The 44667-nt window shown below is 62.8% G+C and carries 34 protein-coding genes and 2 pseudogenes; 10 read left to right on the top strand and 26 right to left on the bottom strand.

All coding sequences use genetic code 11. The annotated features are described in order from the left end of the window. Positions 1–22 precede the first annotated feature (22 nt). The 6 genes and pseudogenes from DBR00_RS20995 to DBR00_RS09485 form a co-directional block, all read right to left on the bottom strand. Positions 23–1501 (bottom strand): annotated as a pseudogene (locus DBR00_RS20995) (acetyl/propionyl/methylcrotonyl-CoA carboxylase subunit alpha); the annotation flags it as partial. Between the two features lie 113 nt (positions 1502–1614). After that, positions 1615–2502 (bottom strand): (2E,6E)-farnesyl diphosphate synthase, encoded by an 888-nt coding sequence (ispA, locus tag DBR00_RS09505; protein ID WP_108489657.1) that lies wholly within the window; start codon positions 2500–2502, stop codon positions 1615–1617. Then, complete coding sequence (locus DBR00_RS09500) at positions 2499–2744, bottom strand: exodeoxyribonuclease VII small subunit (RefSeq protein WP_090255704.1); 246 nt, start codon at positions 2742–2744, stop codon at positions 2499–2501. Before DBR00_RS09500 ends, ispA begins: the two co-directional genes overlap by 4 nt. Before the next feature lie 169 nt (positions 2745–2913). After that, on the bottom strand, positions 2914–3369 hold the full coding sequence (locus DBR00_RS09495; RefSeq protein ID WP_108489656.1) for a DUF2214 family protein: 456 nt from the start codon (positions 3367–3369) through the stop codon (positions 2914–2916). A gap of 19 nt (positions 3370–3388) precedes the next feature. Beyond that, entirely contained in the window at positions 3389–4417 is a 1029-nt protein-coding gene (locus DBR00_RS09490) for a sensor domain-containing diguanylate cyclase (protein WP_108489655.1), read from the bottom strand. Then, complete coding sequence (locus tag DBR00_RS09485; protein ID WP_108538045.1) at positions 4404–5816, bottom strand: MATE family efflux transporter; 1413 nt, start codon at positions 5814–5816, stop codon at positions 4404–4406. The genes DBR00_RS09490 and DBR00_RS09485 overlap by 14 nt, the downstream gene beginning before the upstream one ends. Before the next feature lie 144 nt (positions 5817–5960). Between DBR00_RS09485 and DBR00_RS09480 the strand changes: the two genes are divergently transcribed. Next, entirely contained in the window at positions 5961–10883 is a 4923-nt protein-coding gene (locus tag DBR00_RS09480; RefSeq protein WP_108488245.1) for an alpha-2-macroglobulin, read from the top strand. A 51-nt stretch (positions 10884–10934) separates the two neighbouring features. On the opposite strand, the gene DBR00_RS09475 is transcribed toward DBR00_RS09480, so the two are convergent. Both DBR00_RS09475 and DBR00_RS09470 read right to left on the bottom strand, forming a co-directional pair. Then, the gene (locus DBR00_RS09475; RefSeq protein WP_108488246.1) at positions 10935–11228 is read right to left on the bottom strand and encodes a hypothetical protein; all 294 of its coding nucleotides are present in this window, start codon (positions 11226–11228) and stop codon (positions 10935–10937) included. Between the two features lie 154 nt (positions 11229–11382). After that, complete coding sequence (locus DBR00_RS09470) at positions 11383–12870, bottom strand: M4 family metallopeptidase (protein ID WP_108488247.1); 1488 nt, start codon at positions 12868–12870, stop codon at positions 11383–11385. A gap of 350 nt (positions 12871–13220) precedes the next feature. Here DBR00_RS09470 and pbpC point away from each other — a divergent pair, with 350 nt between their 5' ends. The 3 genes and pseudogenes from pbpC to DBR00_RS21445 all read left to right on the top strand — a co-directional run bounded on the left by pbpC (position 13221) and on the right by DBR00_RS21445 (position 17686). Beyond that, entirely contained in the window at positions 13221–15590 is a 2370-nt protein-coding gene (gene pbpC, locus DBR00_RS09465; protein ID WP_177479941.1) for a peptidoglycan glycosyltransferase PbpC, read from the top strand. 164 nt (positions 15591–15754) lie between these two features. Then, positions 15755–16816 (top strand): annotated as a pseudogene (locus DBR00_RS21450) (cache domain-containing protein); the annotation flags it as partial. Between the two features lie 132 nt (positions 16817–16948). Beyond that, the gene (locus DBR00_RS21445; protein WP_371920641.1) at positions 16949–17686 is read left to right on the top strand and encodes a methyl-accepting chemotaxis protein; all 738 of its coding nucleotides are present in this window, start codon (positions 16949–16951) and stop codon (positions 17684–17686) included. Positions 17687–17721: 35 nt separating this feature from the next. Here DBR00_RS21445 and DBR00_RS09455 read toward each other — a convergent pair whose 3' ends face one another. Then, positions 17722–18843 carry a GGDEF domain-containing protein gene (locus tag DBR00_RS09455; RefSeq protein WP_108488249.1) on the bottom strand — a complete coding sequence of 374 codons (1122 nt, stop codon included), beginning with the start codon at positions 18841–18843 and terminating at the stop codon, positions 17722–17724. Between the two features lie 276 nt (positions 18844–19119). Between DBR00_RS09455 and DBR00_RS09450 the strand changes: the two genes are divergently transcribed. Continuing rightward, positions 19120–20058: a tripartite tricarboxylate transporter substrate binding protein gene (locus DBR00_RS09450; RefSeq protein WP_108488250.1), complete on the top strand. Its 939-nt coding sequence runs from the start codon at positions 19120–19122 to the stop codon at positions 20056–20058. Positions 20059–20134: 76 nt separating this feature from the next. Then, positions 20135–22846, top strand: coding sequence for an EAL domain-containing protein (locus DBR00_RS21270; protein WP_158271562.1), 2712 nt, complete (start codon positions 20135–20137; stop codon positions 22844–22846). A gap of 351 nt (positions 22847–23197) precedes the next feature. On the opposite strand, the gene DBR00_RS09440 is transcribed toward DBR00_RS21270, so the two are convergent. Continuing rightward, positions 23198–24070 (bottom strand): MBL fold metallo-hydrolase, encoded by an 873-nt coding sequence (locus tag DBR00_RS09440; protein WP_108488252.1) that lies wholly within the window; start codon positions 24068–24070, stop codon positions 23198–23200. Between the two features lie 99 nt (positions 24071–24169). On the opposite strand from DBR00_RS09440, the gene DBR00_RS09435 reads away from it, so the two are divergent. After that, the gene (locus DBR00_RS09435; protein ID WP_108488253.1) at positions 24170–25069 is read left to right on the top strand and encodes a LysR family transcriptional regulator; all 900 of its coding nucleotides are present in this window, start codon (positions 24170–24172) and stop codon (positions 25067–25069) included. A 6-nt stretch (positions 25070–25075) separates the two neighbouring features. On the opposite strand, the gene DBR00_RS09430 is transcribed toward DBR00_RS09435, so the two are convergent. The 6 genes from DBR00_RS09430 to DBR00_RS09405 all read right to left on the bottom strand — a co-directional run bounded on the left by DBR00_RS09430 (position 25076) and on the right by DBR00_RS09405 (position 28813). Next, entirely contained in the window at positions 25076–25564 is a 489-nt protein-coding gene (locus DBR00_RS09430; protein WP_108488254.1) for a GNAT family N-acetyltransferase, read from the bottom strand. A gap of 31 nt (positions 25565–25595) precedes the next feature. Then, complete coding sequence (locus DBR00_RS09425) at positions 25596–26159, bottom strand: DUF4136 domain-containing protein (protein ID WP_108488255.1); 564 nt, start codon at positions 26157–26159, stop codon at positions 25596–25598. 24 nt (positions 26160–26183) lie between these two features. Further along, positions 26184–26777 carry a DUF4136 domain-containing protein gene (locus tag DBR00_RS09420; protein WP_108488256.1) on the bottom strand — a complete coding sequence of 198 codons (594 nt, stop codon included), beginning with the start codon at positions 26775–26777 and terminating at the stop codon, positions 26184–26186. A 29-nt stretch (positions 26778–26806) separates the two neighbouring features. Continuing rightward, positions 26807–27556 carry a methyltransferase gene (locus DBR00_RS09415; RefSeq protein WP_108488257.1) on the bottom strand — a complete coding sequence of 250 codons (750 nt, stop codon included), beginning with the start codon at positions 27554–27556 and terminating at the stop codon, positions 26807–26809. Further along, the gene (locus DBR00_RS09410) at positions 27553–27867 is read right to left on the bottom strand and encodes a nucleotide pyrophosphohydrolase (protein WP_108488258.1); all 315 of its coding nucleotides are present in this window, start codon (positions 27865–27867) and stop codon (positions 27553–27555) included. Before DBR00_RS09410 ends, DBR00_RS09415 begins: the two co-directional genes overlap by 4 nt. Before the next feature lie 91 nt (positions 27868–27958). Then, positions 27959–28813 (bottom strand): MaoC/PaaZ C-terminal domain-containing protein, encoded by an 855-nt coding sequence (locus DBR00_RS09405; RefSeq protein WP_108488259.1) that lies wholly within the window; start codon positions 28811–28813, stop codon positions 27959–27961. Between the two features lie 173 nt (positions 28814–28986). Here DBR00_RS09405 and DBR00_RS09400 point away from each other — a divergent pair, with 173 nt between their 5' ends. Beyond that, complete coding sequence (locus DBR00_RS09400; protein WP_108490016.1) at positions 28987–29979, top strand: AraC family transcriptional regulator; 993 nt, start codon at positions 28987–28989, stop codon at positions 29977–29979. Between the two features lie 3 nt (positions 29980–29982). Here the strand turns inward: DBR00_RS09400 and DBR00_RS09395 are convergent, their stop codons facing one another. The 10 genes from DBR00_RS09395 to DBR00_RS09350 all read right to left on the bottom strand — a co-directional run bounded on the left by DBR00_RS09395 (position 29983) and on the right by DBR00_RS09350 (position 41990). After that, complete coding sequence (locus DBR00_RS09395) at positions 29983–30753, bottom strand: sulfite exporter TauE/SafE family protein (protein ID WP_108490017.1); 771 nt, start codon at positions 30751–30753, stop codon at positions 29983–29985. Between the two features lie 107 nt (positions 30754–30860). Next, on the bottom strand, positions 30861–31883 hold the full coding sequence (locus DBR00_RS09390) for a PleD family two-component system response regulator (RefSeq protein WP_108490018.1): 1023 nt from the start codon (positions 31881–31883) through the stop codon (positions 30861–30863). A gap of 57 nt (positions 31884–31940) precedes the next feature. After that, complete coding sequence (locus DBR00_RS09385) at positions 31941–32945, bottom strand: chemotaxis response regulator protein-glutamate methylesterase (RefSeq protein WP_108538044.1); 1005 nt, start codon at positions 32943–32945, stop codon at positions 31941–31943. Then, positions 32942–35188 (bottom strand): hybrid sensor histidine kinase/response regulator, encoded by a 2247-nt coding sequence (locus DBR00_RS09380; protein WP_108487570.1) that lies wholly within the window; start codon positions 35186–35188, stop codon positions 32942–32944. The genes DBR00_RS09385 and DBR00_RS09380 overlap by 4 nt, the downstream gene beginning before the upstream one ends. Next, a complete protein-coding gene (locus DBR00_RS09375; protein WP_108487568.1) occupies positions 35185–35853 on the bottom strand; it encodes a chemotaxis protein CheW in 669 nt (222 codons plus the stop codon). The genes DBR00_RS09380 and DBR00_RS09375 overlap by 4 nt, the downstream gene beginning before the upstream one ends. Continuing rightward, entirely contained in the window at positions 35853–37097 is a 1245-nt protein-coding gene (locus DBR00_RS09370; protein ID WP_108487566.1) for a protein-glutamate O-methyltransferase CheR, read from the bottom strand. Before DBR00_RS09370 ends, DBR00_RS09375 begins: the two co-directional genes overlap by 1 nt. Beyond that, complete coding sequence (locus DBR00_RS09365) at positions 37094–37609, bottom strand: chemotaxis protein CheW (RefSeq protein WP_108487564.1); 516 nt, start codon at positions 37607–37609, stop codon at positions 37094–37096. Before DBR00_RS09365 ends, DBR00_RS09370 begins: the two co-directional genes overlap by 4 nt. Positions 37610–37612: 3 nt before the next feature. After that, complete coding sequence (locus DBR00_RS09360) at positions 37613–39241, bottom strand: methyl-accepting chemotaxis protein (RefSeq protein WP_108487562.1); 1629 nt, start codon at positions 39239–39241, stop codon at positions 37613–37615. Positions 39242–39437: 196 nt separating this feature from the next. Then, on the bottom strand, positions 39438–39800 hold the full coding sequence (locus tag DBR00_RS09355) for a DUF3703 domain-containing protein (protein WP_108487560.1): 363 nt from the start codon (positions 39798–39800) through the stop codon (positions 39438–39440). 12 nt (positions 39801–39812) lie between these two features. Further along, complete coding sequence (locus tag DBR00_RS09350) at positions 39813–41990, bottom strand: heavy metal translocating P-type ATPase (RefSeq protein ID WP_177479939.1); 2178 nt, start codon at positions 41988–41990, stop codon at positions 39813–39815. An 81-nt stretch (positions 41991–42071) separates the two neighbouring features. Here DBR00_RS09350 and cadR point away from each other — a divergent pair, with 81 nt between their 5' ends. Next, the gene (cadR, locus tag DBR00_RS09345; RefSeq protein WP_108487572.1) at positions 42072–42524 is read left to right on the top strand and encodes a Cd(II)/Pb(II)-responsive transcriptional regulator; all 453 of its coding nucleotides are present in this window, start codon (positions 42072–42074) and stop codon (positions 42522–42524) included. Positions 42525–42643: 119 nt separating this feature from the next. After that, on the top strand, positions 42644–44667 hold a 2024-nt coding region (locus DBR00_RS09340), incomplete at its 3' end, for a HAMP domain-containing sensor histidine kinase (RefSeq protein ID WP_256582957.1).

Here is a 44667-nt window from a genome sequence, read left to right as displayed (position 1 = left end):
ACCACACCCGTGCTGTGGGTCAGCAGGGGCAGGCAGCCTGACGGTGCGTCCGCGACTGTTTCAGCGGCTGGGCCGGCGCTCTGCGTAGCGGCAAAAAACGGTGCGGATGAGCCTGGTCTTGCACGGCCAGCAGCTCGTTCAGATGGCTTTCGACAAAGCGCGTGGTCAGCTGATAGCTCGCCACCTGCGGTAGGCGCAGCAGGTTCTGCAGCAGGTGTAGGTTGCTCGCCACGCCTTCCAGGCGAAATTCGCACAGTGCACGGTAGGCGCGGCGCAGCGCGCTGGGGTAGTCCGGTGCATGGGCGATCAGCTTGGCCAGCAGTGAGTCGTAACTGGGGCTGACCGGGTAGCCGGCGTAACCATAGCCATCCACACGCAGACCGGGACCGCTGGGCGGCTGGTAGGCCGTCAGGGTGCCAGCGGCCGGGCGGGTGCTGCCATCGGCACTCATGCTTTCCAGGTTGATCCGCAGCTGCACGGCGCAGCCATTAAGCGGCGGTGGTTGCAGCAGGCCGAGCTCGGCCAAGGTGTGGCCGGCGGCCAGTTTGAGCTGGGTGTGCAGCAGATCGACGCCGGTGACCTGCTCGGTGACGGTGTGCTCGACCTGAATGCGCGGGTTGGCTTCCATAAAGTAAAAGCGTTCTGGCTGCTCGGCATCCAGCAGAAATTCGAAGGTGCCCAGGCCCTGGTACTTCGCTGCACCGGCTAGTTTCAGCGCGGCCGCGATCATCCCTTCGCGGGTGGCCGCGGGCAGGTCCGGGCTGGGGGCGATTTCCACCAGCTTCTGCTGGCGACGTTGCAGGCTGCAGTCGCGCTCCCACAGATGGCTCACCGCGCCCGTGCTGTCGCCCAGTACCTGAATTTCGATATGCCGGGCCTGGTTGACCAGCTGTTCGATATACAGCGCATCGTTGCCAAAGGCGGCGCGGGCTTCGGATTGGCAGCGGGCAAAGGCCTCGTCCAGCTCGTCAGCACTGAACACCGGGCGCATGCCACGGCCGCCGCCACCCGCCAGGGCCTTGAGCATGACGGCGTCATGTTCAACGAGAAAGCCACGGGCTTCCTCCAGGCTGATCGGCCGATTGATCCCCGCCACCAGCGGCACGGCGCAGCGTTCGGCTAACGCCCGCGCCGCGGCCTTATCGCCAAACAGTTGCAGCACCTCGCTGCTGGGGCCGACAAAACACAGCCCAGCGGTCTGGCAGCGGCGGGCGAATTCGGCGTTCTCCGCGAGAAAGCCATAGCCGGGGTGTACGGCATCGCAGCCCTGCGCCAGGGCAATCTCGATCAGCTGGTCCATATCCAGGTAAGCCGGTACGCCACGGCCCTTGAGCGCCACAGCGCTATCGGCCTGGCGCACATGCAGAGAGGTGGCATCGTCTTCGGCGTAGAGGGCGACCGAGCGGATGCCCAGCTCACTGGCGGCGCGGGCGATGCGGATGGCGATTTCGCCTCGGTTGGCGATCAGCAGGGCGGCGAAGGGCGCAGTCGTAACGGGCATGATGGCTCCAGATTTTTATTCTGCAGCCATCTTAGGCGCTCTGTGGGCGAGGTAAACCAAGCCTTAGCGGGTGAGGGTTGGGCTATTGATACGGGTGATAAAGCGCTGATGGGCTAGCTGCGTCGTTCGACGATATAGCGCGCCAGATCGCGCAGCGGCTCTGCAGCCTGATCGAATCGGCGCAGGGCGTGCAGTGCCTGGTCGCGCAGTTCCAGGGCGTAGGCCTTGGCCGCGTCGAGGCCGAGCAGGGCCGGGTAGGTCGGCTTGTCGTGGGCCTGGTCCTTGCCCTGGGTTTTGCCCAGGGTGGCGGTGTCGCTTTCCACGTCGAGGATATCGTCCTGCACCTGGAAGGCCAGGCCGATGGCGCGGGCGTAGGTGTGCAGGGCTTTTAGTGCGTGCTCATCAGCCCGGCCACTGGCCAATGCGCCGAGCTGTACGCTGGCTTCGATCAGCGCGCCGGTTTTGTGCCGGTGCATGATTTCCAGTGCGTTCTGGTCGAGGGTCTGGCCCACTGAGCCGAGGTCGATGGCTTGCCCGCCTACCATGCCGGCCGGGCCAGCGGCGCGCGCCAGGGCGCTGAGCATGGCCAGACGCAGGTCGGCGTCATGCGGGTTGTGTGTGGCGTCAGCGAGCACTTCAAAGGCCAGGCTCTGCAGGCCGTCGCCAGCAAGAATCGCGCAGGCTTCATCGAAGGCGATATGCGTGGTCGGCTGGCCGCGGCGCAGGTCATCATCGTCCATGGCCGGCAGGTCGTCATGCACCAGCGAGTAGGCGTGAATCAACTCGACTGCACAGGCCGCCGTGTTGGCCCGTTCAGGAGTGCCGCCGAGGGCTTCGCAAGCGGCGTACACCAGCAGGGGGCGCACGCGCTTGCCGCCATTAAACAGGCTGTAGCGCATGGCGGCGTAGAGACGTTCCAGCTCGGGGCGTGGGCTGCTCAGGAGATTTTCCAGGGCGGCATCGACGCGGCGTTGGCAGCTGCTCTGGTAGGCCGCAATCATGCCTGTTGGTCCGCGTCGAAGGGGGCTTCCTCCAGCTCGCCGTCGCGTTCCATGAGGATCTGCACTTTCTGTTCGGCCTGAGCCAGGGCCGCCTGGCAATCACGGGTCAGGCGCACGCCTTGCTCGAAGGCCGTCAACGAGTCTTCCAGCGACAGCTCGCCGTTTTCCAGACGCTCGACCAGGTTCTGCAGATCGGTCAGGGATTGCTCGAAGTCGAGCGCGGCTTTTTTGCGGGCGGCCATGGCGGATATCTCGGGGTAGATCGGGGAATTGGAACCGGCGCGACACTAGCAGAGCCATGGCGCGCGGGCAAATCAGTGGGCGTGATCGGGGTCTTTGGGGCGCTTTAGCGGCGAGGGGTTATCGCGGCTAAAGCCCTTCCCACAAGACGGTTGCTTATTCAGCCGGCGGTCAGCCGATGACGCCGTGACCGCGTGCCATCATGACTGCCAGTAATGGGATGGTCAGCAGCAGCAACAGCTCCAGGCGAATCACCAGGATCACCAGGCGCGCCTTGGCGGGGCTGACCTGCGGCACTTCGCCGGCCTTGAGGCTGTTGCGCCAGTTGAGGAAGACAAAAGTCGGCACCACGGAAATCAGCCCGACCAGGATAAACAGGCCGACTTTGGCGTGAAACAGGCTGTTGCTCAGGTAGTAGCCCAGGCCCTTGCCGTACCAGAGCACCCGCGCCAGGCCAGTAAACAGCACCACCCCGGCACTGATGCCGTAAGCGATATCGGTGATGATCAGGCTGCGTGCGCGGCGCACGTCCAGCGGCAGTTTGAATTGCACATGCTCGACGCTGAGCAGGGCGAACAGCACGAAAATCGACAGGTAATGCAGGTAGGCAGCCAGTGCTTGGGCCATGTGGGCATCCTTTCTAGGGTCAGTGGGCGAATTCAACCCGGTTACGGCCATTGCCCTTGGCCTGATAGAGAGCCTGGTCGGCGCGTTTCATGGTGCTGCTGGGTGGTTCCCCGGCGCTGCGCAGGGCCGCGCCGATGCTGATGGTCAGGTGCAGTGGCTGGTTGTCGGTTTCCACTGGCTCCTTGCTCAGGGTGTTGCGAATCCGCTCGGCAATCTGCAGCAGCTCGTGTGTGTCATGCACCAGCAGCAGCACCACGAACTCCTCGCCGCCACTGCGGGTGACTACATCCTGCGGGCGTACGGCAGCGCTGATGCGTCGCGCAGTTTCCCACAGCACCTGATCGCCGGCGGCGTGGCCGTGGTTGTCGTTAACCTTCTTGAAGTAATCGAGGTCGCAGAACAGCACGCCGAGGCTCAAACCCAGTTCGTCGGCCTGCTGCTGGTGCCTGGGCAGGAAGTGATCAAGGCCGGCGCGGTTCCACAGCTGGGTCAGCGGGTCGAGCATGGTCTTGCGCTGTTCGCGGCTCAGGGCCGCGCGCAGCTGTTCAGTCTGAGCGCTGACATGGCGCAGTTTCAGGTAGCCCTCCACCAGCACGGCCATGTCGATAAACAGGCGCAGCTGTTTGTCGCTCAGTTGCCGGGGGGCCGGGTCGATCAGGCACAGGGTGCCGAGCGGCTGACCCTCTTCGGAGAACAGCGGTTGGCCGGCATAGAAACGGATCTGCGGGTTGTTGATCACCACCGGATTGTCGTGAAAACGCAGGTCGTTGTAGGTGTCTTCGACAATCAGCGGCTGGGTGTCGAGAATCGCGTGGGCGCAGAAGGAGATGGTTCGCGGGGTTTCGGTGATGTCCAGACCGATGCGTGACTTGAACCACTGGCGGTCATGGTCGATCAGGCTGATCAGTACGGTCTTGACCGCGAAGACCTCGCGTACCACCCGCACCAAGGTGTCGAGGTAAGGGTCGGCGGGTGTGTCGAGCAATTCGTTGTCATCGAGAATCTGCTGGCGCAGGACTTCATCGCAGGGCATTTCAGGGCTGAGCATGGGGTGCTCCTGATGGGCTGGGGGCGAACCATTGGTCGGCACGGCTCAGGTGATAAGCATAGCCACCCAGGCACAGGCTGCGCAGCCCCATAAAAATCAGGAAGGCCAGCCACAAGCCCTGGTTACCCAGCGGTTGCAGGGCCCAGGCCAGCGGCAGGCTGAGCAGCAGCGCAAGGAGCATGGCGTTGCGCATCTCGCGGGCGCGGGTGGCACCGATAAACAGGCCGTCGAGCAGGTAGCTCCAGACCGCAATCAGCGGCAGCAGGGCGAGGTACGGCAGGTAGGCGAATGCGGTTTCGCGCACTGCCGCGATATCGGTCTGCAGGCTGATAAACCAGTGCCCGCCGAGCAGGAATAACAGCGCAAACCCCAGGCTCGCAAGCAATGACCAACCACCCGTGACGATGAGCGTGCGCCGCAGCACCTGTCGGTCCCGCGCGCCCAGTGCGTGTCCGCACAGGGCTTCCAGCGCATGGGCCAGGCCATCCAGGGCATGGGCCGTCAACAGCAGGCCGTTGAGCAGCAGGGCATTGGCCGCCACCGTCGCATCGCCCAGGCGTGTGCCCTGAACGGTGATCAGAAAGAACACCGCCTGCAGGGCCAGGGTGCGGATAAAGATGTCGCGGTTGACCGCCAGCAGCGGGCGCCAGTTCAGCCAGCGGCGCAGTGCGGCCCAGTCCAGCCTACCGCTGTAGGCACGCAAGGCGCGGCGTGCCAGGTACAGGCCGAGCAGGGCACCGCTCCACTCGGCAATCACCGACGCCCAGGCGGCACCGGCCACGCCCCAGTGCAGGCCGAGGACAAACAGCAGATCGAGGGCGACATTCAACAGGTTGGTGGTCAGCAGAATGGCCAGCGGTCCGCGCGCGTTCTGCGTCCCCAGCAGCCAGCCAACCAGGGCATAGGTGGTCAGCGCTGCGGGAAGGCCAAATAGGCGGATATACAGGTAGCTACGCGCCAGTTCATCAAGTTGCGCTGAAGGCTGCATCAGCGCCAGGGCGGCGCTGCTCAACGGAATGGCCAGGCCGATCAGCACCACCGCCAGCAGCACGCCGAGCAGCAGACCCTGCAGCAACACCTGACGCAGCGCACCCCCGTCGTTGCGTCCGGCGGCTTGAGCGCTGAACCCGGTGGTGCCCATGCGCAGGAAACCTACCGCCCAGGTCAGCAGGGTATACAGGCTGCCGCCCACGGCTACCGCAGCCAATTGGTGGGCGTGCGGCAGATGGCCGATCACCGCACTGTCGACCAGCGCCACCAGCGGCACCGAGAGGTTGCAGAGGATCATCGGTGCCGCCAGGGCCCACACCCGGTTGTGGGTGGGCGTGTGCTGCCAGGCATCGCGTACGGCGTTTAGCAAAGGCGCTCTCAAACAGGGTTGGCAGAACTGCAACGACATGCACAGCTGTGTCACAGACGGGTTATTAAACACGGAACGACCGGCCTGTGCTGGCGCGAAATTTTGCGTACATGCGCTTAGTTCTGCACAAGCGTCTCGACTATAGTGTCAGGCCTCTGCATCTACCCTTGTTGGAGCCCCGCAATGCCGAAGAATGGACTGCTTCTGGCACTTGTCCTGAGTCTGCTCAGCGCCTGTGATTCATCCACCCCTGGGCCTGCCGAAGTGACGGCGACCCACGCGCCCTCCGCGAGCAGCGAGGCCGCCAAACCGGCGGTCGACCGCCAAGCACTGGCCGAACGCTACGCCGGCCGTGAACTGACCGTGGTGGATGTCTCGGAAGTGCAACTTGAGGGCGCCAGCACCCTGTCGATCAGCTTCTCGGTGCCGCTCGATCCCGAGCAAAAGCTCGCCGAGCGCCTGCATCTGGTGGATAGCAAAGACGGCAAGGTCGACGGTGCCTGGGAATTGAGCGACAACCTGATGGAGGTGCGCCTGCGCCACCTGGAGCCGCAGCGCAAGCTGGTGCTGACGGTGGATGCCGGGCTGCTCGGGCTGAATGGCAAAAGCCTCGCCGCCGAGCAGGTCACTCGCCTGGAAACCCACGACCTGCAAGCCAGCGTCGGCTTCGCCAGTCGGGGTTCCCTGCTGCCGACGCGCCTTGCCGAAGGCCTGCCGGTGATTGCGCTGAACGTTGATAAGGTGAATGTCGAGTTCTTCCGCATCAAACCCGAATCGCTGCCGGCCTTCCTCAACCGCTGGGGCCGCGCGAGCAATCTGGATAACTGGGAAGCCCGCAGCCTGCTGCCGATGGCCGAGCTGGTCTACGGTGGCCGCTTTGACCTGAACCCGGCGCGCAACACCCGCGAAACCCTGTTGCTGCCAATTGCCGGCCTGGAACCCTTCAAGCAGCCCGGCGTGTACCTGGCGGTGATGCGTGAAGCGGGCAGCTACAACTACTCGCAACCGGCCACGCTGTTCACCCTGAGTGATATCGGCCTGTCCGCACGGCGCTATCAGAATCGTATTGATGTCTTCACCCAGGCCCTGGCCGGCGGTGATGCCCTCGGCGATGTGCGCCTGGAAATCCTTGATGCCGAAGGCCAGGTGCTGGCCGAAGGCAAGACCGATGGCGCTGGCCATGGCGAACTGCCGTTGCCGCCCAAGGCCGAAGTGCTGCTGGCTCATCAGGGTGAACAGACCAGCCTGCTACGCCTGAACACCGCCGCGCTGGATCTGGCCGAGTTCGATATCGCCGGCCCTGTCGCCCACCCGTTACAGTTCTTCGTGTTCGGCCCACGTGACCTTTATCGCCCTGGCGAGACCGTGCTGCTCAACGGCCTGCTGCGTGACGCCGATGGCCGCGCGGTAAAAGCCCAGCCGGTAAATGTGGAAGTGCGCCGGCCGGATGAGCAGGTCAGCCGCAAGTTCGTCTGGCAGGCCGATGACAGCGGTCTGTACCAATACCAGCTGCAACTGGCCGACGAAGCGCCGACCGGACGCTGGCAGTTGCTGTTCGACCTCGGCGATGGTCGTCAGCAGCTCTACGAGTTCTCCGTGGAAGACTTCCTGCCCGAGCGCATGGCCCTGGAGCTCAAGGGCAGCGACGTGCCTTACAGCCCGGCAGAAAATGCCCAGTTCGACGTGACGGGACGCTACCTGTATGGCGCACCGGCCGCTGGCAATCGCCTCAGCGGCCAGCTCTATGTGCGCCCGCTGCGTGAGGCGGTGGCGAGTTTGCCGGGCTATCAGTTCGGTTCGGTTACCGAAGAAGAGTTGAGCGAGGACATCGAGCTGGATGAAACCAGCCTCGACGAGCAGGGCAAGGCCAGTCTGGATATCGAAAGCCGTTGGAGCGATGCCAAATCGCCGCTGCGTTTGATTCTGCAAGCCAGCCTGCAGGAGTCTGGTGGTCGGGCGATTACCCGGCGGATTGTCCAGCCGGTCTGGCCGGCCGAGCGCCTGCCGGGGGTGCGCGGGCTGTTTGACGGCGAAGAAGTGGACGCCGACAGCCTGGCCGAGTTCGAAGTGCTGGTGGCCGATGCCGAGGGCAACAAGCTGGCGGCTGATCAGCTCAGCGTGCGCCTGATTCGCGAGCGCCGTGACTACTTCTGGAACTTCTCCGAGAGCGATGGCTGGAGCCACAACTACACCGAGAAATTCCTCACCCTTAACGAAGAAACCCTCAAGGTCGCTGCCGGTGGCACCGCCAAGATCAGCTTCCCGGTGGAGTGGGGCCCGTACCGCGTCGAAGTGATTGATGCGCAGACTGGCCTGCTCAGCAGCCTGCGTTTCTGGGCCGGCTACCGCTGGCAGGACAACGCCGACGGCGGCGCCGTGCGCCCGGATCAGGTCAAGCTGGCGCTGGATAAACCGGCGTACGTCGATGGCGACACCGCCCAGGTCACCGTTACCCCACCTTCTGCGGGCAAGGGCTACCTGATGGTGGAGTCCAGCGAAGGGCCGCTGTGGTGGGAAGAGATCGAGGTGCCGGCCGAGGGCAAGACCTTCGACATTCCGATTGCCAAGGACTGGGCACGGCATGACCTGTATGTCAGCGCCCTGGTGATCCGTCCCGGCGAGCGCAAGAGCAATGCCACCCCTAAACGTGCGGTCGGCCTGCTGCATCTGCCGCTGGAACGTGCGCCGCGCAAACTGGCGCTGAGCCTCACCGCGGCGGAGAAGATGCGCCCCAATCAGCCGCTCAAGGTCAAGGTGCAGGCGCGCAACGCCGACGGCAGTATCCCGAAACAGGCGCAGGTGCTGGTGGCCGCGGTGGATGTCGGCATCCTCAATATCACCGACTACGCGACGCCCGATCCGTTCGCCAACTTCTTCGGGCGCAAGGCCTATGGCGCGGATCAGTTGGACATCTATGGGCAGTTGATCGAAGCCGGCCAAGGCCGGGTGGCCAAGCTGGCCTTCGGCGGTGACGCGGCGCTGGCCGGTGGCGGCAAGCGCCCGGATACCAGCGTGCTGATCGTCGCGCTGCAGAGCCAACCGTTGAAACTGAACGAACAGGGTGAAGGCGAAGTCAGCCTGAATATCCCCGACTTCAACGGCGAACTGCGTCTGATGGCACAAGCCTGGACCGATGAGCACTACGGCATGGGCGAAGGCAAGACAGTGGTTGCTGCGCCGCTGATCGCCGAGCTGTCCGCGCCGCGCTTCCTCGCTGGCGGCGATGAAACCACCCTGGCCCTGGACCTGAGCAACCTGTCCGGGCGCGAGCAGAAACTCGATGTGCAACTGAGTGCCGAAGGTCAGCTGCGTCTGGCGCAGAACCCCGGTGCGGCGGTGGCACCGATCACCCTGGCCGATGGCCAACGCACCATTTTGCGCATTCCGGTGACTGCATTGGGCGGTTATGGCCAAGGGCGCTTCAAAGTCAGCATCAACGGCCTGGCTCTGCCGGGTGAAGAGCTGCCGCCGTTCAGCCGCGAGTGGACGCTGGGCATTCGTCCGGCCTACCCGGCGCAGTTGCAGCATTTCCGTGCGGTGCTCAAAGATGAGCCCTGGCTGCTGCCGGCCAATGCGCTGAGTGCCTTCGAGGCGGCAGGGCTGGAAGCGCGGCTGGCGATTTCCAGCCGGCCGCCACTCAACCTGGGCGAGCAGATTCGAGCACTGAAAGCCTATCCATACGGTTGCCTGGAGCAGACCACCAGTGGTTTGTACCCGTCGCTGTATGCCGATGCGGCCACGCTGAAGCGCCTAGGCGTAGAAGCCGAGCCGGATGAGCAGCGCAAGCGCTCCATCGAGTTGGGCATCGAGCGTCTGCTGAGCATGCAGCGCTACAACGGCAGCTTCGGTCTGTGGGGCGCGGACAGCGAAGAGGAATACTGGCTGACCGCCTACGTCAGCGACTTCCTCCTGCGCGCCCGTGAACAGGGTTTCGGCGTACCGGAAGAGGCGCTGAAAAAGGCCAACGAACGCCTGCTGCGCTACCTGCAGGAACGTCACCTGATCGAGGTCAACTACAGCGACAACGCCGAGCACAGCCGCTTTGCCGTGCAGGCCTACGCCGGTTACGTGCTGGCGCGCAGCCAGCAGGCGCCGCTGGGAGCCTTGCGCAGCCTGTATGAGCGGCGCAGCGATGCACTGTCCGGTTTGCCGCTGGTGCACCTGGCCGTGGCCCTGCAAAAAATGGGTGATCAGCCGCGCGCTGATGAGCTGCTGGCTGCAGGCCTGGCCCGTGGTCGCGAGAGCAATAACTGGCTGGCCGACTATGGCAGCCCGCTGCGCGACCAGGCGCTGATTCTGGCCCTGTTGGAGGAACACGATCTGGCCGGCAATCGCCGTGAAGAGCGGCTGTTCAACCTGGCCGATGAAGTGGCCGGACAACAGTGGCTGTCGACCCAGGAGCGCAACGCGCTGTACCTAGCCGGGCGCAACCTGCTGAGTAAACCAGAGCCGAGCTGGAGCGCCGCGTTGCAAAGCGGCAGCTTGGCCTTCGAGCTGAGCAATGCCCAGCCGGGGCTCAAGCTTGATGGCAGTGATCTGGCTGCGCCGCTGACTATTCGCAACTCAGTGAGCAAACCGGGTGATACCCCGCTGTATCAGCAGCTGACCCTGTCCGGTTACCCCAGTCAGGCCCCAGCTGCCGGTGGTGAAAACCTCAGCATTTACCGCGAGTACTTAGGCATGGACGGTGAAGCGCTGGACCTGAGCAACCTGCAAAGCGGCGAGCTGGTGCTGGTGCACCTGGCCGTATCCGCCCAGCAGCGCGTACCGGATGCCTTGGTGGTTGACCTGCTGCCGGCAGGCCTGGAGTTGGAAAACCAGAACCTGGCGCAAAGCTCGGCCAGCCTGGATGACGCCAGCAGTGCAGTGAAAGAGTGGCGTGAGTCGATGCAGAACGCAGCGATCAAGCACCAGGAGTTCCGTGGTGATCGCTACGTCGCGGCGCTGGATGTCAACGGCTACGACACCACCCACCTGCTGTACCTGGCCCGCGCTGTTACCCCGGGAAGCTACCGCGTGCCGCCACCGCAAGTGGAGTCGATGTACCGGCCGAACTGGCAGGCCTTGGGCACCACGCCGGGGCGTCTGGTGGTCAAGGAGCGCTAGAACGCACAAGGCCCGCCAAGTTGGCGGGCCTTGTTGTTTAGCCGGTGTGATTTAGCTGATCAGACCGCTCAGCAACCACAACCCCAGCACCAGCCAGATCATCCCAGCAATGATCGAGCGGCGGATAAAGGCGCGTACCGCCAGGTACAGCAACCAGAGACCGGCCAGCAGCACCACGATGCTGAGCAATGATGGCGTTACCCCCAAGGCCTTGGACATGCCCGTGATAAAGCTGCTGACCGCGCCGCCGAGCATGCCGAAAAAGCCGCTCAAGCCTTCGACGATAAAGCGGATCACCGAGCCGACTGCCTCGCCAAGGGATTCAAAAAAACCGTCTACACCCATAGTTCTCGTTCCACTCGACCCTGCGTTGATTGCTACTGCGCGCCAGTGTGCCAGTCATTGGGCAGAAGGGCCGCGTTACAGAACATGACCCGCCTGCGCTGGACATAGAAAAGCCCCTGCCTCAGCGAGACAGGGGCTTGTGGCGTAGTCCGTTTTAGTTAAGCAGGGTTGGACAGCTGACACCCACTGCGGCAAAGGCCGCAATGGCGTCGGCAGAGCCATAACTGCGGTTCTGCGCCGACTGGATCACGCCGCAGGCGCCGCGGTTGAAGTCGCTGGTTTCTGTCCAATAAAAACGGTTGGCGTCGACAAACACTTCAAATGCTTTGCGGGTATTCCAACCGACTTTCTGGCTGAGCAGGTAGAACGCGCGGTTATACACCCCGCTTGAGTGGTGAACATCCATTCCCGCGCGGTACTTGTCGGCATGGTCAATGGAGCGGCCGTCACGGCTGGGTTGGTCCATATAGCGCAAAGCGCCGTCACCTTTGAAGATGTCGTAGCCGACCTTCCAGTCATTCTTGCCTTTCATAAAGTATTCGGCCGCTTCGCCAGCCATATCGGAGAACGCTTCATTGATGCCGCCGGACTGGTTGCTGTAGACCAATCCCGAATGCAGCTCGGTAAAGCCATGGCTGACTTCGTGGGCGGAGACGTCCAGCGATACCAGTGGGTAGAAGCGATTACGACCATCGCCGAAGGTCATTGCCTGACCGTCCCAGAAGGCATTTTCATAGCCGTTGCCGTAATGCACCTTCATATACAGCTTGCGGTTGAGCAGCGGGCGCAGGCCACCAAACCAGTTGCCATACATTTGGAACACCACGTTACCGAAGTAGTGCGCGTCGTTCAGCGGCGAGAAAGCGCCGTTGATGCTCTTGAAATCGTTGAACGAACAGGCGAACTGAAAGGGTGTGGTGCTGCTGTTATTCAGGCTGTGGTTGAGGTTGACGGTGATGACATTGCCGCTGTCCATCTGGCACTTGTTGTTGACCAACAGATGCCCGTAGTCCGTTCCATACAGGTAACGGCCACTTTTCAGGTTGCCACCCGGGCCGGTTGCCTGGGCGTGGTTGAGGCCTTCCCATTGATCGAGCAGCTCGCCGCTGTTGGCTTCGATCATAAAGAACGGGCGTGAAGGTTTGGCCCCAGGGACAAAAAACGACACCACGTACGCCAGCTGTGCGCGTTGCTGCGCATCGAGCCGCACAACCAGTTCGCTCTGTTCGTTCTCGCTCGGCAGGCCGCTGGCTTTCAGGCTTTTGGCCATTTCCAGGGCTTGTTTGGCGCTGAGCGTTGGCGTTGCATCGCGTACCAGGTCGCTGCTGATGTCACTTACCAGACGGCCGCTGCGCAGGGGCTGGCTACCGTCGGTAAACTCGGTGATGGCTTCGCCCCACACCCGGATGCCCTTATAGAACTGTTGATAGCGCACGACCTGGGCGCCACCAGGCAGTTGCGCGCTCAGGGTGGCGTTCAGCTCGTCCGGCTGCAGCCCAAGGTCATCATGGATGTCGCTGGTACCGGCTATACCGGGGCGGGTTGGCAGGGTTGAGAGATCAATCAGTTCTGCGGCGAAGGTGCCGGCGGGGGAAACAAGTGCGGCGAGTAGCAAAGTTTTCGGGAAGATCTTCCTGTGCATTGATGTAGCTCCATTGGGTAAGCGGAGGATGGCTCCGTGAGTAGACCGTTGCCTTATGGCGATAACGGTTTTTCACTGGTGTTGGCGCGGCGGGTAGCCAGGCGTTAACAGCGAACCCAAGGTATAGGCGTCAAAAATATGAATATCAAAAAAATGACGCAAAAAGATAACAATGGGCGCAAACAGCTCTAGCGCGGTGCTTTTCCTCGTGTGTTCTGGCGGATATGGCATGTTCTGCCATGGCGTAGCGCTTTTGCACGTCAGGTTTCGAGTTGCCAGCAGATGCCAGAATTATTGAGCAGCGCCGCGTATAGTGCGGCGCTTCAGGGATGTGTGTTGAGAGAGGCGCTATGCGTTCTGGGACGGGTCGGTTGGTGGCAGCTCGCGCTGTTCTGGTGAGGTATTTGCGTCGTCCCTGGCTGGCTATTCCATTGTGCCTGCTGCTGGTTCTTGCAGCCGCTGACCGGTTATTTCCGCTGCCTGTGCCGGGTGATGACCTGGCCCGCGTGGTGTTGGCCGAGGACGGCGCGCCGCTGTGGCGCTTTGCCGACCATGACGGCGTCTGGCGTTATCCGGTCAGCGCCAGTGAGGTATCGCCCTATTACCTGGAGGCGCTGCTGACCTATGAGGATCGCTGGTTCTATCAGCACCCCGGGGTTAACCCGCTGGCGCTGGGCCGCGCGGCCTGGCAGAACCTCAGTGGCGGGCGCGTACTGTCCGGTGGCAGTACATTGTCCATGCAGGTGGCGCGCCTGCTCGATCCGCATGCGCGCAGCTACAGCGGCAAACTCAAGCAGCTGTGGCGCACGCTGCAGCTGGAGTGGCACCTGTCCAAGGATGAGATTCTGACTCTCTACCTTAATCGCGCGCCCTTTGGTGGCACCTTGCAGGGCGTGGCGGCCGCCAGTTGGGCTTATCTGGGTAAGTCGCCGAGCCAGCTGACCCGCGCCGAAGCCGCGCTGCTCGCTGTGCTGCCGCAAGCGCCCAGTCGTTTGCGCCCCGATCGCCACCCCGAGCGAGCGCAGGCGGCGCGCGACAAAGTGCTCAAGCGCCTGGCCAGTTTTCAGATTTGGCCGCAGTCGGCAATCAACGATGCGCTGGAAGAGCCGGTACTGCTGGCTCCGCGTCAGGACCCGCGCCTGGCCCCGCTGCTGGCGCGGCGGCTGAATACGGCGGGCAGCCCACCGCTGATTCGCACGACGATTGATGCCGCCTTGCAGCGCCGTCTGGAAGACCTCTTGCTCGGTTGGCGGGCGCGGTTGCCGGAGCGTACCTCGGCGGCGATTCTGGTGGTGGAGCAGTCGAGCATGGCGGTACGCGCTTACGTGGGTTCGATTGATATCGGCGACACCAAACGCTTTGGTCATGTCGACATGATCAACGCGGTGCGTTCGCCCGGCTCGACGTTGAAACCCTTTCTCTACGGCATGGCCCTGGATGAAGGGCTGATCCATTCCGAATCGCTGCTGCAGGATGTGCCACGGCGCTATGGCGATTACCGCCCAGGCAATTTTGCCGCCGGTTTCAGCGGCGCGGTGTCCGCCAGTGAGGCGCTGGCGACCTCTCTGAATCTGCCCGCTGTACAGCTGCTGGAGGCCTACGGGCCGAAGCGTTTTGCCGGTGAACTGCGCAGTGCCGGGGTACCCTTGCTGCTGCCGCTGTTGGCTGAACCCAACCTGGCGCTGATTCTCGGCGGGGCGGGCAGTCGCCTGGAGGAACTGGTCAGCGGTTACAGCGCCTTTGCCCGCGGCGGCATGGCCGCGCGCCTGCGGTTTCAGCCGCAGGATGGCCTGCATGAGCGGCGGTTGTTGTCGCCCGGTTCGGCCTGGATTGTGCGACGCATTCTCAGCGGTCAGGCGCGCCCGGACCGTGATCCGCGCGCGCACCTGGTGCAGCGCCCGAGCCTGGCCTGGAAGACCGGCACCAGCTATGGCTTTCGTGATGCCTGGGCGATTGGCGTGGCGCCGCGCTACCTGATCGGCATCTGGATCGGCCGGCCTGATGGCACCCCGGTGTCCGGCCAGTTCGGCTTGGCGTCGGCGGCGCCGCTGCTGCTGCAGGTGCATGATCTGCTGGTCAACCGCGACAGCCAGCGCGGCATTGCCTTGCCGGGTGATCCACAGCCGGCCTCGGTCGGCGTGGCCGCCATCTGTTGGCCGCTGGGCCAGCCGCTTGACAGTCGCGATCCCAATTGCCGGCGCCAGCGCTTTGCCTGGACCCTGGATGGCACCACGCCGCCGACCTTGCCGGCGCAGGATCAGCCGCTGGGTTTGGGCCTGCAGGAAATTCTCTGGGTGAATGCCGCCGGGCTGCGTGTGGATGCCAGTTGCCTGGGGGCTACTGTACAGCGCCTGGCGTTGTGGCCGGCGCCGCTGGAGCCCTGGCTGCCGCGCCGTGAGCGCCGCAGTGCGCGCCTGCCGGCGGTTGATCCGCAGTGTCCGCCACGGCATGTGCCCGTCGCTGCGCCGCTGTCGATAGTCGGCGTACGCGAAGGCGACCGTTTACGCCGTCCGGCGGGCAGCGCCGAACCCCTGCGCTTGCGCCTGTCTGCGTTGGGTGGCAGTGGCCGGCGCTGGTGGTTTGTCGACGGCCAACCGGTGGCGGAAACCACGGCCGAAAGCGCGCTTAGCCAGAGTTTCGCGCGGGCCGGCCGCTATCAGCTCAGTGTGCTCGACGAGAGTGGCCAAACCGCCAAACTGAGTTTCAGTGTGTTGCCGTGATCACAGTTCGGAGGGGCCGCGCTGAAAATAGCTAAGGCCAGGTGCCAGGGCGTTAAAGACGCCGGTTGGCTGGTCGATAGGTTATACATCGGTGGGTGATTGAGTTTGTATACATATTTGTATTCAATCAATCTTTTCCAATAATAATCAAAAGGTAAAGTTTCATGAGCGTGTGGAAGCGCAGCATTCAGTGGCAGCTGAGTCTCAGTATGGGCGCAGCCCTGCTTGCCAGTATTCTGATTGTGGTTGGCATTTATTCGGCGGTGGTCAACCGCTTGAGCGAACGCTTCCTGGTTGAGGAAGCATTGCCGGCTCGGGTGTTGGCAATTCGTAATGACTTGGAAAGGGTGCTCACCGCGCCGATTACAGCCAACGCAGGAATTGCCGGCAATAGCTTTATTCAGGATTGGCTGGCAGCAGGCGAAGATCAGGGGCAGCGGGATGCCGTGGCGCGTTACCTGGATGGTGTGCGTCAACAGCAGAACGCCCTGACCACCTCGATTGCCGTGCTGGAAAGCGGCAACTACTTCACCGGCGCAGGCCTGGCTCGGGTCATTAGCCGTGACCAGGCGGAGAACCAGTGGTTCTACAAGCTGGTCGACAGCAGCCGCGACCAGGTGCTGGAAATCGACATTGATAAAGGCACGCGGCTGCCCACCCTGTTTATCAATCAGCGCATCAAGCAGGGCAATAAGACCCTAGGCGTTTCCGGTCTGGGCTTCAGTCTCAAGGCCATGTCGGAAATGATTCGTGACTTTCGTTTTGGTGAGCGTGGCCAGGTCTTCCTGATTGATGCTCAGGGCGAGATCAAAGTGCACCCACAAGCCGAGTTGAGCGGCAGTGGGCGCCTTGCGGAGCTGTTTGGTACAGGCCCCGCTGATCAGCTGCTGAACAGTGGCGGCAAAACCGTGCGTTTCGAGCGCAAAGGCGAAGCCTATCTGGCTGTGGCACAGAAACTTGGCAGCCTAGACTGGTTGCTGGTCAGTGAAGTACCTGAGGCGGAAATCTATGCCGAGGCGCGACAGGCGCTGTTCATGACCAGCGCCATCGGCATTGGTGTGGCGCTGTTGTTCTTAGGGCTGGTGGTACTGCTGGCGGGTGGTCTGGTGCGGCCGATCCGTCAGGTGACTGCTGCGTTGGTGGAAATCGGTGGTGGTGGCGGTGACCTGACCCGTCGCCTGGATGAGTCTCGCGAGGACGAGCTGGGTGATCTGGCTCGTGGATTCAATCGGTTTATTGGCGGTCAGCGTAGTCTGATCAGCGATGTACTGGCGACCAGTGAACGTTTACGCGCCTCGGTCAGTCAGGTGGCACAGGTGGTCGATAACACTGCTGGACGCTCCAGCCAGCAGCAGGAAATGACCGATATGGTTGCCACTGCTGTGCATGAGATGGGGCTGACTGTGCAGGAAATCGCGCGCAACGCCAGCAGTGCCGCCCACGCTTCTCAGGCGGCACGCGAGGAAGCGCAGCAGGCCCGCAAGGTGGTGGGGGAGTCGATCAACCATATCGAGAGCATGTCGGCTGACATCGGGGGGGCCGCAGCCGCAGTGGGTGAATTGGCCGAGCAGGTTGCCTCGATTGATCAGGTGCTGGCTGTCATTCGCGGTATCTCCGAACAGACCAACCTGCTGGCGCTCAACGCTGCCATCGAGGCGGCGCGTGCCGGTGAGATGGGGCGTGGCTTTGCCGTGGTGGCCGATGAAGTGCGCACCCTGGCCAGTCGTACGCAAAGCTCGACTGACGAGATCCAGCAGATGATTCAGCGCCTTAAGCAGGGGGCAGAAACCGCCGTCAGTTCCATGCATGCCGGACAGAGCGCCACGGGCACCGGGGTTGAAGCCAGCCAGCGCACGGGGCAATCGCTCAGTGCGATCACCGATCAGGTTGAGCGCATCAGCGATATGAATACTCAGGTTGCGGCAGCCACCGAAGAGCAGTCGTCGGTCACCGAAGAGATCAATCGAAATGTGCAGGGGATTGCGGATCTGGCGCACGCCACCGCCGGCGAGGTGCAAGTCTGTAAGGAAGACTGCCGGACCCTGCGTGGTTTGGCCGATGATTTGGCCAAGCAGATGAGCAGCTTCCGCCTCTAAATTCTGAAACAGGCGGCACTGCTTTGCCGCCTGTTTCAGGCCAGCTCGATGCGGTTGCGGCCGGCGTTCTTGGCTTGGTACAAGGCGTCATCAACCCGTTTGAAGAATGCCTCGGCAGTGCCATCGAGTTGTGTATCAAAGCAGCCCACGCCCAGGCTGGCTGTTAGCGGTAGGGATGTTCCCGGTACGCTGAAGCCTTCGCGCTCAAGTTCCTGACGGAATCGTTCGGCCATCTGGCGTGCTTCTTCCAGGCGGGTATTGGGCATGAGAATGCCGAACTCTTCTCCGCCCAGCCGTAGCAGTGCATCACTGTCACGCCGGAAGTTCTGGCGCATGCGCTCAGCGAAGGCGCTTAGGCAGTGGTCACCGCAAATGTGGCCATATTGATCGTTGATTCGTTTGAAATAATCAATGTCCAACAGCACCAGGGACAACGGCTGGTGCTGCCGCTGGGCGTTGGCCACCATTGCCGGGAACAGGTTGTTGAACTGGTAGCGGTTGCCCAGTTGGGTCAGGCTGTCAGTGCGGCTGAGCTGTTCCAGTTTTTTCTGTTGTTCGAGCAGTTGCCGTTCCAGGGCCAGGGTATTGTGGTATTCACGGTGACTGCGACTGAGGGCCAGCAGCAGGTAGCTCAGATAGAAACTGAGCGTGATCAGGATGGCATGTTGTTCTTGCCAGTCCATGGCCAGGCTGAGTAATCCGGGCAAGTAGAGCAGCAGCAGGGCCAGGATGGCCGGTCGCTTGCGCATGGCAAAGTTGAATGCCAGCGCCGTGCTGAAGGCGATGGTGCTGAGGGTGGCAATGATGGCCGAGTCGCTGAACAGGGGCTGTTTGTGTACGAACGCATGGGCCAGTCCCCAGCTGAGCGCCGTCAACAGGATCAATCCCCAGTGAAAATTGAGCCAGCGCCTGAGCGTGGCATCGTTCTGCTGTGCGGGGAGGCGATGCAGCACGCGCAGCGCCAAAAGCAGGGCGAAGGTAACCAGACCGATCAGACCGGAGACGATCAGCGCATCGGGTTCATTGCTGAAGACCCAGGTCAGAAACCAGGCCAGCAGGTAATAGGCACCACCCAGCGGTGAGCGGTTGCGCGTGTCTTGCGCTTCGCGCCAAAGGGCGAATGCTGCTGACTCACGGGGAACGTGGGCTTCAGTCATGCTCTGTGATCACAAATTCGACGTGCTGGCAGCATAACCCGTCCGCACGGAAAAAGCTGTCATATCGCCATCTATGCTGATCGGCGCCCTGTTTGCTTGAAAATGAGGTAAATGCGCAGTGTTCTCCAGTATTTCGCGGTCATTTACAGCTTTCTGGTGTGATTGACCGAGGTGAGCTAAAACCAAAGGATGGGTGCATCCGTCGCTTGGTTGTTTCCTAAAACGTATCGGGTTCACGCCAGTGGCGTGCATACGGCATGACAAAGTGAGGTGAGCATGTTGATCGGGCGTGCAGGCTGGCTGTTGCTGCTGAGCGTTTGGGGGCATATCGCGACGGCGGCCGTATTCCCTGAGCGCCCGCTGACCATGATCATCGGCTATGCCACAGGCGGCAGCACGGATCAGCAGGGGCGAGTGCTGGCGCAGGTGTTGCAAGAACAGCTGGGGCAACCCGTTGAAGTCAGCAACCTGCCTGGTGCCGGTGGTGCTGCTGCCACTGCGATGTTGGCCAGCAGTCTTGAGCAAGGCTATGTGTTCCAGTTTGGTGGTTCATCCGTGGTGAGCATTGCCCCACTGCTTTCGCCGGCTTCATATGATATTGACAGTTTTACCTATGTTGCCGGCTTGTCTCTGGAGCAGCCCGCGTTCGTTACTGGAGCCAAGCACGGTATTCGCGATTGGTCTGGGTTACTGGCCTATCTGCGTGCCAATCCGGGGCAGGTCTATGTCAGTCAGGCGGCTGAAGATCGCCTGATTATCAAGGCAATCGCCCGGCGCGAAGGGCTGCAACTGCGTACGATGCCAACCTCTGGTGGTGCCGCTATGGCGCCGCTGGTGATTTCTGGCGAGGCGGTTTTTGCTTACAGCGGCGGCACCCATACCGGCTATACCGATTCTGGTGAGATGCAGGTGCTGGCCAGTCTGGCTGATGAGCGGCTACGCGGTTATCCCGAGGCGCCGACTTTGCGCGAGCTGGGTTACGGACTCGGTTTGCAAACCACGCGTATCGTCATGGTGCCAGCCAATACGCCAGCTGATCAGGTTGAGGTGCTGGCGTCGGCGTTGGCGCAAGCGAGCAAGGATCCGCGCTTCATCGAGGTGACGGAGCGACGTATTCGTCAGCCGGTCATGTTCATGCGCGGTGCAGAGGTCAAGCCGCTGCTGCTGCAACAGATGCAAGAATATCGGGCGCTGATTGATGAAATCGGTCTGTAACCGTGAACCGAACATTCACGGATACGTGATTGCCCCTTCGTTACCCTGAGGCACGATGGTGATGAGCAGTAGATCGATGCCCAAGATGGCCCGCTGGGAGTTGAAGTTCTCCACCCGGATTGCACTGTTGTTCGGCATGCTCGGCATGGTCGCAATCAGTGTGGTGATGGTTTATTCGCTGCGCACCGCCGAGGATAATCTGCAAAGCGAGATCAAGAACCGCCTGCAGCAGTATCAACGGACCATCATCAGTCTTATCGAAAGCCGCCTGCAGTTGCTCGATGTCTATCTGCACAGTGCATCCGCAAGGCGCTCGATAAGTGCCTTATCGGAGACGGCAGTGGCGGTGGAGGACATTGCTGCGGATGTGGCGTTTATGTTCCAGGACGCCAATACCGATGCTCGTCTGGACGTCTTCTTCGTGCTTGATCCGGCCGGCAAGTTGGTGATGGATGCCGGTCTGCCGTTGTATGACATACAGCCCCTGGTGGCAGCACTCCGTTCCCCCATTCATTACGTAGCGAGTTGGTCTGTGGCTCAGGCAGGGGCGCAGAGTGTCTTGCTCAAGGCCAAACCAATCTTTGACCCTGCGAGCCTGCAATTGCGGGGCTATCTGTTTGTCGGGCTGGTGCTGGCGGATAACCGCTCCTTGCTCGCTGAGTTGAGCGCCAGCAGCCGCCTCGACCTGCTGGTACTGGGGTATGCACAGCAGCCACTGCTGTGGCAGGGCGATCGGGCGCTGTGGCGCGACAGTGCGGCCAGCCTGACACGCCTGGAGCGCGATGGCAGTGAGTTGTATGTGCAGCGCTTGCCGATCACCCTAAAAGGCGTCAAGGAGCCATTCTGGCTGACCCTTGGCGTATCGGATAACCGTTTTGCCTCAATTTATGAGAGCTACCTGCACTCGTTTCTGCTGATCAGCAGCGGCTTTCTGCTGTTGTTACTGGTGGCGGCCTGGTTGCTGCGTATCAGTCATGACCGGGCTATCAATCAGTTGCTTGGATTTATTGAGGCGACTCAGGCAGGGGCCCGTGATCGCGGTTTTCAACCCACCGGCATCTATGAATACAACCGCGTCGGCGTGGCAATGCAGCGCATGGTGGAGGACCTGCAGATTGCGGCCACGGTGTTTGAGGCTGCTGAAGGCATGTTGGTAACCGATGCGCAGTTTGTGGTGTTACGCGCCAACCCGGCATTCAGCCGCATGAGTGGCTACAGCGAAAGCGAAGTGGTGGGCAGCCTTTTCGACTTCACGCTGGTACCGGATAGCCTCGCCAGCAACCGTGCGGCCATGGAGGCGGCGTTGGCCGGGCAGGGCGCTTGGCAGGGCGAAATATTTGGTCGGCGCAAGCATGGTCAGGACTACCCGCAGTGGCTGAGCATTGCTGCCGTGCGCAGCGGCGCGGCTGAACCACACTTCAATTATGTGATCACCCTGGCGGATACCACCCAGCGCAAGGCGGCTGAACAGCGTATCGAGCAACTGGCCTACTACGACCCATTGACCAGCCTGCCCAACCGCCGCTTGCAACGCGAGCGCCTGGAGCATGCCGTGCTCGCCAGCGAAAGCACACGCCAGCGTGGTGCGGTAATGTTTATCGACCTGGATGATTTCAAAACGCTCAATGATGCTCGCGGCCATGACATTGGCGATCAGTTTTTGCAGCAGGTGGCCGAGCGACTGGTGGGCTGCGTGCGGCAGGCTGACAGTGTGGCGCGTATCGGTGGCGACGAATTTGTCATCCTTCTGGAAAACCTGGGCGTCGAGCCGTTGGCGGCTGCGCAGCAAGCCGGCGCCATTGCCGACAAGGTGCTGGTCGCTTTGCGTCAGCCGTTCAGGGTCGGTGGCGTGGAGCACTTCAGCACCTTGAGTATTGGCATTGCCATGTTCAATGGCACCGGTGAGCCGCTGGATGACCTGCTCAAACAGGCCGACCTGGCCATGTACCAGGCCAAGGCGCTGGGGCGCAATACCTGCTGTTTCTTCGAACCCCAGATGCAGCAACGGGTGATGCAGCGCGCCAGCCTGGAAAGCGAATTGCGTCAAGGGCTGCTGAAAAGCGAGTTCATCCTCTACTACCAGGCGCAGATTGATCAGCGTGAAGGGTTGCAGGGCGCGGAAGTGCTGCTGCGTTGGCAGCATCCGCAGCGCGGCCTGCTCACGCCGGGTGAGATCATCCCGATAGCCGAAGGTAGCGGGCTGATTCTGCCGTTGGGCGAGTGGGTGTTGCAGACGGCCTGCGCGACCCTGGCGCAGTGGGGGCGGTCGGCCGAGTTGCGTCATCTGAGCCTGTCGGTCAACGTCAGTGCCAAGCAGTTGCAGCAGCCCGATTTTGTCGAGCAGGTGCTGCATATCGTGCAGCGCAGCGGCTGCAACCCCAGCAGCCTGAAGCTGGAAATCACTGAGAGCATGCTGCTCGATGGCCGTGAAGCGGTGATTGCCAAAATGGCTCGGCTCAAGGCGCATGGCCTGCGCTTTGCCTTGGATGACTTCGGCACCGGCTATTCTTCGCTGTCCTACCTCAAGACCCTGCCATTGGATCAGCTGAAGATCGACCGCTCCTTTGTCTGCGACCTGCTCAGCGATAATCAGGATGCCGATATTGCCTGCACCATCGTGTCACTGGCGCATGCCCTGAAGCTGGACGTGATCGCCGAAGGAGTGGAGACCCAGGCCCAGTGCGACCGTCTGAGCAGCTTTGGCTGCACTTGCTTCCAGGGGTATTACTTCGGCCGGCCGGTGCCGCTGGAGCAGTTGTTTGCCGCAGCGGCGACCGAGCCGGGTTGAGGCCCTCGCAGTGCTCCAGCACGTGATCGATGGCGTCTGGCTGTTCATGTCCGCCCAACGCCATCAATGCTGGTCGCACTGGCTTCGTTAAGGCCTAGCCCCTCGCCCTTGCGGCCATTGCGACGCTGTTTCAGCGCTATCAACAGCAGCATGCTGCCGGCCACCAGGCACGACAACGGGCTTCGGCCACCGGATTTTAGGTTGGTCAGCCCGGGCAGTTGCGCCCTGAAAATCAGGATGGCCAGGGCGTCGTCAGCGTTGGCGCGTTAGATCGCTGCCGGGTGCATGCAGAAAGGCCTGGCGTTGAGCCAGGCCTTTTGGGCTGCTGCGAGGTCCTTCAGGTGCGGCGAGTTATGGCCACTGCATTTCACCCTTGAGCACCTTGGCGCTCAGTTCCAGGCTGCTGGCGTCGAGCAGCTGTGGGTACTTGGCTTTCATGGTTTCGATCAGCGCTTGGCTGTTCTTGGCGTTGGGCAGTGCCGCTTCCAAGTCATTGAGGTAGTTGCGAGTAAAGCGCAGGTCATCCAGGTTTAACGTTGGTTGGCCCATGTAGTGCCCCGGCACCAGGGTTTTCGGTTGCAGTGCTTGCAACTCATCCAGCGATTTCAGCCAGGATTTACGGGCCTCTACTGTTTGTGCATCGGCAATCCAGGGGTGGATGTTGGCGTAGGTCAGCACGCCGCCCACCACGGCCTTGATGCTCGGAATCCACAGGCTGGTGTGCTTGGGGTCATGGCCGATCAGCTCGATGCGCTGGCCTTCCAGGCTCAGGTGATCGCCTTGCAGGGCGTGCGGCACCACTGTACGGGCCGGTGCGGTGTCCTTGAGGATCGGGCCCCAGTAGGCCAGTTTGGGTGCGCGGCTTTTTTCGATATAAGCGATGGTTTCGGCGGTGGCCAGCACCTTGGCCTTGGGGAAGGCGCGGGTCAGGGTGTCCAGGCCGAAGTAGAAGTCCGGGTCGCCGTGGCTGATAAAGATGGTGGTGAGGTTTTTGCCGCTGGCTCGAATGCGCTCAACCAGTTCCTGGGCTTCACGGTTGGAGAACTGCGCATCGACCAGCATGACATCGCGCTCGCCGCTGATCAGCGTTGAGGTGACGGGGAACACGGCTTTGTCGCCCGGGTTGTAAACATCCAGGGTCAGTGGTTGGGCCATGGCGGTGGTCGCCAGGGTCAGCAGGCTGGCGCTGGCCAGCAGGCCGCGCAGGTGAGTGATGATCGACATGGTGAACTCCTGTTGAGTGAATGAGCGTATGTTAGTTGCTTTAAAGCGATCAAAAAGCCCCGTAATCTGCGCATATTTGTTGCGCTATTTGAGCTAATCATGGATCGCCTGACAGCTACGCGGGTCTTTGTCGAAGTGGTGGAGCGCGGTAGCCAGACCGCCGCCGCCGATGCACTGGAGATGTCACGGGCGATGGTTTCGCGCTACCTCGGTGAGCTGGAAACCTGGGTGGGCGCGCGCTTGCTGCACCGCACCACGCGCAAGCTGAGCCTGACCGGTGCCGGTGAGCAGTTGCTCGGCCAGTGCCGCGAGATGCTGGCCATGGCAGACGCCATGCAGAGCGTCAGCCGTACGGATGAGGCAGCCCCGCGTGGCACTTTGCGCATTGCCTGCAGCCAGTCGCTGGCCCAAGCCTGGCTGGTGCATGCGCTGGATGAGTTTATTCGCCTGTATCCGCAGGTCAGCGTCGATCTGCTGGTGGGCAGCCAGGCGGTCAATCTGGTGGAGGCGCGTATCGACCTGGCCCTGCGCATCACCAATCAGCTCGACCCTAACCTGATCGCCCGCCAGTTGGCGGTGTGCCGCTCGGTGGTGTGCGCCACTCCCGCCTACCTGGCCAGGCACGGCACACCGCAGCGGCCCGAGGAGCTGACCCAACACAACTGCCTGAGTTATGCCTATTTTGGTCGCAGCATCTGGGAGTTCAGCCGCGCCGGTGAGCCGCATGCCGTGGCGGTGAGCGGCAACCTCAGCGCCAATGAATCCATGGTGCTGCTGGAAGCCGCGCTGGCCGATATCGGCATCAGTTTGCAGCCGCGTTATTCGGTCGGTGCGCATCTGCGTTCCGGAGCGCTGGTGCGGTTACTGCCTGACTACGAGCCGCAGCAGCTGGGCATCCACGCCCTGTACGGCACGCGCCGGCAAATGCCGCCGGCGCTGCGCGCGCTGCTGGATTTTCTGATTCAGCGGTTGGCGGATCGGCCGGACTGGGACCTGTAAGCCGGTCTATAGCGGTTTATTGAACTGGATCAGCGCGACGCGCTGGCCCTTGGGGTCGCGGCGTTCGACCACGCCGCTGAGGGCATAACCGAGCTTGGGGTAGAGCAGCAGGCCGGCGCTGTTGGCGTTGAAGCACGACACCTGCATGCGCTTGGCGTGGTAATGCTCACGCGCCAGCTGCTCCATCACCGCCACCAGATAATGCGCCACGCCATGGCCGCGGGCCCAGGGCGCCACCATCAGGTTGCCGAGGGCGCAGTGGTCGTTGTAGTGCCACTGGTAGAAGTTGGCAAAGCCGGCCACCCGGCCATCGAACAGGACCACCGTGCTGTCGCGGCGTTCGGCCATGGCGGCGGCCAACTGGCCGATGCTCAGTGGCCAGTCTGCCTTGGGAAAACAGAAGAACAGCTCATCGGCGTTCTGTGGAAAGCCGACAATCTGGGCCAGATCAGCCGCCGCAGCAGGGCGATGGCTGAGGTGTGGGGTGGTGCTCATGCAACATCCTTGTTGAGTGAGGAGTGCGCGCTCAGCGCGGTGGGTATTGGCTTAGCACTTCTGCAACCGTACTGCGAATCGCTGCCGCGCGCTCGTTGGGGCTGGGTTGGCGGCTGCGCAGCACCTGTTCGGCACTACCGCGCCAGACCAACTTGCCGTCCTTGCCGTCGAGCAGGTCGATCTGCAGGATGCCGACCTGATAGTCCAACGTGCGGGTTTCCACATAACTCGGGCCGCCCCAGAACCCCCCGGACCATGGCTCGCCCCAGCCTCCGCCAAAGTGGGTGCTGACCTGCTGCTGGCGGTTGTCGACGATCATCCACACTTGCACCTTGAGATCGCCCGGCGTATTTGCCGCTGTTGCGCGCAGGCCACGTTGGTCGAGCTGTTCGCGGACCGCGCTGCGAATACGTTGGCCGGTGAGGTCGCTGTTGATGCGCGGGTCATCGGGTTTGAACTGTACGGCAGGTTCCTGCCAGCTCCAGCTGCGGTAAGCGGTAAAGTCCCGCTCGGGGTCGAAGTCGCGTTCCAGCTGCGGTGTCTGGCAGGCGCTAAGGATCAGCAGCAGGGGCAGTAACAGCAGTGATGCACGCATGGGGGCTCTCCTCGGGTTCAGCAATCAGTGTGGTGGGTACGCCGCCAGAGCCTGTTGTACCGCATTGCGCAATGCCGCGGCGCGTTCACTCTGGCTGCCGCTGTTAAGGGTTTCGGCGCTGGCGCTCCAGATCGGCTGACCATCCTGGCCATCGAACAACTCGATGCGCACCACCATGACCTCTTCGGTATAGCTGCGCACCAGCGGCGCACTGCCCCACATGCCGTAGTCGTTGCCATACCGACTATGACCGTACTGGCTGCCGTAGTGTTCGGTGACCTGGCGCAGGCGTTGCTCCAAACGCAGCTCGGCGCTGACCTTGAGGTCGCTGGTGTTGCCAGCGCGATGTGGGCGCAGGCCGCGTTGGTCGAGGGCATTGCTGAGTGCTTCCTGCACCTGCTCGGAGCTGGCCCAGGCCGTGCCGGCAGGCAGGCGTTGCCAGCTCCAGGTGCGGTAGCGGCCGAAGTCGCGTGGTTTTGCCGGATAGGCGCTGAGATCCAGTTGCTGGGCCGCCTGTGCGGGTGCAGGCGGCAGGGGCTTACTTTCGGCGGTATATGGGTTGTCGCTCTGGCAGGCTGCGAGACTCGTCAGTAGCAGTAATGCGCCCAGTCTTTTCATTGAGTGTTCAGCCTCCAGTGAGAGGGCAATCAGCGTGGCCGGCAGATCCAGTGCAGGTAGCGCCCCAGCCCGGCAAAGCTGGGGTGGCGGCGGTAGGCCAGTTCCATTTCCAGCAGGTCGATCAACTCAGCCTTGGCCTGAAAGGGTGGCGGCATGTAGTCGTGAAACACCCGCACGCCACTCTGGCTTTCGACTTGCCAATTCGCCTCAAGTTGCGCCGCCAGCTCGCGCGGATCAAGCGGCATCTGCGGGGTCAGACTTTGCTTCTCGCCAGCAAACTCGGCCTTGCGCAGCTTGCGGAAGTGGCCTTTAAGCAGGTTGCGGTAGATCAGCGCATCCTTGTTGTAGAACGCCAGCGACAGCCAGCCACCGGGCGCGCACAGCTGGTGCAGCACCGGCAGAATGCTGTGCGGTTCGGCCAGCCACTCCAGCACCGCATGGCAGATCACCAGGTCGTAAGGTTGCTCTCGCTGGCCGAGCAAGTCCTGCCAGGGCGCTTGAATAAAGGTGGCATGTTGTCCTGCTGCGGCAAAGCGCTCGCGTGCACCATTGAGCATCGGTTCGGCAGGTTCCGTCAGCGTCACCTGATGGCCGCGCTCGGTCAGCCACAGCGACATATGGCCAAGCCCCGCGCCAATATCCAGCACCCGCAGCGGCCTGTCGGGCAGGGCTTCGGCGAGATCGGCCTGGAGTACGGCCAGGCGAATCGCACCCTTGGCGCCGCCGTAGATCTTCTCGGCAAAACGCGTGGCCAGCTCGTCGAAGTGCCGATCAGTCATGGCGTGTCTCCGAGGAAACGCCGTTCGTTGTCGGCCAGTTTGGCGCGCACCACCTGTTCCATGTCCAGACCCAGTTCGCCACACAGCAGCACCAGATAGAGGATGACGTCGCCGATTTCTTGCCCGGCATGGGTGAGTTGCTCAGCGCTGAGTTGCCGCGATTGCGCTTCGTTCAGCCACTGGAAAATTTCCACCAGCTCGGCCATTTCCACGCTGGCGGCCATGCTCAGGTTCTTCGGGCTGTGAAAGGGACGCCAGTCATTGTGATCACGAATGGCGTGCATACGGGTGGTGATTTCAGCGAGGTTCATCAGGCGCTCCAGCAAACAGACGCCTAGCTTCGGGGGTTCGGCCGTGCGGTGCAAGCGGCTGCCGTACTGGAAACGGCAGACTCCGGAGGATTCAGCCCAGTGTTCGCCAGTGGCCGGTCATGTGCACGCGCTCATCATCACCGAGCAGGCTGAACTGGCCATTGGCCGCAGGCTCGCTGCTCAGTAGGCGTACGTCGGCGGGCAGCAGCACCGGTTTTTGGAAACGCACGCTCACTTCATAGCCGGCGGCAGGCAGGCGCGTGCCCAGCTCGGCCAGGGCGCGGCCTTTGTTCCACAGCCCGTGGGCAATGGCGCGGGGGAAGCCGAACAGCTTGGCGGTGGCGGCAAACAGATGGATCGGGTTGTAGTCGCCAGCAACGCGCGCGTAGCGCCGGCCGATATCGGCTGGCACACGCCAATGCGCCAGGGTGGTCTGCTCAAGCGCTGTTTCGCCGTCTCGCTCGAGTGGCTTGCCGTCCAGACGCAGGGCGCGGCATAGGATGCGGCTATCACCTTCCCAGAGCAGGCCGAGCTGGTCGTGCAGTTGGGTGATCAGGCTGAAGGTCACGCCCTTGTCATGCGGCTGTAGGTTTTGCACCTGCACGCTGACCGTGAACGGCCCGAGGCCTCCAAGCGGGCGTAGCACGCGGATATGGTTTTCCAGATGCACCAGCCCCAGCAGCGGGAACGGAAAGCGCCAGTCTGTGAGCAGCTGCATTTGCAGGGCGAAGGCCAGGATATGCGGATAGGGGGCGGGGAGCAGGTGGTCGTCAGCAAACCCACAGATCTGCCGATAGCGAGCCAGGTGTTGGATATTCACGGTTACCTGACAGCGCACGCCCAACTCAGGCAAGCGGCGCCCGGTGACGCGGCGACGCAGAGCCGCGCGTAGAAAAAGGCCGGGTAATGCGGGTGGGGTGGGCAGATCGAGCCAGTCGATGGCCATGGGGGCACTCCTCAGAACGGTGGCAGCAGCTTAGTCGGCGCGTCTGTATCTGCATTGGCCGCCCTGCCTGGTTGTGCGGCGGGGCAGTCAATTGCACGTATTCACGCCTTGAGCGCAGGACCTAAAGCTGCCTAAGATGGCCGCGCCTCGCGAACAATAAGAATTTCTGAAAAATGCGTGACCTGACTGACGACGTGGCGCTGATGCGGCCCGTATTAGATGCCTTGCGTGCCAGTGGTACCGATCCTGATCGCGTGCTGGCGCGTGTCGGCCTGCCGCCTGGTGGTTTGCCCGCCGGCCGGTTTCCGCATGCCGCCCAGACGCTGTTCTGGAAGGCGGCGATCGACGAATGCGGTGAAGAGCATGTCGGCCTTTACCTGGCCCAGCACCTTCCAGCCTTTCATGGCCTGCTGCTGGAATACCTGTTCCTTTCCAGTGAGACCTTCGGCGAAGGCCTGCGCCATGCCCTGCGCTATGTACGCCTGCTCTCCGACACCCTGAACGCCAAGCTGGACGTCCAGGGCGAGCGCGCGGTGCTGGTGCTCGGGCTGGTTCCCGGCACCCCACGCCATTTCCCGGAAATGCTCGCCGGCGCGGTGATCCGCTTGTTCGATGCGCTGACAGAAGGTGACTTTACCCCCTATGAAGTGCAGTTCATGCATGCCGAGGGTGCCCCGGCTGAGCGTTATCAGCAGGTGTATGGCTGTCCGGCACAACTGGGTGGTGAGCGTTACGCGCTGGTGTTCAATGCCGCTGTGCTGGACAAAACCTCACGGCATGCCGCCCCGGAACTGCTGCGCATGCACGAGTCGTTGGCGCGGCGGCAGCTGGCCGAAGTCGAGCGACTGGACCTGGTGCGCAAGGTGCGTGAGCTGATTGGCGAGTTGCTGGTCGACAGCGGCGCGACCCTGGAACAGGTCGCCGCGCGGCTGAACATGCCGGCGCGGCGGCTGCGCGAGCGACTGGCCATGGCCGGGGTGCGCTTCAATGACCTGGTGACTGACTACCGCTGCCGTTTGGCCAAGGACCTGCTACTCAATACGGATGAGCGCATCGAGGTGATTGTCGAGCGCACTGGCTTCTCCGAGCCGAGCACCTTCTATCGCGCGTTCAAGCGCTGGGTCGGCGAAACCCCGGTGGAGTTTCGCAAACGCGGCAAAAATTGAGTGCTACTGGGCGAAATAGGTCGCCCAGAAGTAATACAGCGTCATCCCGCTGCCCACGCTGATCACCAGCAGGCGCAGGAACTTGGTCGGCAAACGCTGGCCCAGCGTACCGCCGGCATAGCCGCCTACGGTGGCACCCACCAGCAGAATCCCCAACTCATACCCGCTGACCCGCCCGGCGATGATAAAGGTTGCCGTGGCGACGCTGTAGATCACCGCCGAAATCAGGTTTTTCAGGGCATTGGCGCGGGCCAGTGGGTGGCCTTCGATGGAGAATGTCGCCAGTTGCAGGATGCCCATGCCGGCACCGAAGTAGCCACCATAGATCGACACGCCAATATGCGCGCTCAGTGACAGCGGGCTGTGCGGCGGTTGGGCGGCGTCGGCGCGACGTGCAGCCAGCCAGCGACTGAGCCTGGGGCTGGCGGCAAACAGCGCGGTGGCGGCCAGCAGCAGCCAGGGAATCAGTGTGGCAAAGAGCGCATCGCCGCCAAGCAGCAGCAACAGCCCGCCGGCTAAACCGCCAGCCAGTCCGGCCAGTAGCAACGGCAGCAGATAACGGCCAAGCGGGCGCAGTGTGTCGCGTGCCGCCCAGGCACCAGCCAGGCTGGCCGGCCATAGCGCCACGGCATTGGTGGCATTGGCCGTCACTGGCGGCAGGCCCGCCGCGAGCAGGGCCGGGAAGGAGAAAAAGGTCCCGCCACCGGCGAGGGCATTGATCCCGCCGGCAGCAAAACCGGCGGCAAGCAGAAGCAGAATATCTGGCACTGACATGAGGCTTCGTTCGTTTGGCTGACGAGGCAAGGTAAGGCCGCGCGTACGGCCCGGCCAAGTACACCAAGGTCCCGTTTCGCGACAGTGCGCTTATCTGTCGTAGGCGCTCAGCTGTTATCCGGGGCCATCGCCACCTGATTGCGGCCACTGTGCTTGGCCAGGTAGAGGCCCTCGTCGGCCTTAATGATCAGGCCCATGGGGTCGTTCCCCTCACTCGGCCTGAGGGTGGCGATACCAATGCTTACGCTGATGCATGAGCCCGCTTTCGGCCGCTCGTGGGGGATGCCGAGCGCCTCGATGGCGCGCCGGACCTTCTCGGCCTGCAGGCGTGCGCCACCGGAGGCGGTGCCTGGCATGATCACGGCGAACTCTTCGCCGCCATAGCGGGCCGCGAGGTCAGCGGCACGGGTGCAGCTGGTGCGTAAGGCCTCGCCCACCTGGCGCAGCACATCGTCGCCGGCCACATGCCCATACTGATCGTTGTAGGCCTTGAAGTAGTCGACGTCGATCATCAACAGAGACAGTTCGCTGTTGTCACGCTGGGCCCGGTGCCACTCGACTTCGATGTATTCATCCAGATAGCGGCGGTTGGCCAGGCCGGTGAGACCGTCGGATTTGATCAGCCGTTGCAGCACCAGGTTGGTGTCGAGCAATTGCTGCTGGCTTTCGCGCAAGGCACGGTAGGCCTCATCCCGCTGTTGCAGGGTAAGGTAGGAGCGCGAGTGGTAGCGGATACGCGCCAGCAGTTCAATCACATCCGGCAACTTCACCAGGTAGTCGTTGGCGCCAGCGGCGAACGCTGCGCTCTTGACCTTGGGGTCTTCCTTGGTCGACAGCACGATGATAGGTACATCACGCAGCCCCGGTGTGCTGCGGTACTGGCTGAGCAGGTCGAGGCCGTCGATGCCGGGCATGATCAGATCCTGCAGGATCACCGTGGGCTTGATCTGTTGGGCCACATGCAGGGCCTGGTGCGGGTCTGAGCAGAAGTGGAAGTCGATGTCGCTCTCTTCGCCCAGCGCTCGCCTTACGGCCTCGCCGATCATGGCTTGGTCATCGACCAGCAGCACCATCATCGAATAGTCGGGTATCCCTTGAGGAAACGGGGGATGCTCATGAGGCCGTTGCATGGCAGTACTCCATCATTTACTTCATCTGGTGCCGGCAAAGTGCTAGCGGTGGGTGCATCAACTCAAACGCTTGACTAGGCAAGGGGCAATCTTGTCCAGCGGCAGAATCTCCACGGCAGCTTCCAGGGCCGCCGCCGCCTTAGGCATACCATAGACCGCACAGCTGGCTTGGTCCTGGGCGATGGTGTGAAAACCGCGCTCACGCATCTGCTTGAGCCCGCATGCGCCGTCGCGGCCCATGCCGGTCAGCAGCACGCCGATGGCATCGCCGCACCAGTGGGTGGCCACGCTGTTGAAGAATACATCGATAGACGGACGGTAGACCTGATCGGCCGGTTCGCGGCGGTAGACCAGCCGCCCTTCGGGGGTCAAGTACAGGTGGTTGTTGGCGCCGGCCAGCAGCACTTCACCCGGTTGCAGCAGCTCGCCGTCCTGGGCCAGGCGCACAGGCAGGTGTGATTCGCTGGCCAGCCACTGCGCCATGCCTGCGGCAAACACCTCGTCGACGTGTTGCACCAGGACGATGCTGGCGGGAAACTTCGCCGGGATCTGCTGCAGCAATTCAACCAGCGAGGCCGGGCCGCCGGCCGAGGCACCGATGGCCACCAGGCGTTTGTCGCGCAGATCACTGGTCTTGGCTGGGGCCGAGGTGACGCTGCCTGAGGCCTTGTGCCCGATCATCCAGGCGATGTTGTGGATCTTGCGGCGGATCGCCGCGCCATCGAGCAGCTGCTGCGGCCCGAGTGATGGCACGGCTACTACGTCCAGTGCGCCGGCGCCCATGGCATCGAACACCTGGGTCAGGTTGCGCTCGACATCGGCGGTGACGATCAGGATCGCGCAGGGGGTGTCGTGCATGATCCGTCGGGTGGCTTCGACACCGTTCATGCCGGGCATCAGCATGTCCATCAGCAGCAGGTCGGGGTGATCCTCGCGGCAGCGGCGCACGGCATCTTCGCCATTCTCGGCGACCCAGATCAACTCGTACTGCGGCTCGGCAGCCAGCGCCCGGCGCAGGCTTTCGACGGCCAGCGGCATGTCGTTGGCGATTGCAATCCTCATTCGCGTGCCTCTCCAATCAGGGTCTGTACGGCATCCAGCAGTGCTTCGTCATGGAAGCTGGCTTTGGCCAGGTAATAGTCCGCCCCGGCTTCCAGGCCTTTGCGGCGGTCTTCTTCGCGGTCCTTGTAGGACACCACCATCACCGGTAGCGAGCGCAGGCGTGGGTCCTGGCGCAGCAGGTTGACCAGTTCGATGCCGTCCATGCGCGGCATGTCGATATCGGTGATCAGCAGGTCGAAGCTGCCTGCGCGCAGGGCGTTCCAACCGTCCATGCCATCGACGGCCACCTCGACCTGATAGCCGCGACTGAGTAGCAGTTTGCGTTCCAGCTCGCGCACGGTGAGCGAGTCATCCACCACCAGCACACGTTTGCTGCTGGCCTGGCGGGTGCTGCCGCTGTGGTCGACACGCTCCAGATGGCCGCCGCCAAGCAGCTTGGCAACCGAGTTGAGCAGGTCATCGACATCCAGAATCAGCACTGGCGTACCGTCGTGCAGCAAGGCCCCGGCCGCCACGTCGCGGATCTTGCCCAGGCGTGGGTCCAGCGGCATCAGCACCAGGGTGTACTCACCAATAAAACGTTCGACCGCCAGGCCGTGGCAGCGCTCGCGGTCACGGATCATCACAATCGGGATGTCCGCCTCTTCGCTTTTTTGCTCGGCGCATTGCAGCAGCTGGGCGGCGGACAGCAGGCCGATGTGTTCGTTTTCGAGCCAGAAGTGCTGGCGCCCTTCGAGGTGAACAATCGCCTCACGCTGCAGGCGCAGCATGCGTTCAATCTGTGCCAGGGGAAAGGCATACGCCTCGCCGCCGATGCTCACCACCAACGCGCGGACCACTGACAGGGTCAGTGGCAGTTCGATATGGAACAGGCTGCCTTCGCCCTGGCGCTGTTGTAGGCGCACGTTGCCACGCATACGGCGGATTTCGTGCTGCACCACGTCCAGGCCGACACCCCGCCCGGAGATTTCAGTGACCTGCTGGCTCATGCTGAAACCGGGCAGGAAGAGGAAGGTCAGCAGCTCTTCCTCGCTCATCTGCGCCACCTGTTCGGCGGAGGTGAAGCGCCGCTCGATGATGGCCTGGCGGACCCGCTCCAGGTCAACCCCGCCGCCGTCATCGCTGACTTCCAGAATCAGCATGTTGGCGTGATGGCGCGCTTTGAGCAGCACCGTGCCTTCTTCGGGCTTGCCCTTGCGCACCCGCAGCGCCGGCGGTTCGATGCCGTGATCAACCGCGTTGCGCAGCAGATGGGTCAGTGGGGCCTCCAATCGTTCAAGAATGTCGCGATCGACCTGGGTGTGTTCGCCTTCAACCTCCAGGTGCACCTGCTTGCCCAGTGAACGTCCCAGGTCACGCAGCATGCGCGCCTGGCCGGTCAGCACGTCGGCAAACGGCCGCATGCGCGAGGCCAGGGCCAGGTCATACAGTTGCTGGGTGCGCTGGCCGCCATGCCAGGCGAAGTCATCGAACAGTTCCTGATGGCTCTGCAGTTGCTGCTGGCACTCCATCAGCAGGTGGCGGCCATCGTTGAGCAGGGTTTCTATGGTGGGGCTGATTGGCAGGCCGAGCAGCTGTTCGCGTAGGCTTTCGTAGGTACGCCTTGCGGCAGCCTGCTGGCGCTTGAGGCGGTGCAGGGAGTCGCTCAGTGGTTTCATGCGCTGGAACTCCACCAGCGATTTGCCCGACAGGTCGATCAGGTGGTCGAAGCGTTCGGCGGAAACGCGCAGCACCCGGCTGTACTCTTCGCTTGTCGGTTCAGTGGGCGGCTGCGTGGGCGCGGGTTGGGCGCTGGACGTCGGCTCGGTTGTCGGGGGCGCGGCAGTGGGCGGCTCACGCAGGGCCGGTACGGCTGCCCCGAGCAGTGCCTGCAGGCGTGAAGTGACGTGGTGGATCTGCGATTCAAGCTCGGTGTCGGGCAGTGCCTGGCCGATGCGCAACAGCAGGTCGGAGCCTTGCAGCAGGGCATCGATATGGTCTGGCAGCAGGCGCAGCAGACCTTCCTGGGCGGCCACCAGCAGGTCCTCCATGGCATGGGCCACTTTTACGCCACTGTCCAGGCCGACAATCCGTGAAGCCCCCTTGAGCGAGTGGGCGGCGCGCATGCAGGCTTCCAACTGCCCGGCATTCACCGGGTCACGCTCAAGAATCAGCAGGCCGGTATCCAGCACCTGTTTCTGCGCCTCCGCCTCCATGCGGAACAGCTCAAGCAGCGAGGCATCACGCATCTGATCCGGGGTCATGTCAGGCTCCTGATCATGGCGGCGAGCAGTTGTTCATCGTCGAGCAGGGTGATGCTCCTGCCGTCCCATTGCAGTACGCCAGCGCTGAAGCGGCTGATGGTGCGCTTGTCTTCCTGCACCGAGGCGCCGATCAATGCCAAGGGAATGCGCTGAATGCCGTTGACTTCATCAACCGGGCTGACCAGTGGTCCGGCGTTGGTTTCAAGGATCAGCATGCGCGGTGTGGCGCGTTTTTCCTGCGTACTTTCGCTGCGCTCCAGGCCCAGCACCTCACCCAGATTGAGGCATGCGACCAGCGTGCCGCGTACGTTGGTGACGCCCAGCAGGCTGCCGCTCTTTTGGTGCGGCAGAGTGTGAATGGGGGAGAGGGGCATCACTTCGGCCATGCGCCGGGTGGCAAGTGCCAGCCACTCTTCACCCAGGCGAAAGATCAACAGAGAACGCTGCTCACCCTGGTTTTCGCTGGCTTCAGCCTGGCCGTAGCCGCTGGCGTCCTGTTCCAGCACAGTGCCATAGCGGTCCAGCAGGGTGATCGCCGCAGCACTGTAGATCTCGCAGTTGCGGCAGTGGATGTGAGCGTCCAGGCGCGCGCAGCTCTTGTCACCGAATACGCCGATACGGTTCCAGCAGTCGTCAATTGGTGCCTGGTTCAGATCAGCATCCATCACGATGATTTACCTCCCTCCTGCGCACGCCGATACAGGCGCTGGGCCCCGCTCTGGTCGCCCTGGGTTTCCAGGTGGGCGGCCAGGTGGGTCAGTGCTTCGCGGTGCTGCGGGTCAAGATAGATGGCCTTGCGGTAATAACCACAGGCCTGTTCGCTGCGCTGCTCGACATCGCTGAGCAGGCCCAGCCAATAGAAGGCTTGGGCGCTCGGACCCGCTGTCTGCAGATGGCGTTCGCAGAGGCTGCGCGCTTGCTCGCAGTGGCCGGCGTTGGCCAGCTCGGCGACTTTATCCCAGGGTGTGCTGATGGGCGCTGGGGCTGGCATTGCAGGTGTTGGGGGGCGCGCTGGCACGCTGCTGCGCGGCGCTGTTGGCGGCCGTGGCGCAGGCTGGCGTGGCAGAACAGGCTGTGCCCGGCTGGGTGGCTTCAGGCTGATCGGTTTAGCGGTTTCGGCGGGCGCCAGGCGAAACGCAAAAGTTTGTTGCCGACCCAGGGCCTGCATTCCATTTTGTGTGGCCAGGCTGGCCTCGGCCGGGCCGATAAACATCACGCCTTGTGGTTGCAGCTGGCGCTTGAGCAGTTCCAGTACGCGCACCTGAGTGGCACGGTCGAAGTAGATCAGCAGGTTGCGGCAGAAGATGAAATCGTAGGCCGGTGTAGTGCTGAACAGGGCGCTGTCGAGCAGGTTGCCGCAGCGCAGTTGCACACGGCTTTTGACCCGCTCATCGAGTACAAAACTGTCGTTCTGGACGCGAAAGAAGCGCTCACGGAATGCCAGTGCGTCGCCGCGAAACGAATTGCGTCCGTAGATACCGCGGTTGGCCAGGGCCAGCACTTTGTCACTGACATCCAGGGCTTCAATCTGAAACTGCTCGGGCGCGAAGCCAGCATCGAGCAGGGTCATGGCGATCGAGTAGGGTTCTTCGCCGCTGGAGCAGGGCACGCTGATGATACGCAGCGGGCGCGCGGCGTTTAGCCGGGTGTGGCTCTCAACCGCCAGGGTGGCAAGGGCCTTGAATGACTCGGGGTAGCGGAAGAACCAGGTTTCCGGTACCACCACAGCCTCAACCAGCGCCTGCTGTTCTTTGGACGAACCGTTGAGGGTAATCCAGTAGTCTTCCAGGGCGCTCTTGTGTTGAGCATTCATGCGCTGGCGCACGGCGCGCTCGATCATGCTGCGGCCAACCGACTCGGCGTCAAGGCCGATGCGTGATTTCAGCAGGCGTTCGATTTGCGCAATCATGCTGGCGCATCCCCAGCCTGTTGCGCTGCCTTGAACAGCACGGCGCGCAGGGCGTCATCCAGCAGGCCCTGAACGTCGATGCGCTGGATCAGTCCGCGCTCATCCGCCTGCGTTGGCCCGAGGTAATCCGGCTGTGCGGCCTCCAGACCGCTGCTGGTAAAGGCATCGGCAGGCAGGCGCAGGGTGTTGGTGGCTTGTTCGAGAATCAGCCCGAGTACGCAGGCGTGCGCCCCGCGTTGTGCATCGAAGTACACCAGCACCAGGCGGGTGCTATTGCGTTCCAGTGCTGGCCGTTTGAGCACGCGCTGGTTGAGATCCAGCACGGGAATCATCCGTCCGCGGTGCTGGAAAACCCCAGCCACCCACTCCGGGGTTTCCGGCACCTGCTTGAGCTGGCGCAGTGGCAACACCTCGGCAACCTCGCGGGCGCTGATGGCATAGCGATCTTCGCCCAGCTGGAATAGCAGGTGCAGCTCCCCCTTGGCTGATCCAGCAGTGGCGGCTTTGTGCATGGCTCAGACCTTGAAGCTGCTGACGCCAACCCGCAGGTTGCTGGCCACCTGATTCAGCTCGTCGATTGCCACGCCGGCCTGGCGCAGGCTGTCTACGGTCTGACTGCTGGCTTCGCTCAACTGCACCAGGGCCTGGTTGATCTGCTCGGCACCGGTTGACTGCGCCTGCATGCCCTCGTTGACCATCTGAATACGCGGTGCGAGGGCCTGCACTTGCTGAATGATCTGTGCCAGCTGGTCACCCATCTGCGCCATTTCGCCGATGCCGCGGCGAACTTCTTCGGAGAACTTGTCCATGCCCATCACCCCGGCCGATACCGCGGACTGGATCTCGCGCACCATTTGCTCGATATCGTAGGTGGCCACTGCGGTCTGATCGGCCAGGCGTCGCACTTCGACCGCTACCACGGCAAAGCCTTTGCCGTATTCGCCGGCCTTTTCCGCTTCGATGGCGGCGTTGAGGGAGAGCAGATTGGTCTGGTCCGCCACTTTGACGATGGTGGTGACCACGTGATTGATGTTGCCGGCCTTCTCGTTGAGGATCGACAGTTTGCCGTTGACCACATCGGCGGCCCCCATGACCTGGCGCATGATTTCTTCCATGCGGCTCAGCCCCAGCTGGCCGGTGCCAGCGAGCATCGAAGTCTGTTCGGCGTTGTCGGACACCTCACCCATGGTGCGCACCAGGTCGCGTGAGGTGGCGGTGATCTCGCGTGAAGTGGCACCGATTTCCGTCGTGGTGGCAGCCGTTTCGGTGGCCGTGGCCTGCTGCCGGCGCGAGGTGGCGGCGATTTCGGTGACTGCGGTGGTCATCTGCACGGCCGAGCGCTGGGCGTGGCCGACCAGGGTCTTGAGTTCACCGACCATACTGTTGAAGCCAATTTCGATGGCGTTGAATTCATCATTGCGCTGCATATTCAGGCGCACGGACAGGTCGCCGCTTTCGAGGGTCTTGAGGGTGCTGACAATGTGGTCGATCGGACGGGTGATGGCTTGCAGCAGCAGCCAGCCACAGACCCCGGCTGCCGCAATGGTCAGCACAATGGCCAGCAGGATCTCGAACTCCAGCGAGCGTACGGCGTCGCGGATAGCACTCGCGCTATGGTCGGCGAGGGTTCTGTTCAACTCGACCAGCTCGTTCAGGGTCTGCAGGCCCTGATCCCATTTCGGTAGCAGCTGTTCGGTGCTGAAACTATGGCCTTGGGGCTGTGGGCCGTCACGCAGAATGCCGATTAACTGGCTGTGCAGTAGCAGGTACTGGCGATGCTGTTGTTCGAACTGATCAGCCAGTTGCGCTTCGTTCTTATTGATATTGGTCTGCCGGTAGCGGTTTAACAGGTCATCAAGCGCGGCCTCAATGGCGGCGAACCGGGCCTGGGTGCTGGCGAGTGCAGCCGCATTGGTGCCATCGTCAAGGCCCAGCATCAGGTGATGGGTCTCCAGCACATGGTCGGCCCAGGCACTCTGGATCTTGCTGACGTAATAGACCCCGGGTAGGGCGTTGTCTTGCATCTGTGCGGTTTCGCCCTTGATCGACACCATGCGCACATAGGCTGTTGTGGCGAATAGCAGCAAGATGGTGATGAGGGCGGTGAAACTGGCGATGATGCGGGTGCGTACGGTTAACTTCATCCCTCTATCCTTCAGCTGCTGATGGAGCCGATAGTCGTGCGTGGTGATGGGTGAGCGGCCGCTCGCAATGGAGTGGCTGCGGTGATCGCGCTATTGGGGCCATGCTACTGGTCAGCCAGCGGCCAGCCAACCAGTTATAGCGCGTAACTCGCCGAGGCTCCGCCGCGCAGGCGTTGACGGCCCACGGTGTTGCCCGTCAGGGGCGTGGAGGGGCGTGCTTTGCGTGGTGCAGCAGCCTGTGCAATTCCTCTGGCACGGGCATCGGCCGGAAGGCGCTGACCCGTGCCCGTCCGGTGTTGCCAACGGGCACCCAGATGCGCGAGGCCAGCAAGGCCGCGATAATCCGCGGCAGCTGGCCGGCCACTTCGCGGTAATCGCGTTGTTGCCAGCCGAGCGTGAGCATCAGCCAATGGCTTTTGGCATGCAACAGGGGGCGGCGCTGGGTGAGGATGTGCGCGCGTTCCAACCAGGCAAAAGCGGCAGCGCTGTTGTGCGCGCGCCTGGCCTGCTCGGCGTGCAGAAAGGCCTCGGTAATCGCCTGTTGCAGGGGAGCGTGCATGTGCGTGTGTACCTATTTTTTCAGCAGGCGCAGGCCGTTGAACACCACCAGCAGGCTGACGCCCATGTCGGCGAATACGGCCATCCACAGGGTGGCATGGCCGCTCAGGGTGACGGCGAGAAACAGCGCCTTGACCCCCAAGGCCAGGATGATGTTCTGCTTGAGAATGGCAGCGGTCTGCTGCGACAGGCGGATAAAGGCCGGAATCTTGCGCAGGTCGTCATCCATTAGCGCTACATCGGCGGTTTCGATGGCCGTGTCGGTACCGGCCGCCGCCATGGCAAAACCGATCTGCGCCTTGGCCAGCGCCGGGGCATCGTTGATCCCGTCACCCACCATGCCGACCACGCCGCCGTGTGCCTGCAGGGCTTCGATGGCCTGCAGTTTGTCCTCCGGCAGCAGGTTGCCGCGGGCTTCGTCGATGCCTACCTGTGCGGCGATGGCGGTTGCCGTGTGTGGGTTGTCGCCAGTCAACATGCTGGTTTTCACGCCGAGGGCATGCAGCTGGGCGATGGCCTCGCGGCTGGATGCCTTGACGGTGTCGGCCACGGCAAACAGCGCCAGTGCGCGGCTGCTGTCGCACAGCACGACCACGCTCTTACCTTGCCGTTCGAGGTGTTCGAGGGTGGCTTCCAGCTCGGCTGAGCACAGGCCCCGTTCTTCCACCAGGCGGTGATTGCCCAGGTAAAGCGCGGTGCCGTCGATGCTGCCGTGAACACCACGGCCGGGCAGGGCGGCAAAACCTTCCACGGCCTGAGTGGGCAGGCCCTCGGCGAGAGCCTGTTGGGCGATGGCCTGGGACACCGGGTGATCCGAGCGGCTGGCCAGGCTCGCGGCGTGGCGGCGGTAGCGATCACTGTCCAGCGTGTGCAGCGCCAGGTAGTCGGTTTGCACCGGCTTGCCGTGGGTGAGGGTGCCGGTTTTGTCGAGGGCCAGGTAGTCCAGCTTGGCTGCGCTCTCCAAATAGACCCCACCCTTGACCAGGATACCTTTGCGCGCGGCGGCGGCCAGGCCACTGACGATGGTCACTGGGGTCGAGATCACCAGCGCGCAGGGACAGGCCACCACCAGCAGCACCAGGGCGCGGTAGATCCAGTCATACCAGGGCGCTGCCAGCAGCAGCGGCGGTAACAGCGCAACCACCAGGGCCAGGAGAACCACCAGCGGGGTGTAGACCCTGGCGAACTGGTCGACAAAGCGCTGGGTTGGGGCGCGGGAGCCCTGCGCCTGTTCAACCGCGTGAATGATCCGCGCCAGCGTGGTGTTGGCGGCAGCGGCCAGCACGCGGTATTCCAGCGCGCCGGCCTGGTTGATGGTGCCGGCAAACAGCGGATCGCCGACGGTCTTTTCCACTGGCAGGCTTTCGCCGGTAATCGGCGCCTGGTTGACGGTGGAGTGGCCGACGAGCACTTCACCATCCAGGCCAATGCGCTCGCCAGGGCGCACCCTGACGCGGGCGCCGAGCGCGACGCTGTTGAGTGCCACCTCGCGCCAGCTGCCGTCAGCCTGCTGCACGGTAGCGCGCTCGGGCGTCAGGTCCATCAGGCCGCGAATGGCATTGCGCGCACGGTCCAGAGACTTAGCCTCGATCAGTTCCGCCACGGCGAACAGGAACATGACCATGGCCGCCTCTGGCCACTGGCCGATTAGCACCGCGCCGGTAACGGCAATGCTCATCAGCGCGTTGATGTTCAGGTTGCGGTTTTTCAGGGCGATCCAACCCTTCTTGTAGGTGCCCAGGCCGCACAACAGAATGGCCAGCAAGGCCACGGCTGCGACCACCCATTGCGGGGCCAGCGCGGCAAAGTGCAGGACTTCGGCGCTCAGCGCCGCCACCCCGGACAGTCCCAGCGGCCACCAGGGTTTCTTGTGTGGTGGCTTGGCGGGTGGCCGTTCAGCGCTCAGCGGCTCGGCCTGCATACCCAGCGCGTGGATCGCGGCCACAATCGGCGTAGTGGAGGGCAGGCGGTGCCAGACCCCGAGCACGCGGTTGATCAGGTTGAACTCAAGGCGTTCGATCCCGGCGAGCGCGTACAGACGCTGCTCAATCAGCGCCTGCTCGGTTGGGCAGTCCATCTGCTCGATGCGAAACTGGCTGAACAGGGCACCGTCCAATACGCCTTCGCGTGGCGGTGCAGTGGCGATGGCGTCCGCTTTTGGCGGGTGATGGTGGCCGCAGCAATCATTCATCAGGCGATCCTCGTTAGACGATGGAGTAGAGTGAACACCCTGAAGCCACTACAGGGTCAAGCACCTGTGAGCGAGGTTGTCATGAAGATTGGAATGCTGGCCAAACTGGCCGATTGCCCGGTTGAAACGGTGCGCTACTACGAGCGCGAAGGGTTGTTGTCGGCCCCGGCTCGTACCGAGGGCAATTACCGCCTGTATAGCAGTGAGCACCTGGAGCGGCTGACCTTTATCCGCAACTGCCGCACGCTGGACATGACCCTGGATGAAATCCGCCGCCTGTTGGCGCTGATGGATCACCCCGAGCCGAACTGCGAAGGCGTCAACAGCCTGGTGGATGAGCATATCCGTCATGTTCAGGCACGGGTCACCAGTCTGCTGGCGCTGCAGCAGCAACTGATCGACCTGCGCCATCGCTGTGCATCTGAGCAGGGCGTAGAGGCCTGCGGCATTCTCCAGCAACTGAACAGCAGCGGCGGAGTCAGCGCGCTGCCAGATGACGGCCACTCGCATGTGGGCAAAAGCCATCGGCACTGAGGTGCTGGCATTTTGCGCTGATTCACAGTTTGTCGGGGCATCTCATATACTCCGGGGCACTCTTGGCCCCGCCCGCAAGCCGCATCGGCTTCCAGCAATAAGGGAGCGCTCTGCACGTGATGCGTCTGTTGCGACTGATCATTCTGCTGCTACTGCCGGCCTGGCCGGTGTATGCCGATACACTCAGCGACTTGCGTCAATGGGACCCGCAGCAGCAGGCGACTCAGCCATTGTCGGGACAATGGCGGCTGACTTGGCTGGAGCCGGAACAGGCCGAGCAGTTTGTAACCCTGCCCTTTACCTGGGACCAGGGCACGGATAAACCCTGGGGGGCGGTGGGCTTCGGGCGTATCGAACTGCGCAGCGAGGTTCTGCTGCCGGCGCATTCCAGACAGCTGGCGCTTTATTTTGACGACCTCAAGTCTGCCGCGCGTATCTGGGTGGATGGCGTGCTGGTGCTGCAGCTGGGCCGCCCCGGTGATGCACACGATGAGATTCCGCGCTTACAACCCGCCATCGTGCCACTGCCGCTGGGACAGGCGCGGGTGAAGCTGCGGGTGGAATTGTCCAATCACTTCCACCACGAGGGTGGCGTCGACATGGTCGTGCGTGCCGGCACGCTGCAGGCGTTGCAGCTGGACAACAGCCGGCAGCGAGCGTTGTACCTGCTGACCGTTGGTGCGGCATTCATGATGGCCTTGTTTATGGGGCTGATGGACCGCGGGGCAGCCCGCTCCCTGGGCGGCGCGCCTTTTGCGGCCATTCTGATTCTGGCGGGCATGCGCGCGGTCTCCAGCGGCGGGCTGCTGGACTATTACCTGGAGTGGCCCGCGTTGTGGGTTTACCGGCTGGAGTACCTGTCCGGTCATCTGTTTGCTCCCGCCTATGGTCTGTTGCTGCTGCGCTTGTTTCCCGCTGAGCTGTCGCGGCATGTCCTGCGCCTGATGCTGGTGGTCGGCGCGCTGGGGGCTGCGGCAACGCTGCTGTTGCCGGCATCCTTCTTTACCCTGCTGCGTGATCCCTGCGCCCTGTGGTTGCTGCTCAGCGAGCTGTATTTTCTCGCCGCGTTGCTGCTGGCGGCCCGGCGACGCCGGCCGGGGGCGCTCGGCGTATTGCTGGGCATGCTGGTGCTGGATTTCACCATCGTCAACGACCTGATGATGTATTCCCTGAGTGTGCCCACGCTTAATCTGATACCGCTCGGCGTGCTGTTTTTCCTGTTGTCACATGGTCTGGTGGTCGGCAGCCGGGTGACGGCAGCACTGCGGCGGAGCAATGAGTTGCGCGAGGACTTGCAGCGTCTCAATGCCTCGCTGGAAGCCCGCGTCGAGGAACGCACCGCGGCCTTGGCCGTTGCCCGCGATCAGGCGTTGCATGAAGCTCGGCAGTCGCTGGAACGGCAGGCCATGCTCAGCCATGAACTGCGTACGCCGCTGGTGGCCATTCAGGGGCATCTGCAGCTGCTGGGGCGCGATGCGCTGGGGCGCGAACAGGCTCAGCGCCTCGAGACGGTGCAGGTTGCTGCCCAGAGCCTGACGGATGTACTCGACGGACTGATGCTCTTGTCGCGTGCCGAAAAACTGGAACTGCCGCCAGCCCAGGTGTTTTCCCCCGTGCGGCTGGTCGAGGAGTGTGCGGCGATCTTCCGGCCGCAAGCCGAAGCGCGTGGTCTTAGTCTGCTGACCCGATGTGCAGCGGATCTGCCGGCGTTTGTGCTGGGCAATCCGCAACCGTTGCGGCAAGTGCTCTACAACCTGCTGGGTAATGCACTCAAGTTTACCCAGGCGGGATATGTGGAAATCAGCCTGGCGTGCCGTGGCAGCGGGCTGGCGCTGCGAGTGACGGACACTGGCCCGGGGATTCGTGAGGAGCTGCAGCCGAGAATATTTGAAGCCTTTGTCCGTGACCCTCAAGCGGATCAGGCGGGTATAGGCCTGGGCCTGTACATCAGCGCGCGGCTGGCGGAGCTCATGGGTGCCACCCTGGCACTGCAAAGTACAACCGGTAAAGGCACCTGCATCGACTTGTGGTTGCCCTGGCAGGCGGCCGCCGAACCCGAACCGGGCGAGGATGGCCTGGCGCAGTTGCAGGGCCTGCGTGTGTTGCTGGTCGAGGATGTCGAGGTCAATCGTCTGGTCACTGC

The organism is Pseudomonas sp. HMWF032, from assembly GCF_003060885.1.
Classification (GTDB): Bacteria; Pseudomonadota; Gammaproteobacteria; order Pseudomonadales; family Pseudomonadaceae; genus Aquipseudomonas.
Note: the sequence above shows the minus strand (reverse complement) of the source record. Positions and strands in the feature narration are given on the sequence as shown.

Coding starts and splice junctions, on each gene's coding strand:
- ispA (WP_108489657.1), bottom strand. CDS start 2,502: ATGATTGCGGCCTACCAGAGCAGCTGCCAACGCCGCGTCGATGCCGCC.
- DBR00_RS09500 (WP_090255704.1), bottom strand. CDS start 2,744: ATGGCCGCCCGCAAAAAAGCCGCGCTCGACTTCGAGCAATCCCTGACC.
- DBR00_RS09495 (WP_108489656.1), bottom strand. CDS start 3,369: ATGGCCCAAGCACTGGCTGCCTACCTGCATTACCTGTCGATTTTCGTG.
- DBR00_RS09490 (WP_108489655.1), bottom strand. CDS start 4,417: ATGCTCAGCCCTGAAATGCCCTGCGATGAAGTCCTGCGCCAGCAGATT.
- DBR00_RS09485 (WP_108538045.1), bottom strand. CDS start 5,816: ATGTCGTTGCAGTTCTGCCAACCCTGTTTGAGAGCGCCTTTGCTAAAC.
- DBR00_RS09480 (WP_108488245.1), top strand. CDS start 5,961: ATGCCGAAGAATGGACTGCTTCTGGCACTTGTCCTGAGTCTGCTCAGC.
- DBR00_RS09475 (WP_108488246.1), bottom strand. CDS start 11,228: ATGGGTGTAGACGGTTTTTTTGAATCCCTTGGCGAGGCAGTCGGCTCG.
- DBR00_RS09470 (WP_108488247.1), bottom strand. CDS start 12,870: ATGCACAGGAAGATCTTCCCGAAAACTTTGCTACTCGCCGCACTTGTT.
- pbpC (WP_177479941.1), top strand. CDS start 13,221: ATGCGTTCTGGGACGGGTCGGTTGGTGGCAGCTCGCGCTGTTCTGGTG.
- DBR00_RS21445 (WP_371920641.1), top strand. CDS start 16,949: ATGACCGATATGGTTGCCACTGCTGTGCATGAGATGGGGCTGACTGTG.
- DBR00_RS09455 (WP_108488249.1), bottom strand. CDS start 18,843: ATGACTGAAGCCCACGTTCCCCGTGAGTCAGCAGCATTCGCCCTTTGG.
- DBR00_RS09450 (WP_108488250.1), top strand. CDS start 19,120: ATGTTGATCGGGCGTGCAGGCTGGCTGTTGCTGCTGAGCGTTTGGGGG.
- DBR00_RS21270 (WP_158271562.1), top strand. CDS start 20,135: ATGCCCAAGATGGCCCGCTGGGAGTTGAAGTTCTCCACCCGGATTGCA.
- DBR00_RS09440 (WP_108488252.1), bottom strand. CDS start 24,070: ATGTCGATCATCACTCACCTGCGCGGCCTGCTGGCCAGCGCCAGCCTG.
- DBR00_RS09435 (WP_108488253.1), top strand. CDS start 24,170: ATGGATCGCCTGACAGCTACGCGGGTCTTTGTCGAAGTGGTGGAGCGC.
- DBR00_RS09430 (WP_108488254.1), bottom strand. CDS start 25,564: ATGAGCACCACCCCACACCTCAGCCATCGCCCTGCTGCGGCGGCTGAT.
- DBR00_RS09425 (WP_108488255.1), bottom strand. CDS start 26,159: ATGCGTGCATCACTGCTGTTACTGCCCCTGCTGCTGATCCTTAGCGCC.
- DBR00_RS09420 (WP_108488256.1), bottom strand. CDS start 26,777: ATGAAAAGACTGGGCGCATTACTGCTACTGACGAGTCTCGCAGCCTGC.
- DBR00_RS09415 (WP_108488257.1), bottom strand. CDS start 27,556: ATGACTGATCGGCACTTCGACGAGCTGGCCACGCGTTTTGCCGAGAAG.
- DBR00_RS09410 (WP_108488258.1), bottom strand. CDS start 27,867: ATGAACCTCGCTGAAATCACCACCCGTATGCACGCCATTCGTGATCAC.
- DBR00_RS09405 (WP_108488259.1), bottom strand. CDS start 28,813: ATGGCCATCGACTGGCTCGATCTGCCCACCCCACCCGCATTACCCGGC.
- DBR00_RS09400 (WP_108490016.1), top strand. CDS start 28,987: ATGCGTGACCTGACTGACGACGTGGCGCTGATGCGGCCCGTATTAGAT.
- DBR00_RS09395 (WP_108490017.1), bottom strand. CDS start 30,753: ATGTCAGTGCCAGATATTCTGCTTCTGCTTGCCGCCGGTTTTGCTGCC.
- DBR00_RS09390 (WP_108490018.1), bottom strand. CDS start 31,883: ATGCAACGGCCTCATGAGCATCCCCCGTTTCCTCAAGGGATACCCGAC.
- DBR00_RS09385 (WP_108538044.1), bottom strand. CDS start 32,945: ATGAGGATTGCAATCGCCAACGACATGCCGCTGGCCGTCGAAAGCCTG.
- DBR00_RS09380 (WP_108487570.1), bottom strand. CDS start 35,188: ATGACCCCGGATCAGATGCGTGATGCCTCGCTGCTTGAGCTGTTCCGC.
- DBR00_RS09375 (WP_108487568.1), bottom strand. CDS start 35,853: ATGGATGCTGATCTGAACCAGGCACCAATTGACGACTGCTGGAACCGT.
- DBR00_RS09370 (WP_108487566.1), bottom strand. CDS start 37,097: ATGATTGCGCAAATCGAACGCCTGCTGAAATCACGCATCGGCCTTGAC.
- DBR00_RS09365 (WP_108487564.1), bottom strand. CDS start 37,609: ATGCACAAAGCCGCCACTGCTGGATCAGCCAAGGGGGAGCTGCACCTG.
- DBR00_RS09360 (WP_108487562.1), bottom strand. CDS start 39,241: ATGAAGTTAACCGTACGCACCCGCATCATCGCCAGTTTCACCGCCCTC.
- DBR00_RS09355 (WP_108487560.1), bottom strand. CDS start 39,800: ATGCACGCTCCCCTGCAACAGGCGATTACCGAGGCCTTTCTGCACGCC.
- DBR00_RS09350 (WP_177479939.1), bottom strand. CDS start 41,990: ATGAATGATTGCTGCGGCCACCATCACCCGCCAAAAGCGGACGCCATC.
- cadR (WP_108487572.1), top strand. CDS start 42,072: ATGAAGATTGGAATGCTGGCCAAACTGGCCGATTGCCCGGTTGAAACG.